The following is a 57671-nucleotide window of genomic DNA, read 5'->3' on the forward strand; positions in this document are numbered from 1 at the left end:
AATAATTACAATCTTATCTATTTTAGTTTTTGAAATGGCATTATCTTCTGCATCAAGTAAAGTTATAGCACTTAACAATTCAGCTTTAGTATATGTTAACTCCTCTGAAGCTATCGCATTAGCAGTTTTTTTCAATAAAACTTTTTTATAAGAAACGAATTTTTTATTTTCTTCTGTGACAGCAGTATAAGCTTTAATTTTTACGTCTTTGGCAAGAGTGGTAAGTTTTAAAGTAGGTTCAATAGCCGATTCCGGGAATATAATTTCTAACTGATTGTAGTTTTTAAATGATAGAGATCTTCTATACCCAAAAGGGTTGCCCTCTCCAGTAATACTCATGAAATCTCCAGCCTCAAGTTTATTATTTTCCAAAACTACAGGAGTATCTCCAATAAGTCTAAAAAATAGTCCATTGATTTTATCTGCCTCATATTGAGTAGGTACATAAAAACGTTTTCCCATGCTCTTATTAAGAAAATCGGTATGCTCTTTTTCTATTTTTTCAGATACACAGAACAATTTAGATGGAGTAATTCCGTATTGTTCCGGAACATACCAGCCAGGTTCTCCAGCGCTTAAAAAGGAGAAAGGATTGGTTGCCAAAACACGAATACTATCATATTGATCAATAGCTTTTTGCCATTGAGCCCATGGTAAATTTTTCACCTTATCTCTATCCTTTTGCTCTACAACAGCTTCAAAAGGGTGGTAATCTTCCCAAGCATTTGCAGTACTATTCCAAGATTTTATTCCAATTGATTTAATAGAATATTGATGTTTAACCTGACGCAATTTTCTTCCTCCTGCTGTGCTAACTGGAGGCATCATATCAATATAATTTTTTGCATCACCAGTATAACCTCCAATTTTTTTGGCTAATTCCGGATTAGGTAATAATCCCTTAGCCATTTTAACATCGATATATGTGTCCAGGGGAATTATTTTTGTAATAGCACTTGCATTACTAGGGTAACTATTAAAATAATTAAGAGAGAATGCCTGATTAGTAAGCATATGTACTCCTTTTACCGAGTCGGCTGTTCTATTGTCCTGTGCATCACCGTATGTTCCCATAGGAAGTGGGCTATAAGGAGTACGATCAACCACTCTGTTAATATCCCATTGAAGTTCTATTAAAAAGCTTTTACTCACTCTAATGAAGCCTATCTTTACACGTACTCTTAATTCTAGTTTAGCATAGATTAAGAAGGGTTTAAACGATTCGATTGAGAATACGGTATCTAATACAATCTCTACATTTATAATCCAAATTTTAATCTGTATACCTCCACCAGCATTAATATAACCACCCATTTGAGGGCGTTTGAATGAAATTTTTCCTCCTAACTCTAGATAAGCCCATAGTTTTACTTTGGCAGGACCGAAGCTTTTTTCAAGTTTAAAGTCCAATCTGGCTCCAGCTTCAATTCCTTGAGCAGAAAGCATAATAAATGCTTTGGCAGTGAATAGAGTTAATATTCTGGCCATAATTGGATCTTTTCTGGATCCTAAATTTACATACCAAGGTTTTTGATTTTTAAAGAAGAATCCAGCTTCTAATAAAGCATGTAATTGAAAAATCTGTCCGCCATCTTTTGGGATACTAAAATCGGCTCCCGCGGCTAATTCCAATGAATCGTCTCCAAAAGCAACCATAGCAAAAAACGGAGGATTACTAGGATCATCTTCAATAAGACCTAATCGTCCGGCGATAACGTTTAATCCCGCTTCTATATAAAATAAGGTAGGCAGAGATAGTAACAACATCGCACGTAGAGACAAGACGTGTCCACCATCGGCTACAGTTCCAAAGGTTGCTCCAGCACCAATAGAAAATGGTGATTTATATTGTAAAGAGTCTGGTGGTCCACTGAATTTTCTAATGTTTATCCCTGGTTTCGGATGTTTATAAAATTCGTACCAAGAGTTATCTGTAGTTAATCCTGCAGCTTGTTTGGTTGCCACATATCTAAAACCTAACAGACCTCTAAAAGCTGAGATAGAAAGAAATCCTAACGGAATAGGAGTAGGGAGTTCGATATGAGCATCTACCAAAAATGCAGGATATTTAGGCATAAAACGCATTCCTACACCACCAGAAATTTTTGCTTTTGGTAATTTTAAAGAAACCTCCCCCATAAATTCAGGAGATTTCCCTGGTTCAGGAAGAGAAATCATACCATGAATGATAGCCATCGCAGAGGCAGCAGTTGCTGTTCCCGGAATCATTAAATCGACTTCGATAGTTTGAATTCTTAAAAACGAATCTTTATGACCTTCTTCAGTACAATAGTAATATTTAACACCTTCTCCACGAGCATCCAAACCTAATGGATTGATACTAATGGCACCATCAAATCCCCAAAAGTTGTATTTACGACCATTAATTTGAGTAGAACCAAAATTAATGTTAGACACAGCCATTTTTACTGGTCCAAGATTTAATGAAATATTTAAAGGAATTGGAATAGACCCCCCTTCAAGTTCAATGTTTCCATCACTATAAATTCGGAGTTTTTCGATAATGATTTTTTGACCATCCATAAGCTGGTTCATGGTCTCATTCAAAAATGAAATTTCACAAGCCGTTCCGATGTAATAATCATCTTCTTCTTTACCTAATTCTAAACTATTAAATTTAAAATTAACAAAGTCGAATAAAGTAGCTTCTGGTTTACTTCCTTCAGCGAATGAAGCTGTAAGATTAAAATCACCATCATCATATAAATGACCTTCAATACCTACGCGAAGAGCTTGACCTCCTTGTTTGAATTTCTTGATCTCTAACGCTCCCTTTATATTAGAACTAACAACTTTATTTTGCTTGAAAGTTATGTCGAATTTTTGAAAACCAACTCTAAAGCCTTTGCTTGGAGAACCTATGGTTTTCCAAAGTGTAGGAACACTGTCTGTACCATTATCATTTGGCAGGCTTTTAAGATACGTTTGATAATCAATAGCCGACTTAAAAGTTTTTGTTCCTCCCGTTAAAGGCGCTTTCTCAGTTAGTGTTAAAGGAAATTTGAATGAATAAGGAGGGATATTTGTAGTTGTTGTAGGGAATAGTTTTGATTTTAAATCATTAATATTCGATACTTTAACTTCTTCTACAACAGATGTTGTTGCGTTTTTTTGGAATAGTGTAACAGGAAATTGTAAATCAAATTCATTATCATAATAATCTATTGTTCCTCCTACAATAGCCGAAGGAACTGTTTCAAGCATAAATGTTCCAGAAACACCACCTGTACCTATTAATAGATCATAACCGCCTAATCGCAATGTGCTTGATGCTGTACCCTGAACAGTATCATCATGAAACCATCTCGCAGGTAAGGTTACAGATAATGCTCGGGCATATACCCCAACAAAATCATTTGGTCTGCCATCGGCATCAGCTTCCGGGATATTTGTTTTTTTACTTAAATCAAGTTTTAAACTTTCTATTTGAATAAGCATACCAGATCTTCCAATTTCGCAAAATTGTGGGTTCAGAGTACCTGCTAATTCTAGATTGTAACCTATTCCTGCTTGCGTATCGGCATATAAAAGTGCTTTGGCAAATTGAAATCTGGCAATATGCGTTTCGTCTTCATCTCTTTCGGTACCATTGTTTTTCCAAGGCAATAATATTTTTCTTGGAAACTCAATTGCAGCAGATAATTCGAGCGTTATCCTGGATTTTGGAGTAATAATTTTTTTAATGTATTCTTCAATATCATCAGGAATAAAAGATGAGAAAAAGATTTTAATTTTTGCTTTTGTCTCTGATAAATCGGTCGATAATAAATACAATGAAAATATTGCAGGAGCAATTTTTTTATCTAGAAGGCTAACTTGAACTATTAATTCTTGTAAACTATTGCTAGAAGTTTCATCGATAGCTATGGCAGTACCGTATAAGGTATTTATATCCTGAACAAGCTGACCGAATTTTGAAAGTGCAGGATTACTTTGAACTACAAATGTGTTTATAGCCAACTGGATTATTTGCTCTTCGGATATGTTTAGAACAGTTAATCCAAGATCATAAAAATCTTCTACAGAAAATGAAAAGCCATTTGCATTAAAATATCTTATGTAACGCATAACTTCCCATTCCCAAAAAACAGTGATAGGAAAAGAGGAAATTTTACTATCTTCATAATCAGGATTTAATACAAAGAAAGCACCAGTTCCTGGTAATTCGAATGCTAATTTTTTTCTGCTTACAATATCTAAACTATAAAAAGCGCTACTACCGGTAGTACTCTTAGATGTTTGATAATCTTTATAATACATTTTATCAAAAACTCCTTGAAGTTCATCTTTAATAAAACTTAAAAAATCGGGTAAGTCCTCTGGTTTTATCAAATCTGATAAAGCCGGATAGTATTTATAATCTGTTGGCGTTGTTGGCATAGTCTTTAATACTATTTGTGTTATTATTTCTATTCTATTTTTTTGGTGACCGTTTTGTAAATTATTTTACGGAGCAGTTGTTGGGTTCTATAATCTTCTATTATTTGTGTTATCTGGTTTATTTTTAAATGATTTAGAATTAATAAAACCTGATATTTAAGGTTAAAAAAAGACAATGGAGTACTAGGGGAACTTGTAGTGTAAGTTCCTTTTTGATAATTAATCTCGTAATATGTAGAATCGATTGGTTTATAACTTTCTACTTCATTAGTAGATGTTATTTAAATTTTATTCATCGAGAGATAGAATACTGTGTCTTATAATTATGGAGTGTTTTCTTTAGCAAACAGCTAGAAAATATATTTCTAGAGAAGTTATAAAGGGAGTTCTTCTTTGCTTAGATTTAGTTGTAATGTATTTATTATTTTATGAAGATGAACTTATTTTTGCTAGTACGTAGATACATCTTATAGCATTATCACATTTTAATCAATAAATTTGTAATGTTTGTTCCAGCTTCTATTTCGTCAGTTTTCTTTAAATTTAATTGTTCGTTCTGAGAAATAGGAATAAAAATACAATAAGTGCCCTTTTCAAAATTAATATCCAACGTATAATTTAATACGTCCCAAAATTTACCTGTAATAAAAATCAACATTTCTGTTTGCTTTTTCTTCTTAGATGTTAATCTTAAAGCTATGGTTTCATAAAATTGTTTTTTTCTGTTTTCTGAGGTGTCCTGAAAAGAAATAAATTTCAGCTTATCATATTTAATTTTTTTAATATCTTTTTCAGTAAATTCTATAGTTTTATTATTCTCTGCTTTGTCATTATCAATTCCATATGCTGTTATATTATACTTTGCCCTATCATAAGTTATATAAAAGTCACCTCCGAAAACTTGAGATTTAATTGAATTATGACAAAATAAGAATAAAAAAAACAGCACTGTTTTATAAACTTTGTATTGCATCTTTTAGGATTTTAGTTGTTTCTACTATAAAATTAGCTGCTAAGCTATAGTTGTTTACATCTAAAATAGGCACATGTAAATGACCAGATTTTAGATTATCATTTAAATTTAAATGATTTCTTAATACGGCAACTCTAAAAAATATTTCATTCGAAAGGTAAGTACCACCAGAACCATTTAGTGCAATTTCTCCAATCGCGGGAGCGGATAAATTATTAATACCAGAATTTGCAGATGAATATTGTAGAGACGATATGTTACTTTGATATTCTTGATTATAGACTACACGATTATTTCCAAGAGTGCCTGGTATCATATGGGCAATTGGCAAAGTTGTTTCTAAAAATTCAGGGATTTTACTTAAACTAGTTTGTTCTATTTTATTTCCGTTTGGAAGGTAAAATATATGATTTGTATTTTTAATATTAAGATTGTCTGTACTAGTTTTTGTTCTAAATTTAGAGGCAAATCTTTCAATATCAAATCTATATCTCCCTTGACTAACAGTTATAATCATTTTCACATTTGCAATATGCGGAAAAATATATTTTTCTACATATCCTTTGTCAAAATCTTTATATCTTACAGGGAATATCATTGTCTGAATATAAGTATTATTAATTAGTTTACCATGTAAAGATAAAATTGCTATTCCACTTGGATTCCATTGCTCTATATCATTTTCTAGTTGAAAAGGATCAAATCCTGTAATTAGAATTTTATTTGTTCCAACAGGAGCATTTATAACGCTTGTATAATTTCTGCTTTTTTCTTCAAATAATAGGATAAGGTTGTCTAAATCTTTTGCATTATTTCCGCCACCAAAATAAGGGTGACTTTTTAGGGCTACTTGCATTTTTAATCTAGCCCAATAAAGAGGTCTGTCGTCTGGATTGGCATTACTGTTAGCTTGAACTGTACTTATGGCTTGATTCCAAATACTCAAAGCACTATTCTCAACCAATGTTTTTACATTATTGTAAAAGTTTGCATTATTATCAATTTGAGAAAGAGCATTAATAAATGTATCTACCTTATTCTTCATATTGATATCCTTTTCGATAAACCAGTCTTCATATCGTTTATTTGAGGTAGACTCAATATTATCAAAACCAATTTTTTCTTCGTAATTTCTTATATAGGTACTATCTGTAACTACATATTCTTGATAGGCAGAATACTCTTTAGAGAAAAAATAAAATCCATCTACTGTATAAACGAAAACTTCATTTGTAACTGTTGGAAATAAAGTTGATATATTTCCTGTTGCATCTTCAAAGCGAAATCCTACTTTAAACTTTTGAACATTTCGATTAGTGAAAGTTAAATCCTCCTCTAGATGAAAAAATACATTATCAGCTTCTAAAGGTAAGTTTTGAGTTACCGTAGTGGCAGTTTGTATAGTTCCACGAGCATTGATTTGGTTATACATCAATGTATTGTACTCTTCATCGGTAATTCCAAGATGGAAAAAACTATTCTTCTTTAGGGAACTATCTTTATGTATTAATGATAAGGAATTTATTGTATCAAGTCCATCTTCAAAAGTACCTTTAAAAACCGAAAAATCAGTATTATTATACACATTTAGCGCGTATTGTTCACGTGTCGTAGTACTCTTAGCAATACCGGCTGTTATAGTATCAATATTTAAACGATCATATTCAACTTCATGTATAGAATTTCTTTTTAAAATAGCCATATACAATCTACGTGTTTTTCTTGGAACAGCTGCTCCTGAATCTTTGGATTCTTTTCCATTATCAAAAACAACTTTGTTTTGTATAGACGCTCCAATATCTACAACAGCGTCAAGATTTATCATTCTGCTCTTATCATAAGTTGCCCATAAATTCATATTTTCTATTTCTGCATTTGGTAATAGAAAATTAGTGTTGAAATTTGCAGGGAATAGATTATTGTAATAATTTTTTAATGGAAACTCTTGTTTTAAATTTCCGTACAATATCAAGAATGTAGCACATGATTTAGTTTCATTAACCTGAAGTATAGTTGTAATAGGTGCTGTTTTGTTAGTTAAAAACGCAGGAACTGTAGCCGGTGTGATCGGATTAACTGGTTTTTCTAATAATGGATAGTGTGATGTATTATTATTAGGAGAAATAACATCTACGGTAACATGTCTTTCTTGTTCAGGAATTCTAGTGTCTATATTGTACTCTAAATTAAAAGAAATTCCCTTTTTGTATTTTGGAGGTGTACTTGCTGTAACAGTTAATTCTTCAATAATAATTGGCCAACCAGAGGCTTCAGTTTCGTTTAGCTGTCCTGTTGAGGAGAAACCAAATACTTTTCGAGTAGAATCATAATAGTTGTAACTTCTGTTATTTTCTCCTTGTACGTAAACGTATATCTTATTTTGAGTTTGGTATTTATTGACAATCTTAGTGAAAATATCGTTATTAGTTTTAAGCCCCTTTTTAATAGTAGCGTCTGTAGAAGAATCAGTGGCAATTGTTTTTATAGTTCCGCACTCCATGTGTGAACCCCAAAAAGCAGCTGCATCCATAAATTGATGAATGTATTCTTTGTATCTTTTTATTTTTACAGGAGTAGAAGAAGGAATTGCTGTAGTATCAAAAATATGCTCCTTCTCGCGAGCAAATTTTAAGTCAAATTTAAATAATTCCTCTTGATTTTGTAATTGATAATCACCGTGGTCAAGTACAATATCGAGTCCTATTTCCCCAGTGAAATTCCCTAAATGCTCACCTGCTGTACATAATGGGATTTGATAAGAAATATTAATATCCTTTTTTGTGAAATAGTTTTCGATAAGTGTATTGTCTGATTGGGTTTCGTCATACCCAATCAGAAAAGAAGGGAATTCAGTTGGAAGGGGGAGTGGAGCTTTTGTATTTGGATCAATTAATGTAGAATTATATGCAATATATTGCTTCCATAATTTTGCTAAAAACGTTGGTTGACCAGTGCCTTCATTTACTAAAGGTTTTAATATATTATTACCAATTAAATCTGCTTTGTTAACACCTCTATAAATGAAGTATTTAATTTTAAGAGGGGAGTAAGTATTAGATGGTTTTAAAATCAAATTTACTTTTGTAGCATCTCCTGTTTGTGGTTGTATTAATACTTGGCCATTACAAATAGCCATAACTTTTACAGGATCTGTAACAGTAGCTCTAATTTTTGAAGTTGTCCTGTACTTTGTAGTCAAACTACCCGTCACGGGACCAAAGGCATCCGTTGTGTAATTTGCAACAACTGTACTTGAAAGTTGAGATTCATCAACAAAAAAGTGAGATGTAGGCTCATATTCTTTTTTAGCTGTCGCTGCAATAGCATTATTCAAAACTTCATTTTGACTGGTTTCGCTATTTAATGTATATGTAAAATCGAATACTGTTGACATAGTTAGGTATTTATGATTTCTAATTTTATTTCTTCTTCCTCTTCATTTATGGTTAACTTATGTGGGAAGGTCATATTTTTATAGTTTGTATGTACAGAATCAGCTTCTGTTGGTGTTTGAAAAGCAATCCAATCAGGACTACCACTTTCTAGTGCCCAAACTGTTCCTGTTCTTTTATATATAACTTCTTCAGTTGTATGATCTAATCTATTTTTTCTAGTTGCCTTAATTTTTAATGTTGCTAATCCTGAGGCTAGAATATTTTCGATGGTCAAATCAAAAAACTTTTCGATAATATCTGTTCCTACTGTAATATTTAATTGATTTCCAGGAATATAAGATGTTCTGTTATTTATTCCATTATGAGTCACTATAATTTCTTTATAGGACAATTGCTTATTATTTCTGATATTATCTCCCATGACTTCTATTTCTAACCCATCAAATGGTGCAATATGAGCTAAAATATAAGCTCTTTTCCTCAAACCCCCAGGCGTTAAAATGCCGTTTGTAGTTGGTAAAGGATTAAAATTATCCCAAAAGGCAGCTATGTTTTTCCATTCTACTTGAATAATGGCTTCTGATCTTGGAGCAATAATTGGAATTTCTTTAACTGCTAAGAGTTTTACATCAGACTGATCAAACCATTTTGAAGGAAAAGGGAAAGCTGGTTTATCTTCATCAGTAAATGCTATTAATACCCTCAAATCACATTCTTTGAAACTTTGTCTATTACCAGTGTTTCTAACCCTAACATAAATTATCTGATCTTCTAATGTTTTTATTGTGTTAATAGGTATAGATCCTGTAGGTAAAGTAGTAGTAGTATCACCAAATGCTTTTATCCAGATATCAGGACTGATTACTGGATCAGATGCAGGAACATTTACTATTATATTAGCATTTAGCTTATCTGCGATTTCCATCTTTGGCTTTTGAAGAGTTGTGGAGGTATGCCAGTTTAAAGCAAGTTGAACGGCTGCACCGGCATCAACTAATCCGGTTCCATAATGTGTATTATGCATATATCCGTCACTATTTAACGAATAACTTGGTATTGTTGTCCCAGAAACTGTCTTACTTGAAGATGCTGTTTTTTGAAGAATGTGTTTAACTTCAGCAGCACTTAAATTATTATTTGCCGAAAGGACTAATGCAGCAACTCCAGAAACAAATGGAGTAGCGGCCGAGGTACCATTAAATTCAGTTGTAATATCGCCTGTAGCAATATTTTTTACATATTTTGTACCGGATGTAATCGTACTTGAATATAATAAAGGATCTTGTAAATTAATTGTTCGAGTGTTTACATCAACCGAAGTAATGGTTGAATACGCATCTGATTGTTCTACATATACAAGACCTCCTGGGAAAAAACCTTCAGTATTTTGAACAACAATTTTTTTACTTCCATTTGTGTTCCCTGAAAAAATTTCTGAATTTTTTTTAGGAAAAATGACAAAGTCACCAACATTAGCTGTTATGCTTGATACTAGAGTTATTTCGTTAGTGGTTGGATTTATACTCCTAATATTTCTAGTACTTCCACTTGAACTATCACCTAAAGTGCCAATATAAATTTTATCTGTTGTGGATGCAAATGCTCCCTTTGTATTTTCAACTTTAATAATTCTATTTGAGGTTATAGCTACAATTTTCGTAAACATTGGAGAGAATTCAACAATAGATTTAGTTCCTGTGCCACTTGAATCAACTAAATTAGAATAGGTTGATTTCTTCATTCCTTTTATTGCAATTTGATTAGAAGGAAACACGCCGTTAACATAGTACATTTCATAATTATTTAAAGTACTAAATTCTCCTAAAATAATTCTTTGTCCTTCAAAGAGTCCATTTGAGTTGTCAAATTCTAAAACAACAAAATCATAATAATCAGGATCTATTGGATTTAATTCTCTTGCACTAACTTTAGTTTTTAATGTTAGTTTTAAGGGACTATTGGAATATAGATCGCCAGCTCCTTTTACGGTAGTAGAAAAAATTAAATTCTTTTCTTGAAGTCCTAAAGCTGGTGGAAATCCTGGGGCATCAATTTCTCCACCTCCTGGAGCACAAATATCTATTCTCGCACCATAATTGCTGTAATTTGATTTTTTTGCATTTGCGGGAGGATTATTAGTTAGCCAATTGTATGTATTGTCAACTGATACTGCCCCAACAATCATAGGTTTATTACTAGATGCAAGTTCATTCAAAAATTCATTAGGTCTTGGTTCTATATCTTGACCATCATTACCCGCGCCAATAACTGATACACAGCCTCTTCCTTTTCTACCAAAAAAAGAAATCTCATTAAAAATTATTTTTGAATAATTCTCAGTAATTAAATTCGGTGAACTTAAAATTTTAAGACTCAAATTAAAAACATCTGCATAAAGACCATTTAAGAAAAAGTTTAGGTTAGAACCTGCATTTGGTGTTCCTCTTTGTTTCATTAATGGGCTAATAAGAATTCTATCTGTGTTGATGTTATAGGCATCGTTCAGTACGTCTTGACTAGGAGATGTAAATTCTAAACCTGCTAATCCAAACATTGAGAGTAGTTTAAATTGAATATCTTTCTCTGTGGTTATAGAATAAAAAGAGCAATTTGGAGCAACTCCAACAACACCTTCTCCATTATAAGAAGATAAATTATTAACATGTGCTTTCGCCATAGCTATGCCACTTACTCCCATTCCGTGAGAACCTATTAAATAATCTTTAAAGTCAAAATATGTATTATTTTCTAAAGCTATATTTTTTAAAAACTTAGGGTTACCACTAGTAGTTTGTCCACGAAAGCTTTTATGAACAGAAATGTTATTATTTGTTTCAACCCCATTATCAACAATGACTACATTAATATTTGGATTGCCGAAAGCTTTTTCAGTTAGACTACCATTTAGTGGTTGAGAATTATTTAATAAACTCCAGGCGTCTTCGATGTTTATTAATTTTAATCCCCATTGTTGATTAAAAAATTTGTTATTTACTGTAATCATCTTTTAATATTTTTTTCGATTTTTTGATGTGCTTTAATCCCTAATAAATTGTAATATTCTATTAAATCCATTGTGCCTAATGGAGATGCTATATTATTGTTTAGCTTATAAATTTGTATTTCGTTATTTGTAGTTTCTTTTAAATCAATAAGAAATTTTTCTTTTTTGTATTCAAGAATATCATTCAAATCATAATTAATTTGGTAATAAAATTTATCGTTTTTATAAGAAAGATTATTAATTTCATTGTATGACAAAATATCGGAAGTGGCTATGTATTGTTTTAGATAATTTGGATCAGTAGGTATGCTTGTTATAGTTTTTAATTTTTGGCAGCTCACTACTATTGTATCACTATTATTAAAATTATCTAATAATTCGCCATTACTAATTCTTATTTGATCAGAATTGGATAAAACATCAATTTCTTTCTTGTTACGTTCATAAACATTATTTTTTATCAGACCATTTTTTAATTTTTCTTTAAAATCACTATATATATTTGAGGAAGAATTATTTCTTTTTCCCTGTTGTGATACTTCAGAAGCTTTGATTGTTTCAATTGCTAAAGACGGATTGCTTTTATAATTATTTGTCAGAGTATCACAGTGAATATATTTAATATATTTTGGGATATATTTTGGAGTTCCGTCTTGATCGAAATATGTTTTTTTTTCATCTTTTGTTAGCATAAGGATGGCATAAACTGCAAGAATATTTTTATCAGTTGCTATTTTTTTAATTTCGAGGTCATTAAATCTTTTAAACTTTTTTTTGTTTTTTTTCTTTACTACTATAGTATTTAAACCCCAAGTACCAAAACTCAATTCATCTTTAACAATAAGATTTTTATGGAATTTCATTATATATTCTTTAGCAAGACACAATGACTTCGAATCAAAATCGGGGCAGGTTTTTAATGTATTTAAAATAGTGTCATTAAATAATATGTAAATACGATAATCGTCTTCCTTGTAAAAATGATTACTATCACTAGGGATTTTCACTCTAAAAGGAGTATGTAATTGTAACTTCAACTCCTCAGGCAATCCCGCAACATTTTGAAACCCTTTTTCATTATATTTTTTATGATAACTCATAACGGTATTATAACCGCTTGGAATTTCATTAAAATAATAATACCTGTTTTTTGTATCATATTTGGCTGTAATCGCTGGAATTTCAAAGCCTTCAAGAGTTACTTTAGCATCATCAATATTTTTTCCTGTTTCAGCATCTTCTACATATATTTTTATTGCATGGGTTGTTTTTTCCTGAGCTGAGATGCAAAATGATAACAATGCAAAATAAAGTATTGATAGGTGTTTCATAGTAGGTAGATTAAATTTTGGTTAAAAAAGCTTTTACACAAAGCAATATCAATTTACGATCAAATTACTGCATTGGATCAATTGAATAAAAGCTTGTTAGCGCTAATTTAGTAACAAAATGTAATTATATCTTTAATTTTATACAATTAGTCACTTGTTAAATTAATCTATGAAATTTGCTGTAAACTTTAAAACAGTAATAAACCAATACCAGGAGAAAGACACGCCCTAACCAGATTTGTACTTTTTGCCAAAAGGTTAAAATATTTGTAAATTCTGTCGTTCGAACTGTTTTTATTTCGACTTCTTTTACTTGTTGAGATTTCCAAAAGGCGTAGAGTTCCTGCTTCTTTAATTCGCAGTCTACGCTAAGTTTATTGTTCTCAAGGCGAACCCTTGGGCTTTTTAATGTACGCCCTGGTTCGGCTTGAGTAACATTTTTCAGGACTACTTTACCGTTTTGACATTCTAATAGTGCCCTGAAGGAACTACTGTCTTTTTCTATTTTAAAAACAGTGTCATGTAGTGTTTCTTTGATGGTGATGGTCTTTGTCTTGTCTTCGCTTAGAACCGGTTTCGGGCTACTACACGAAACCAGTACTAAGACAGAAAAAAACAAAAAAACAATTCGGTTTAAATTTTTGTTCATATGTTATATTTGATTTTATAGTCTTAAAAATCCTTTGATCGTTTTAATATCTCTCTTTCTTCGGCATACTTTATAACCTTCACGACTTCCATCATCATTTGTGTTTCCTTCGATCGTATAAAGTATATTTCCGACTACCTTTTCGATTATTCCGGTATGTCCTAAGCCTTTTCCTAAATCCAGTATAAAAATGTCTCCCGGCTGAGGGATAGTCTTTACTAAAAGTGGTCTCGAATTGTATTGATCCAGTACGCCACCGGTTTTCTTTAAAGGGTTTTTAACTGCTATTTGAAGGGATGCTTTTTGGGTACACCAATAAATAAAAGCCATGCACCATGAATATCCTTTGGTAAGACCTACACTTCTTAAATAAATTTCGACCTCAGGGCCTGAGTTACTGTTTTTTGGAATTTCCTCCACACCAATTTGGGCAATGGCAATTTCAAGAGTTTTTTGGGCAAGTGTCATATTTGTTTTCCGTTTAATTGTTTGAATTTTTGCAGTTCATCAACCAATTGTTGATTTATCAGCATTAATTCTCTATGTTGTATTTCCATCTTTTTAATTGTTTCGGTAGCAGCTGTTAATCGGGCTGAAATGTCATCTAGTAACTCCCGATAGTACCTAACTGCGTTTACAGCGTTATCAAGTTCGGCGGCTCTGTCTTCGGCCAATGATTTTCTCTTCGAGAAAAACCAGGTAATTAATGCGGCAAAAAATGCGGTAAGGGTGGGGTATAAAAATTGTTCCATGCAATGTTTTTAAAAAAGACTTCAATATTTTCTTAAGATGTTCTCTGGAGAGAAACAACTGCATTTATTTTATCGGTAGTCCAGCCCAAACTTTCCGGTTATGATTATGGCAGTTGTTCCCTTTTGAGATGGCAAAGATTAGCCTAAAGAAGGTCTTAAAAAAACCGATGTACGGCGTTCTAACACATGTGTACCACAACTTTACATAGTTGTAAAGCAAGTTTACACGTATTTTTTTTCAAGCTGATAATAATGCAATTTTGCTGAAACAATTAGGAATATATCTGAAAGAAAATGAGATAAAAGTGCGTTTTTCTAAGAATATTTTCGCGAATGGAAATTGGACCCGAAATGAGGTATCGATAAATGAAAAGGAGAAGTAGTTTTAAAAAAAGACATATATAGTAAAAAGAAGGAACAATACTAAATGTGTAAAGTAAAGAGCAAAAAAAAATGGCTTTCAAATACATGAAGCCATTTATATTATTGGTAATGATTAATTATTTACAAAGAAAGTTTGGTCTGATTGTTTATTGCTTCCTCTACTTTTTTAAGTTCGGAAGTTACTGGAGTACAAAGAACTTCGTATAAAGTGGTTCGGGAAATAGGGTAGACTGGGCAAATGTATTTACGCCATACTACAGTAGTAGGAATATCATCTGTTTTGTGTTTTTGGTACAACTCCTTGATAAGTCTGTAACGCAACAGCTTATTCCTTTGTATACCTAAACTTCTATTGATTGATATTGACATATGGACAAAAATAAAATAAAAAAATTAATAAAAAAAGGCGACTTTTCACGAAGCTTTTTAGAATGATAATAGCAATTGTTTAACGATTAATTAATTGGTAATTAGTTAGTTGTATAGTGTTTTGCGCTTGCTTATTTCAGGAATGTTATGTAGGGAATTAAAAACATTCGCAATAGTTTTCGTTAGATTAAAGACCAATTCGAAATAATTTACGATAATAGGATTTCTGTTTAAAAAGTTTCTCAATGCTGTTCTAAAGGATAGATCAGTTTTACAATAAAAAAATGAATTAAATACTTAATATACCAGCAGCAAAACCATTCGATCCATTTTATTTAAATCTATGGATTACAATTTCTATCAATGCCACTATTATTTTTGAGACTTCTCTCGAAGTCATTTCTTTTAAAGGCTTTTTAACCGGCGATTTATCACTTTTTAAAAACTCGCTTAATCGATTTAAGTCTGCAACCTCCGCATGACGCTCGTGCGCTCTTGTCCATTGAGCTTGGCGCATGAGGGATAGAATGGTTTTATGTTGCTGGTTGTTTTTATCAAATAACCCCCAGTTTTCGGGTTTTGTCTCCTCCTTATGGGAGGGAACAAAACCCGAATTAATTTTATTATAATTCTCTATCGCACTTCCATTGCCGGTATAAAGGATTGGTAATTTAATTTTTTGCATTCTTTCTGGGTTTTAATAATTAACTAACCTTTGTAAGTTGCTTTGGTATGCTTTTTAAACCTGGGGTTTTTAATGACTATACTTTCATATTGATCAAAAGCATGAAGCTCCTTATGCGATAAATCGTTTTTACACCTCCAGTTTCCGTTAGTATCTTTAAAAATGGTATGACCATTTACCTCATAACTTTCATGGTCTGTAATTGGTTTTATCTTTACGTTCATTTTTGTATTGTTTAAAAGTTGTATTTATTTTAAATGATAGCCATTCACGAAATAGCATTATAGGCTTTAGGTTGGTGATTATTAATAGAATCCCCAACAAGATTATGGTGCTGAAACTATTACCCGATTGCATTTGCATGTTCAATTGGTTGTTTAAAGAAATCAAAAGAATAGTCTCCTAAAAAATTTGCCGATGACATAGACAATGGTACATTCGTTTTTGAGCCATCGTCTTTAATTAAATTAGCTTCGATATACCAGCTAGAGCGTACAGGTTTAAAAGCTGCAGCAATAATTTCTACACCATCGGTGAACTCTTCGTTATTGAACTCTCTGGTTAATTTTTGTAATTCCAGAACCCTGGAGCCTTTTAAGTTTCCTTTGGCATCTTTTTTTAAGAGATTAAAAACAATTTTAACCAGAGCAGCACTTTCCGGACTTGTAGATAGAGAAGAAATATAGTTTTGAACTTTTTCGATTCCAGCACTTACAGTATCATCCCAGCCATCATTAATGCGATATCCAATAGTAATTTCTTCCTTATTGATAGAGAATGTATGTGACATTTGTTTTTCTTTTAAGCCATATACCTGATTTTTTAAATCCAGGATATTCTCAAAGAATTGAAATGTTTCCGTCTTTGCATTGCTTATCATTTCCGAGGTTGTGTATAACTTAAACATGGCTTTTGGGACAGTCTCGGCTACAAGTTTTTTATAGGCTTCTCGATCTTCATTTTTTTTGCCTTCAACAATTGCTAATGCTTCTTTTAATTCCTGAGCTGAGTATCCTGTTAAAGCAAATGGTTTATTCATTTCAGATGTTGTTACTGTGTTCATAATTATAGAGTATTTACTATTTATTGTTTATTAACTATTTCGTAGGTAAAAGGATCTGGATTAAATGGTTTGAATTTATAGACTTCGATCAGTCGGATAACATCATTTATTTTGGTTTCAATGCTTTCCGAAACGGGACGAGGTTCAGCTTCAGGATCTGATAGAATGTGCATCCATTGAAATCGTTCCTGGTTAATACAAATTCTTTCGCCAGCAGTAAACATTTTCATTTGCTCAGAGCAGAACTGTAGGGATAGATATAGTAATGCAATGCGATTGTTTATTTGATCTTTATTCATAATCTTTTTGTTCTAAATGGGTTTTTAATTTTTTTAAATCAGATTCTATCAAACCACGTTGAGGGTTATGAGGGTTATCAATTAACCAGGATTCTAATTCCTGTATTTTGGCTTCTATTTGAGAAATTGTCATTTTAATTTTGATTAAAGGTTAGAGAAGAGATTTTTACATCGTGAATTTTTAGGGAGCTTACGGTTGGTGTCTTTTTAATTTCCTGTAACAATGCCGATGGTCTTAGATTGAACATCTTGTAAGTGCAGTTGTTATAACATCTTTTAAAATCTTCTGCAGTAACCAACTTTTCATAGCGTTGAGTCAAAGAGTTAAATTCAGCTTCACATTTAGCATACTCTGTTAAGTACCATTTATTAATTTTTGCATTAGCAATAACTTTTTGATATTCACGAGTATTAATTGTTACGCTTTCACACCATCTGGCATAAGATCCTAAGAGCATGTTTTCGTAATCTTCGGTACTCATTTGTAATTTTTTATTAGTTGTTGGCATGATTATTTTATTTTAATGTCAAACTGTGCTGCTCCTTGTTCCCAAATTACATAAGGCTCTTTATCTCCTCCAAGACGCGATAAACACATCGCTTTGTATCCTTCGACCCGAATTTTTACATCGGCATCATACTTCACAAACTTGGCAAGAGAGCCTTCGGGGTTTTTCCCATCGGCATGACTTATAAAGATGAATAGCTTATTATGAAATTCCTCTTTGAGCATTTTGTACTCCTTCTTGGTAAGTCCTGTGTATTGTAGGCTGTCTATGAAAATTATATCAGGTGATTTCTTTCGGCGTAAGCGCTCTTTTAAGTCTTCAATATTTTCCCGATTCCCAATCAGGAAGCGCCTTTTTACTTCTTGCATATTTTGTGATATAACTGCATTTTGCATTGACTTTCGGGCACCTTCCTCGAGGGTATTATAAAATACCCTTCCGGATTTTGTCAAAGCTTTTGCCAATTGAAGTGAAAACCCCGTTTTACCATTAAAACTCTCGCCCCATATAATCCATATTCCGGAGCGTTCGGGAGTTCCCAGTAATTTTTTAAATTCAAGAGGCAGATCTAATTCGATGAACTTCTTTTTCGTTATTTCGTCAACTGAAACGGCTCTTTTTAACGACATCAAATTTTGTTTTTTACAGCGTGAATTTTTCGTTTTACCCTTCTAAGATCACCTTCAGAATCCGTGAATATGTCTTTTATAGATTTAACATCATCAATACCATTGGCCATACATATTTGAGTTACATCGGTAAAACTGACTCCTTTTAACTCTATAAAACGACGACCTATTCGGGAATTGATTTCTTTGTACCCTTTTCGGTTTAGTTTGATGCCTTTATTGATACGTTTAGATAAATGATCGGTTGCACAAAGAACAATCCCGCAATGTTCTTCTAACCGGTTGAATAATGTGATAAAAAAGTATAACACAGTATCGGGTAATTTATCAGCTTCATCGAGTATGATTAGAGGGCTTTCCTGAGATTTTAATTTTTTTACAATTTCATTCATCATTTCGGCAACAGAAAAACCACTATAATCAACACCCATTACTGTAAGCAATTGTGTAAGGAATTCTTTTCGGTTCCAGTACTCGGCACAGCTTAACAGATAAGAGTTTTTATTGATTTTTGTGTAGATTTCAAAAGACATTGATTTTCCGGAACCAGCATCACCTGTTAAAGCAAAAACGTGAGCATGCTGCTGCGCATCTTCTAATACTTTGGATATTATTTTAAAATCGGTAGTTTCTACACAAAACCATTTTTTAGAGCTACATCCTATTTGTGAGGCTACATTACGCCACATTACCTCGGATATATTTTGATGATTATCATTCATAATTTGCGAAAGCAAGGCTGCAGAAACACCATTTAATGAATTGGCAGCTTTGTTTTGACTTCCTTTTTGAGCGATGTAACCTGCTAATTTTTCTTTAACTTGATTTTTGAATTCTGTTGTCATAATGTTGTTTTTTATAGTTTTTTAGGTTGGTAATTCAGTTCGCAATCCATTTTACATTAGGTCATAGATACTCTCAGGGTTTAAGACAGCTTCGCTTATTTTTTTTTGATATTGAGCGATGTCGGTTTTTTGTTTTGCCAGTTCGCTTTTTTTGCTCTGGTCTTTTTTAATTTTCCTATTGCTGTTAATTCCTTTTAAATTTGGACTCGTATAGCCATAACTCTCAGCGTTCATATTATGTTTTTGTAAATTCTCTTCGGTTTTATTTCGTATGTCTATCCTCGTTTGTTTCGTGGCTTCAATTTGGTCTCTGTAATATTGAGCTTCCCAATCTTCTTGTTCCTGTTGCCCACGATGTATTTCAATCTTAGTCTCTGCTGCAGTGACAAACTTTAATCCCAATGGTGTTTTTTTATAAAGATATATCAGGCTCATATCGTCGGGATCAAACTTGATATGGAATTTCTGGTTTACATTTTTTAAATGCCACTCCTGATTTATTGCTCGTGAATTTTCCTGATATACTACATAATCATATTGAATTTTCTTTTCTTTAAAAGTCACTCCCGACGAGGTACAAGTGATTGGTAGATTTCGTTCGATCCAAAAGAAATCTACTATCTGGAATGGTGTAACCACTGGTGCATCGGGATTAATACTCTCAAAATACATGTCGATTCTAGGTTTGCCCGTTTTAGGATGTAGCGCCTGGTTCCATTGGGTACGTTTTTCTAGGTAAACTGCTTTTAACTCATTTAGTGTTGGAAGTTTATCGGGGTTAGCGAGTATAAATTCCATATTGGGATGGCTTGATGTTTTTGTTGCAGTGATATTCTGACCAGTCCAGTTCCATTCTTGCGCCAAAAACTGAGTTTGAAATCTTCCAAATGCACTTTCAATAGTCTTAGATTTACCATTATAAGGCTGTGTTTTTATTGCCAAATGTGAAATCTTATCAAAAAAACCACCATTATGAAGTTTTTTATTACCCGATCCATTATCAAATGACACTTGGTAAGGACGATGACCAGAGGTTTTTATAGCCATTTTAAAAGCTTGATATCCTGATTCGTAATCTTCTTTCTCCGAGATGTGATATCCAAGAAAAACTTCACTATAAGAATCCATTACTTCGTATACATTTATGGTCTTCATTTTTCCGTTAGAATCTTGGTAATACATATTAATTTTTGTTCCGTCAGAATACCAAAGTGAATCTCTCATAGATGGAAGAGCAGTTTTGAAAGGCATTGTGAATTTTTCTTTAAATTTTAATTCTCCAAAACGATTTGCCCACCACAATGGTTCTATTTTAGGATCGGTTAAGAAATTAATTAATGATTGCTCGGATTTTATTAATTTCCAATCTTGCGCTTCGGCTTCTTGATTATATATTTTTAATAGTTGTGTATAGTTTGCTACACGTTTTACCGGGTTTGTCCAGCAAGCCAATACAAATGCTTTGGCTTCATCATTAATTTTTTCAGCATTTTTAGAACCAAAAGATTTATGTATAAATAATATATAACCATCAATTAAATACTGCTTAACCTTGTTCCTAAGGATTCTTTGGTTTTTTGGTAACGTATGCGGATAGGTATGTTTGGGTAATTCGGCAACTATTTCGGTAATTTTTTCCCAAACGTTTACTTTCGAACCTGCCAAAGCTTTACGTTGTGCCAGTTTTGAATTAATAATGGTATTAATTGCATTCATAACAGCGGCATTACAGCAGTATTCCTTAATATTCTTCTCAGGAAGAGCTTCACCATTATCGAGCGTATAGTTTCTGTAAAAATTATATGCCTTTTGATCCTGCTCGATATAATCTGTAAACGTAATAGTAGTCACCTTTGCATATGGGTCTCCGGCAAGTTCTATTACTTTATTTTTTATATCAGATCTCATTGTGTCGAATTGGATTAAGGCTTTGCGGCCATTACCGCCTTTAATAATTTTTTTAAGATGCCCTCTTGAGCATAGTTGTTTGTAATTTGGTGCACTTACTATTCCGCTTTCAACAATCCAGGAAGCTTGTACACACAGGATATTATCGGGGCTGTATTCGAACATAGTTTCGCTTCTTTTTTATCTATTGGCTTATCGCAGATTCATCATCAATTTTCTCTGCTTCTTGAATTAATAGGATTTTAGCTATTAGCCTGATTTTTTTGGCATTACAGGAATTAAAGACATAGCTTAGACTCATATCGACAGTTTGTTTACTTACTCCGAAGTCCTCGGCTATTTTCCTTTTGTGTTTCGGGTGCAGGAGAATATTTTTCATATCTTTGATTTTACAAATGGTTTTTTCTATTTGTTAATGCAAATATCGAAAGATGTTTCGAGTTAAAAAAGAAAATTTCGAATTTTTTTTCGAACAATATGTTATTTGAATGGATATGGGGGATATAACATTAAAAATCAATGAAATAGCGGTAGAGTATTTTTCCGACAATAATTCTAAATTCGCAAAGTCAATGGATACTAGCGAAGCGAATATTAGAAATTATCGTAATGGGACCTTACCGAAAATAGATTTTTTAATTAAATTATCAGAAAAACTCGAAATAAACTTCGAGTGGTTACTTCTGGATAAAGGAAAGAAAAATAGGTCAAACTCCGAGAGTATAGATTTAGATTATACATTTGAACAAATAGATCAAAGTAAAATACCAAAAGTTGTTACTGTTGATAAGTCTGGGAGCGACAATATTGTTTTGGTTCCGGTAAAAGCCGCTGCAGGATATTTAACAGGTTATGGCGACTCAAAGTTTATACAAAAGCTACCTTCCTATAATTTTCCTAATCTTAGTCACGGTACATATAGGATGTTTCAAATTTCTGGGCATAGTATGTATCCCACATTACACGATAAGTCTTTTGTCGTGGGTGAATGGGTAGAGAATTGGGCGCAAGATATAAAAGATGACAGAGTTTATGTAATTGTATCCAAAACCGATGGTATAGTTGTTAAACGTGTCTTAAACCGTATTGAAAAATATGGAAGCCTTTATTGTAAGAGCGATAATAGAAGAGAATACCCGAGTTTTCAAATTAATCCAAAAGATATTATAGAGGTTTGGGAGTATAAAATGCATCTATCTTTCGAATTACCCAATCCCGCCGATTTGTATGAAAGGGTGAATGATTTGGAAGCAAAAATTATGTTTTTAGAGAATAAAATAAAAAAATAGGTGACTTATTAGAAGGATTTCCTTTTAATGTGGTTATTATTAGGGACTTGTTTTGTTTTTTTTAGATATCTAGAAGGAGATTAAGTAGGTGGTTAAATCGGAAAATAGTCGTTTTATAATAACAAAAAGGGTTTATATAGTTACTTATATCTATAACTTTTTCTACTTATGTAACTCCAACTGTAACCCCAACTGTCACTTTATAATTCAAGTTTTAATTTTTAGAACTTATTGACATCTATAAAAAAGGAGACTTTATAAAGTAATTTAAACAGATGAATACTCAGTGTATATGATGGTTATTTGTCAATGTATGAGGTGGTTAGTTTATTTAAATTATGGAGTAAAGAGGATGGCGTTTAAAGTATTTAAAGCTTACTATAGATAATGGTAGTTATGGATACCAAATGATAAGGGAGTGTATTATTTAATTTTGGTAATTTTCCAATGTTTTTATTCTAAAGGCTTGGTTTACCGCACATTTTTAGATTTTCTATTATAGCCGTTTGTGTATCTTTTATTTTATAGTTTTTAGATAGTATCTGGTCGCATTTGTAGAGACTATTCATTTTCAGGAACAGAAAAATACAGTTGAGGTTTAAAAAATGATTCTTCAGTATTTTTTTTATAATCGAAAAAGTTAATTAAATAACTTTACTATTATAACTGTTTAATTGATATATTTATGATCTCACCACTTACTATTATTGCTGCTACAAATTTTTCGGCTATTGCAAATAATGCTGTAGCATATGCAGCAGGACTTGCAAAAGCTACAAGTGCCAAACTTGTTTTGTTTAATTCTTTTTCTTTGAGTTTGCATAGCTCTAATGCTCATATTACAGGCGAAGCGATGCAAAAACAAATTGAGAAAGCTACCGAGAAACTGGAGACTTTTGGAAAAGAAATTTCGGATCGTTATAATATTGAAGTAAGTTGTTTTTGCAAGTATTCTTTTCTAGAAGATCAGCTTTCATCGATAATTGATGATACTAATGCTGAACTGGTTGTTATGGGAATGGCAGAACGGTCTTTTGAGCAGGAATTATTAGGGAATTCGACAACATCGGTAATAAAAAACATAAATATACCAGTTTTGGCAGTTCCTAAAAATGCTCACTTTAAGAATGTAGAAAAAATACTTTACGCTTGTGATACTTTAAGTTTCTCTTCTATAAAAAGATTTAGTTGGTTAAAAGATATTGTAGGGAATCTAGGAGCAGAGTTAGAGTTTTTTAGCGTAGATGAAAAAATAGATAATATCAAGCAGGAGCGGGAGTTACAACTATTAAATTCTTCGCTTGAAGAAGAATTTAAAGAAGTTAAATATATTTATAAGACCGTTAAGTCTAATGCTGTCATTAATGAGATCCAAAAAGAAATCAAGAATTATAATGCAGATATTTTAGTAATGGTACCACAAAGGTATGGTTTTTGGGATTCTTTGGTTCATAAAAGTAAAACCAGAATTATGGCAGCAGGTTTAGATATACCTCTATTATCGTTTCCTAATTTCTGATGATATTTTTAATTTATAAAAAAATAGTAAGGAAATAACAATATAATTAATTAAAAATGAATGCAACAATTACAGCTATAGGTGGCTTTGTACCAACTTCTATACTTAGTAATGAGACAATATCTGAAACGGTTAATACAACTGTAGAATGGATTGAAAAAAGGACTGGAATAAAAGAACGTAGACTGGCTACTAGCGAAAATCAAGCTACCTCAGACCTTGCTTGTGCTGCAATTGAAAATTTATTAGAAAACTATACTGTTGACCCTAAGGAAATAGATGGTTTATTACTGGCAACTACAACTCCAGACCACCTTTTGACTCCTACAGCGAGTAAAGTATGCGAAATAAGCGGATTGACAAATGCGTTTGGACTTGATCTTAATGCTGCTTGTAGCGGCTTTTTGTATGCATTAGAAATGGGTGCAAGCATGATTGAAAGTGGTAGATATGAAAAGATTATTGTGGTTGGTGCTGATAAAATGAGCTCAATTGTAGATTATGAAGATCGTAATACTTGTATTCTTTTTGGAGATGGGGCAGGTGCAGTACTTCTGGAAAAAACAGATTTAGAATATGGGATGATGAAAAGCATCTTGCGTACAGACGGTAGCGGTACATCGGCATTATTAGTCCCTGGAGGTGGCTCTAAGCTTCCTGCCACTGTGGAAACTATTGTAAACCGAGATCACTATATAAAACAAGAAGGGGCCTTTGTATTTAAAAAAGCAGTTGAATCTATGAGTAGTGTTTCTCAAGATGTTCTTGCCAGTAACAATTTAAGTGTAGAAGATGTTGATTGGGTTGTACCGCATCAGGCTAATTTAAGAATTATTAACGCTGTAAGCGAAAGTTTAAATATTGCGACAGAAAAAGTTAAGGTAAATATTGACAGATATGGTAATACAACATCGGCAACAATTCCGTTATGTCTTTGGGATTTTGCAGCTGATTTTACAGTAGGTCAAAATATATTAATTACCACTTTTGGAGCTGGTTTTTCATGGGGAGCAACTTGTATAAAATGGGGAGTAATGCGTGAACATAAATCGGTAAAATCTTTAAAAAAGGATAAAAAATCAGAATTTGCTATAACGCATTAATAGAAGATTTCAATTACTTTACTAATTTTCTTAATACAACAACTGTTCTTATATTAGCTTATGAATTTAAACACAGGAAACAAAACGAAGGGTAAGAATTTTTTCTATAAATACTATAGAATTATTGTAATACCAGTCGTTTTTCTTGTGTATTTATCATCCTATTTTGTTTTAAATCCTTACCGAAATATTGGTCAGGATTCTTTTCTGGATTTAGATTGGACGCTTGATGTATTCTTAATCCTGGTATATTGTGCCATCCTGACAGAATTAAGTCTTTTTGTAGGACGTACTCTTAATCATTGGATTAGTTGGGAACAGAAGCCTATTTTCAGAGCTTTTGTGCAATTTTTGTTTATCATTGTAGGTAATATTCTCTTAAATTATCTGTTTTCTTTTTTATGGCAATTTTTTTATCCTTGGACGCCTCTAAAAGAAAGTGAACTTCTTATGATATGGCAGTCAAATTTGATGGCAGCTATATTGTCACTTTTCATAAGTTTTATCCATACCAGTATATTTTTGCTTAATCGATGGCGTGTTACATCTGAGGAAGCTGCAGAGCTAAAAATTAAGGCTTCTCAACTACAGGAAGCCGTAACCAGATCAGAATTAGAGTCTTTAAAATTACAGCTTGATCCCCATTTTACGTTTAATAATTTTAGTACTCTTACCGAATTAATTCACGAAGATCCATTATCGGCAGCTTCATTTTTAGAGAATATCACAAAGGTTTATCGCTATATGATCTCTAACCTTAATAAAGATACTATTACGGTAAGAGAAGAAATTGAATTTTTGAATGCTTATTTTTATCTTTTAAAAAAGCGTCTTGGCGAAAAGGTTGAGTTAAAATTACAAGTTAATGCAATTTGCATGGAGCTACATTTACCGCCTTTAACACTGCAATTACTGGTTGAAAATGCTGTAAAACATAATGCAGCTACGTTGTCTAATCCGCTTATAATTTCTATTTATTCAGATGTTGGAGATGTAGTTGTAAGGAATAATTTGCAGCCTACATCAGGTAAAAGCTTTGTTTCTACAGGTGTTGGGAATAAAAATATTGAATTTAGATATAAAATATTATCTGATCGAATGCCTGTTTTTTCTGAGTCTAATGGGTTCTATTGTGTTCGTTTACCTTTAATATAATAATATGAAAATTTTAATTGTAGAAGATGAAAGTATCAATGCCAATCGTCTTAAAAGACTGTTGGAAGAATTGGAGCCAGATTGTAAAATTCTGGATATTATAGATACGGTTCAAGGTACAGTAACATGGCTGAATACTAATGCTATGCCTGATTTAATTACAATGGATATTCGTCTGGCAGATGGTATAAGTTTTTCAATTTTTGAAGAGGTAAAAATTACTTGCCCTATTATATTTACGACTGCTTATGATGAATATGCGGTGAGAGCTTTTAAGGTTAATAGTATTGATTACTTAATGAAACCGATAGAAAAGAATGAACTTCAAGATGCCTTAACTAAATTTAAGTCTTTGGCTAAAGCCAAAAATAATAGCGAAGATATTGCTGGAATTCTTAAAGGATTTATGAATAAACCTTCCTTTAGATTACGCTTTTTAGTGACTTATCGTGATGGATACAAAAGTGTAGATGTTACCGATATTGATTTTATATATTCAGAATTTAAAACGTCGCATCTTTTTCTTAAAAATGGTACTATTATAGCAATTCCGCAAACAATGGAAGAGCTCGAAGAGGAGCTAAATCCAGATATTTTTTTTAGAGCCAACAGGCAATTTTTTATACGTGCTGAAAGTATAAAATCTATATCTAATTACTTTAATGCCAAGCTTAAGATACTACTTTACGGAGATTCTGAACGTGAGGTAATCATTAGCCGAGAAAAAGCACCCTTTTTTAAACAATGGATGGATCGCTAATGCATCCATACCGATTATTTATGTAGTAAAAAACTAGTTACCATATATAATTTTACTCCAAAAATCACATAATTACACTTTCTTAAGTAGCGTAGACTTGCTGTTTCTCTCAGTTAATCTAATGTTCGTTTCAGTATCAAAAAAATACGCTTGGGTAAACTTCCGATAATTAAAGAGGAATTAGGGTTGTTATTTTGTCATCAAATTCGATGTATTCATTCAAAACGAAATAAGATGACAAAACAGTTTTTCCAAAATAATAAAACACTTAGTAAAATGGTAGTTTTATTGATTATCATTAGCTTTTCTTCGTGTGGAAAAGGTGGTGCAGAAGCTTTAGAAGCCCCAAAACCAGAAGTAGATTTTTTTCAGGCTAAATCTATAACTGGTGAAGTCGAAAAAAAATACCCAGGAATAATCGAAGGTTCAGTGAATGTTGATATTAAACCTCAGGTATCAGGATATCTTGATGCAATTTATGTAAAAGAAGGAGATTACGTAAACAAAGGACAATCCCTTTTTAAAATAAAAGCAGATGTTTTTGTAGAGCAAGTTAATAATACTCGTGCTGCATACAAGAGCGCATTGGCAAATCTTGCAAATGCCAAATTAGAGATTGAAAAAATTAAACCTCTTGTAGATGCTAAAGTATATTCGGATATGCAATTAAAAACTGCACAAGCCAATTACGAAGCGGCAGTAGCGCAAGCAGCTCAAGCAAAATCGGCTTTGGGATCTTCGCAACTTAATGCTGATTTCTCTTTGATAAAAGCACCTGTAAGCGGTTTTATCAGCCGTATTCCTAATCGTGTAGGTAATTTGGTTACACCTTCAGATGCTGTTCCGTTAACGATACTTTCTGATATTAATACTGTATTTGTGTATTTCTCTTTGAGCGAATCTGATTATTTGTCTTTTTCTAAAGATTTACAATTAAACCAATCAGTAAGTTTGATTTTGGCAGATGATAGTTTGTACGAACATCAGGGAAAACTAGAAGTTGCCAGCGGTAATATTGATCGTACTACGGGAACTATTGCATTAAAAGCAATTTTTCCTAATCCAAAAAAACAATTGCGATCAGGAGGTTCTGCAAGAGTTGTATTAAATACTAGTTTGTCTTCGGTAATTAGCGTACCAATGGCGAGTGTAAAAGATATACAGGATAAGTTTTTTGTTTATGTCTTAAAACAAGGTAACAAAGTCGCGATGGTTCCTATTGAAATTACGGGTACTTCAGGAACAAATTATTTTGTAAAAGCTGGTGTAAAATCGGGTGACAAGATTGCACTAAATACTATCGATGCACTTTATGACAATATGGAAGTAGTTCCAAAAGTAGCTACAAAAGCGCTAAGCAATAAATAATTTTTGGTTTTAATATAAAATAACATTTTCCATGTTAAAAAAAATAATAGACAGGCCTGTATTGGCTACGGTTATCTCCATTGTATTGGTGATATTGGGTATCATAGGTCTTACAAGATTATCGGTAACAAGGTTTCCAGATATTTCGCCACCAACAGTAATGGTAAGTGGTGTTTATCCCGGAGGAAATAGTGAAACCGTTATTCGTTCTGTGGTAACACCACTAGAGGAACAAATTAATGGAGTTGAGAATATGCGGTATATAAAATCTACCGCGAGTAATGATGGATCTTTTTCTATAAGTGTAATTTTTAAACAAGGTATAGATCCTGATCAGGCAGCGGTAAATGTACAAAACAGAGTGCAACAAGCAACACCAAAATTGCCACAGGAAGTTGTAAGAATGGGACTTACGACATCTAAACAGCAAAATAGTATGATTGTTATTTTTAATCTTTATACAGATGATAATGACAAATACGATGAGTTGTTCCTTCAAAACTATGCCAATATTAACCTTGTTCCGCAAATGAAGCGTGTTCCGGGAGTAGGTCAGGTACAGATTTTTGGACAAAAAGATTACTCTATGCGAGTTTGGCTTGATCCACGCAAAATGGCAAATGCGGGCTTAGTACCGTCTGATATAAGTCAGGCAATTGCAGATCAGAGTTTAGAATCGGCTCCAGGAAAATTAGGAGAAGAATCAAAGTCGGCTTTAGAGTATGTTATCAGATATAAAGGGAAGAAAAATAAGCCTGAGCAATATGAAAATATTGTAGTTAAAACAGATGGCCATAATATTTTAAGACTTAGAGATGTAGCGAGAGTAGAATTTGGTTCTATTTCTTATAGTGGAGACAATAAGTCTAGCGGAAAAAATGCCGTTACAATGGCAATATTACAGACCTCTGGTTCGAATGCAAACGATATTGAAATCGGGGTTAATAAGGAAGTAGAACGTTTATCTAAATCTTTTCCTCCGGGTATTAAATACGTAAATGTAATGAGTACCAAAGAAAGACTTGACGAAGCAACAGGACAGGTAAAATCAACCTTGCTAGAAGCTTTTATTCTGGTTTTTATAGTAGTATTTATATTCCTGCAAGACATTCGCTCGACGATTATTCCAGCTATTGCAGTTCCAGTAGCGATTATAGGAACTTTTTTCTTCCTGTTAGTGTTTGGATTTACAATTAATATTCTAACGCTTTTTGCTTTAGTTCTGGCGATTGGTATTGTGGTCGATGATGCCATTGTGGTGGTCGAAGCCGTGCATAGTAAGATGGAAGAGGATTCTGGACTTTCTGCCAAAGAAGCTACACATAGTGCCATGGCAGAGATTACAGGCGCAGTTGTATCGATAACATTAGTAATGTCGGCAGTATTTATTCCTATTGGTTTCATGACAGGATCATCAGGGATATTCTACAAGCAGTTTGCTTATACACTTGCTATTGCAATTATCATTTCGGCAGTAAATGCACTTACGCTTACACCAGCATTATGTGCACTTTTGCTAAAGAACAATCATAGTGGTGATCATAAAAATGATGCTCATAAAACAGGATTTAAAGAACGTTTTTTCGTAGGATTCAATACAGGATTTAACAACCTAACGGGTAAATATATTAAGGGAGTTCGCTTTCTTATTGGCAGAAAATGGCTTGCAGGAGGATTAGTTGTAGGGATAAGTGCTATTGCGATCGTGATGATGATGTCTACTCCTAAAAGTTTTGTACCAATGGAAGATGACGGGTTTATGCTTTACAGTTTAGCGATGCCTCCAGGAACAGCATTAGACCGTACTACGGCAGTAGTAGAAAGGATTGAAAAAGAACTTGCAACAGTAGAGGCAATTGATAATAATACTAGTATTACAGGTTTTAATATCCTGAGTAATAGTGCCAGCCCTGCTTACGGATTAGGGTTTATAAAATTAAAACCTAAAAAAGATAGAGGAGCAGTAAAAGATATTGATGAGATTCTTAATATGGTTAATGGCAAATTATCAGTTATAAAAGAAGGTTCGATTATGGTACTCCGAATGCCTCCTGTAGAAGGATTTGGTGTAACAAGTGGTGCCGAGATTGTGCTTCAGGACAGAACAGCACGTAATCCAGCTACATTAAAAGCTATGGCCGATAAAGTGATTGGGCAAATTATGCAGCAACCGGGAGTTCAATACGCTTATACTACATTTAGAGCAGATTATCCGCAGTTTGAACTAGAAGTAGATGAGGAGAAAGCCAGCCAAATGGGAGTTAATATACGGGAACTTTTAAGTAATATACAAACTTATTTTGCAGGAGATCAATCGGCAGATTTTACGAGATTTGGAAAGTTTTACAGAGTAAATGTTAAGGCTGATGGGATTTTTAGAACAGATCAGGACGCATTTAATGAAATATTTGTGAGAAATGCCAAAATGGAAATGGTACCTGTAAAATCTCTTGTTAAGCTGCACAAAGTTTACGGGCCAGAATCTGTAGATCGTTACAACCTTTATAACTCGGTTAATATTACTGCGGTAGCATTACCAGGATTTAGTAATGGAGAAATTATGGGTAATCTAGAAACTGTTCTGAACAAACTTCCGTCTGATTATAGTTATGAGTGGACAGGATTAAGCCTTGAAGAAAAAGAAGGAGGTAACCAAACCATTGCCATATTTGGTTTATGTCTGCTGTTTGTTTTCTTTTTATTGGCTGCACAGTACGAAAGTTATTTATTACCTCTTGCAGTATTGCTGTCTATTCCAACAGGTATTTTAGGAGCTTTTGTGGGAGTTAAAGCAGTAGGGCTTGATAACAATATTTATGTTCAGGTTGGTTTAATTATGTTGGTCGGGCTTTTGGCCAAAAATGCCATTCTTATTGTAGAATTTGCACTCCAAAGACGTTATGCAGGACTATCTATTGTAGATGCGGCTATCGATGGAGCCAGATCAAGATTAAGACCAATTATCATGACATCGCTAGCTTTTATTGCCGGTATGTTACCATTAATGTTTGCCTCAGGAGGAACAGCAGTAGGAAACAGATCTATAAGTGTAAGTGCTGCTATCGGAATGTTTAGTGGAGTTGTTTTGGGAGTTTTTGTAATTCCGTTACTTTTTATACTATTTCAATATTTGCAAGAAAAAGTATCAGGTAAGAAAACAGTAATTAAAACTATAAAAGAATAATAATGAGAGTACTATATAAAATTGGGATTTCTTTATTTACAGGTGTTTTGCTAACATCCTGTGTAGTAGGGAAAAAATATTCTCGCACAGAATTAAATGTTCCCGAAAAATATAGGGAAGAGATAACATTAACTGGAGATACTATTTTACATCCTTGGAAAAATTACTATAAAGATCCATTGTTGGTTGATTTGATAGAAAAAGCCCTCGTTAAAAATAACGAGGTGCTTATCGCCATAAAAAGCATGGAACAGCTAGATCTTACGTATAAACAAGCAAAGTTGTCACTATTGCCAACATTAGATTTTGATGCAAATGCGAGCCGTAGTTATCAGTCTAAAAACTCACTTAATGGTTCTTTAAGCGCACAGTTTACCAGTAAGGATTATATGGACGATTATAGCGCAAACATTCAGTTGTCTTGGGAAGCAGATATATGGGGAAAAGCAACGATGCAGAAAAGAGATGCCAAAGCCAGTTATTTTGCTCAAAAAGAGAATCTTTCGGCTTTAAAAACCAGAATTATTGTTCAGGTTGCACAGTCCTATTACAATCTTTTAGGATTGGATGAGCAGCTTAAAATTGCACAGAAAAATATTGATTTAAGTGATAACACTTTAAAGATGATGAAGCTGCAATATAATTCGGGAGCAATTAGTTCTTTGGCGCTTTATCAGACAGAAGCTCAGAAAAAAACAGCCGAATTGTTGGTTCCTTTAGCGAAAGCGAATATTGCAGTTCAGGAAAATGCATTGCAAATTTTATGTGGAGCATATCCAGATAGTATATTACGATCTGGAAATCTGGAAGTAGCAGACTTTGATGTTGTTTTACCTTCAGGGATTCCTGCATCGCTTTTAAGCCGAAGACCAGATGTAAAAGCTGCTGAATATGCTGTTATGTCTGCAAATGCTAAAACTGGATTGGCAAAAGCGACCATGTATCCAGCACTAAGTTTGAGACCGTCAATAGGAATTAATTCATTTGAGTTTGATACTTGGTTTAATTTTCCAGGTTCGGTTACTAAAACTATTGCGACTAATTTAGCTCAGCCTATATTTAGAAAACGTGAATTAAGAACGGCTTATGAAATTGCTATCATAGAACAGGAAAAAGCAGTTATTCAGTTTAAACAATCATATATAACTGCCGTTGGAGAAGTAAATGATGCCATGTCTCAATTAAAATATGCGGATGAACGTATGGAACTTGCAACAGAAAAAGCAGTTTCTTTAGACAAAGCCACTTTTGATGCTACATTACTATACAAAAGCGGTATGGTAACTTATCTGGATGTTATTGTAGCCCAAAATGGTGCTTTACAAAACGACTTAGATGTTGTTGCTATAAAATTAGAAAAGCTAAATGCTGCTATAAATTTATATCGTGCCTTAGGAGGCGGAGTGCAATAAATAGGTATTAAGTAAAAAATAAACCATCATTTTTATAATAATTTATAGAGATGATGGTTTTTTTATTTTCCTTGTTTTACAAAGGTCGCGGAGTGTATTTGGTTTTATTTGTTCAAATTTCATAGATATTAAAAACCAAAGGCGTGATAATAGCGTAAATGCTTTTATAACTAAAAAATTAAATCATGAAAACTAGAAACATTTTAGCAGCAGCATTTTTCGCATTAGTATTTGGAGCAACTTCTTTCGCTCAAAAATCAGTTATGGTTGGAGGAGCTGCAATGTACCCAAACAAAAATATTATCGAAAATGCAGTAAATTCAAAAGACCACACCACATTAGTAGCAGCAGTAAAAGCGGCTGGTTTGGTAGAGACATTAGAAGGTAAAGGACCGTTCACTGTTTTTGCTCCAACAAATGAAGCATTTGATAAACTACCAAAAGGAACAGTTGAAACATTATTGAAACCAGAAAACATTAAAACTTTGCAAAATATTTTGACCTACCATGTTGTGGCTGGAAAAATGAATGCATCGGATATTGCCAAAGCAATAAAAATGGGTGGAGGTAAAGCAACATTGAAAACTGTAAGTGGTGGGACACTAACAGCTTGGATGAAAGGAAAAGATTTGTATATAAGTGACGAAAGCGGTAATAAAGCCAAAGTAACTATCGCAGACGTAAACCAATCAAATGGAGTTATTCATGTAATTGATACGGTATTATTACCAAAAAAATAATTACAAAACGATTGTCCCAATAATCAAAAAAAGTCCTGTATGTTGTATGGGACTTTTTTTGTGCTTTTTAGTGAGTATATTTTGTCCCAAACAATGCGTTTTGTAACAAAATTTTCGGGTGGGTTAGGTAAAATATTTACAAGGAAGTATCTCTTGTAGGTTATTTTGGTAGATGCGCAATTAATTCAATTTCTAATTTTGTTTCAGGCATATACAATTTCTGTATTTGAATCCATGTAGCAGCAGGAAAATCTTTATTATAATATTTTTTTCTGACGTAATTGAATTTTTTCATTTCTTCAATATCGGTTGTATATAGATTTTCTTTTACTACATTTTCAAACGTTGCTCCAAAACTAGCTAAAGAAGCCTTTAAATCATTGTAAACTGATGCAATCCCTTTAGGGGTAATCTCATTTGTTACAGCACCTGAAATATAAAGAACATTATCAACCTTTAAAACTTGACAATAACCAATAACTGTATCTTGTTTTACTTTGTTGTCATTCCAATGCCATTTTTCTTTCTTAATCTGTTTTTCTTGTGAAAAAGCGCTACTAAAAATTAATATAAATGGAAGTATGATAATGTATTTCATGTTCGTTTAATTTTAATGAGATATTTGTAAAATATTTCTGCTAACATACAAATAATCAAAATTTTTAAAAAATATAAAACTTACATATTTGTTAGATTTTTAGTGACTTATGATTTTGTGTTTTGCATTTAATCAAAAAAAAGTCCTGTATGTTGTACAGAAATTTTTTTGTTTTTTATAGGAATGTATAGATTTAGTCTAAAGCACGTTTTGTTACAAAGTAGCGGTAACCAATTAACGCCATTTGCCATTTTTTAGCTTTTGTAATATCAAGTCCTTGCTTGGTAAAACTGGGTAAAATCAATTTGTTTATCTGAGCTAGAATTTTATACATAAGAGTAGGATTTTTTTCAAAGATATAAAAAAAGACTTTGTAGTGTTACAAAGCCTTTTTCCATTGAATTTTAAATAAGTTTTAAATACTATTTTGCAAGTAGTTTATCTATTTTAGCCAGCATTTCTTTGGCGTTTGCGTTTTCTGGCGAAAGTGCAAGAGCTTTTTGATAAGCCTGTTTAGAGGTTTCAAACTGACCGTTATTAAAATAACTTTCGGCTAGACTATCAAATGCATTTCCTGATTTAGGATTCTCTTTTGTATTTAATTCAAATACTTTTATAGCATCGTTTATTCTTCCGTAATTCATAAATGTGTACCCAATAACATTTAATCTGTCTTCAAACTTCCATTCAGGATGATTTTTTTTCAACGCAAGATAATTTTGTTCCGCTTTTGCAAAGTCTAATTTTAAAAAATCTTGTGTAGTCTTTTCGTCTGCCAATAAGTAATCATCGATTAGGGTTTTATCTACAATTCCCGCCACATGATTTACTACTTGAGATTGTACATATAAATTATCATATTTATGACCATTGGATAAAAAGATGATAGTTAAATCGTTTCTAACAAACTTCCTGAAAGCAGTTTCATTACCTCCTGTAAAACCATACGAAATGACTTTGTTTACAGGGTAAAAGTCCCAACCATATCCAAAAGTTTCTTTACTCTTCGTATATTGAAAAGGTTCCCACATCGAATATTTTGTTTCCTTTTTTAAGAACCTATCCTTGTCTAAGTTTTCATTCCAACGAATAAATTCTTGCAATGTAATATTTAAACCATTTGCAGAATGACCATCAGAACCACTGTTTAAGGTGTTTTTTACATACTGATTGGTTTTGGTATTATAGTTATATCTAAACGCACTATTCGGAACGGCTTTGCCAAAGTCTGCTGAAAAATAAACGCCCGATTTTACTTCAGGAAATTGATTTTGTAAGATGTATTCTTCAAAAGTTAAACCAGAGATTTTCTCTATAATCTTGGCAAGAAAAAAATAATTAGTTTGATTATAATTGTATTGACTTCCAGTTGCAAACTCCATCGGTTTTTTTGATAGTATTACAATTTTTTCATCATAAGGTAAAGAAATTGTAATATCTTCAAACATTACGATGTTTGGTAAACCAGAGGAATGCGTTAATAGATTCTTTACTTTTATACCTTGCCATTCTTTTGGGAGATTATCAAGATATTTAGATATAGGGTCTTCCAGAGATAATTTTCCTTTTTCGATAAGTTGAAAAATCCCAACATTTGTTATCAATTTTGTAGTAGAGAAAATCTTAAAAGCAGTGTTTTTATCTACTGGTTTATTATCCTCAAAAGAAGCTTTTCCGTAGTATTTCTCATAAATAACTTTTCCGTCTTTGATAACTGCCAGTGCCACTCCGGGAATTTCATTTATCTCGATTACTTCATTAATGTAGTTATCGATTTTTTGCTTTTGGTTAGTATCTGTTTTTTGACTAAAACAGATACTAAAAACGAATAAAAATGCTGAAATTAAGAATGTTTCTCTCATGTATTTCTATGATTTTTTATAACAGATTAGAGACGTTTCTTTTCTTATTTTGATTTGTTTTCTTTTTCAAATGCCTTCATTTCCTTCTCGTGTTTTTTTATATCAGTTTCATGTTTTTTCATGTCTTGATCGAACTTTTCCATATCCTGATTAAACTTTTGCATTACAATTTCATATTTGGCCATTTCTTTTTCGTAAATAGCTTCACGCTTTGCCATTACAGCCTCAACTTCTTTTTCGTAAGCAGACATGTCCGGTTCAAAAGTTTCCATCTTTTTATGAAATTCAGCCATTTCTTTATTGAATTTTTTCATTGCTTTCTCATCACTTACATCTTTAGGATGCACAGGAGGTTTAGGCATTTTAGACATATCTACATTAGCAACAGGCATTGGCCCATCAGGAAATGAAGGAGGCGATGGAGGTGTAGGAGAATTTTCGTTGCTAGTATAACTTTCAGCATCATCTGGACCTTCACCCATAGTTACAGGCTGATGGATTTTTTCGCCAGTTTGTAAATTAACAGTTTCGGTACCATCTTGGTTTTTTATTACAATAACTCCAAATGGTTTTATGGCTTCATTACCGCTAGTTTGCATTATTTGTGCTTTTCCATTTTTGCGTCTTACATCAACACGTATTCCTGTTAATTCATTAGCCGAATTTCTTTTAACATCACTAAATGCAATGATTATCTCATGATTTGTTTTTAATTTTTGTACAATTTCATCTAATTCTTTATCAGTTGTGTTTTTTTTAATTTTGTACATAAACACATCTTTCGGGTCAGATTTTGTATTTACAATAATGTCTTCTTTAACTCCGTTTACTTCTTTTTGTTTCTTTTCTTGTGCAATAACTTTTACTTGAAATAAGAATACAAATGCTCCCAATAGCGGAAGAACTAAGGCGTACTTCCAGTAATTTTTCTTTTTTGATTGATTTTTGTTTAACATGACGATTCGTTTTTTGATTAATGATTGATAAAAATGATTGGTGATTGCAACACAATTTTCATGTGTTGTGATTTTTAAAAGCGTGTATTGATACGCTTTTTTGTCGGCTATTTTTTTCAAAGCTTCAGCATCGGCAATGAACTCTAAGTTTTGCATAATAGCTTTTTTGTACAACCAAACGATTGGATTAAACCAGAATGCAATGCAGAAAATCCTTGCCATTAATACGTCTGTGGTGTGATTTTGTTCGCTATGAATTTTTTCATGTTCCAGAATATTCTCCAATTCGCTGGTGTTGTACAGTGATGAGTTGTACACAATGTAATTGAAGAAAGAAAACGGAGCAATATTCTCAGAAACATCTACAAACTTAAAGTCGGCTTGGTTTTGAACAGTTTTCCCTTTAATAACCCTTTTAAGACTATAAAAGTCGAAAGCAAATTTTAATAATAATAAAGTGATGATTGAAACATATAATATAATAAGACACAGATTTAAATGTGTGTCAAACCAACTCTCCTCAACAGGAATTGTTTTAATTGTGGTATTTATTGGAGAGGTAAAATTGGTACGAGTAGGAGCAACCCAAACTATCTTGGTGTAAACTACAAAAGGCAATAGGATCGATGTGATTAATCCCGATAATAAAAACCATCTATTGCTGTTGAAAAAAGTTTCTTTTCGCAATAAAAAGTAGTACGCCAAATAAAACAAGGTGATTAGTCCGCTAGTTTTAAGAATATAGATAAAGATTGCCTCCATAAATTATTATTTTTTGTTTTCTATCATGTCTAAGATTTCACGTAACTCATCGGCCGAAATTTTTTCTTCTTTGGCAAAAAAGGAAACCATATTCTTATACGAACTATTAAAATAATTGTCAATTGCTGTATTCATGAAGCGCTTGCTATATTCTTTTAATGTTACAACAGGATAATATTGGTGCGTGTTCCCAAAAGGAGTGTGTGCCACAAAACCTTTTTCTTCCAAATTTCTCACAATGGTCGATAACGTGTTATAGTGCGGCTGATCCTCCGTAATTTCTGCTTGGATTTCTTTTACAAAAGCTTTGTTCAACTTCCATAAAATGTGCATTATCTCTTCTTCTTTGTTGGTTAACTTTTGCATGTTTTCTAATTTTAAATCAAACTTACAACTAATTTTATAGTTACACAACTATAAATATAGTTATTTAACTATTTTTTTAGTTGTTGATAAGTTGTAGCGATTTAATTAGAAACGTATTTCTGTTTTAAGATATTGTTTTACAGGGATTTAATTTGTTTTAAGAAGAGATTTTGCTTTTTTTTATAAAATGCTGTTTTCTTTTTGTAATTCTTTCTGAATCCAAAAACAACATGCGGTTGCGGTCAATCCAATAGTTCCCATTATGAACCAATTGATTTGATATCCCAAGCGAGTGATGAATTCAAAACCTACTTTGGAGCTAATAATATGTGCAAGACTAAAGCTCATGGTGTATAAAGCCATATAACGTCCTTCTTGACCGCGTGGAGCTCTGCTTAAAGCAAAAGCATTAGAGAAAGGAAAGGTTAGTATCTCCCCAAGCGAAACTATAATCATTGCAAATACAAGGACTCCGGCCCAAACATTAATCAATAATAAGTAAAAGCTCGAAGCCATTAAAAAAGTACCGTAGATAATTATTTTTATTTTTTGGAAAGCTTTACGTTCCAGATAACTCACAATTGGCATTTCGAGAGAGAATATGATAAGCCCGTTTAAGGTCATTAATAGACCAGTTTGTAATTCGGTCAAGCCAAATTTCTCATTGTGATATAATGGTAAAGTTGTAAATAACTGAAAGAAAATCATAGCAGTTACAAAACTTACAAATAAAAATACCCAGAATATCTTGTCTTTAAATACCGATTTTGGTTCACTTATTACATCATGACTACTGTCATAAACTGGTTTTTTCTTTTCTTTTACTAATAATGCAAAAATTGAAATCGCAATAATACAGGAAGCACCATCGACCCAAAATAATCCTTGATAACCAATTCCCATAATAATAAGTCCTCCCAGTGCAGGACCAGCAGCAAAACCAAGATTTACAGCAAGACGAACTAATGTTAAGGCACGAGTTCTATTTTCGGGTTTGGCATAGGCGCCAAGGGACACAAACATTGCAGGACGAAACATATCGGCTACAGCCATAATAGAAAACATACCAAAGCATAATCCCCAGAAAGAGGTTATATATTGTAAAAAGAAAAGTGCGACACCACTGGTAAATAAGCTAAATACCATTATTTTGTAAAAACCTATTTTGTCCGAGAGTTTACCTCCCATCCAGGAACCCAGCATAGAGCCCAACCCAAAAGCCACCATAATCCAGCCAACTTCATTGTATGAAAATTGAAGATCTTCTTTTAAATATTTTGATAAAAACGGCAGAACCATTGTTCCAGCACGATTTATAAATGTAACAAGTGTAAGTATCCAAATCTCTCTAGAAAATCCTCTAAAATTGTTAATGTAACGTTGAAAGGCGGTGATTAGCATTATAAATGGGTTATATCTGCAAAGTTATAAAACTTTGTAAGTTACAGTCTTTGTTGCTTTGTTACTTTTAAACTATTTTTGCTGAAATTTATAAGATGAAAAAACTAATTTTATTTTTAACGCTTTCAGTATTGAATTTTGGCTTTGCTCAGGAAAAATTTGATAGAGCCGAAGCCGAAAAATTTCAAAAGACAATTAACGGTGAATATGCTGATGCTAAAACAAGTCCGTTAATGGCCGAGGATTTAAAGACATTCAAGACATTAGATTTTTATCCGATAAATGAAAAATATGCTGTTGTGGCCAAATTTGTGAAAGCCAAAAAAGAGAAGGCTTTTGAGATGAAAACATCTACAGATAGAAAACCAATGTATATAAAATACGGTACAGTTTATTTTACGATTGATGGAGTAGATTTGCAATTAAATGTATATCGTAATATTGACCTTTCTAAGAAAGCAGAATATAAAGATTATTTATTCCTTCCTTTCTCCGATTTAACTTCTGGGAAAGATACTTATATAGGAGGAAGATATATAGACTTAAAAATTCCGAAAGGAAATACTATCCTGATCGATTTTAATCAGGCTTACAACCCGTATTGTGCTTATAATCATAAGTATTCTTGCCCAATTGTACCTTTAGAGAATGATCTGAATGTGGCGATAGAAGCAGGCGTTAAAAAGTTTCATGACTAATGCATTTTTTTAATTTCCATACACACAAATCTGCTAATAATCCAGAGGCTTTGGATCTAGTGAATCAATACCCAAATGAGTTTGATGAAACTATTCCGTTTTATTCCATCGGGATTCATCCTTGGTATATTGTAAAAGAAAGGATTGAGGCTGAATTGGAAATTATAGATAAAAAACTGGCTACCGAAAATTGCCTTGCTATTGGCGAATGTGGTCTGGACAAACGCACAGATGTTTCGTTTGAATTGCAGGAATCAGTTTTTGAAAAACAATTACTTTTGGCTGAAAAGCATCAAAAACCAGTCGTGATTCATTGCGTAGCAGCGTTTCAGGAAGTAATTACTATTAAGAAAAAACTAGGAATTACAGTTCCTATGATTATTCATGGTTTTTCTAAGAATCAGCAAGTGGCAAAACAGCTATTGAATAATGGATTTTATATTTCTTTTGGAAAATATTTAATCAAGAACCCTAATTTGGAAGCGGTTTTTAAAAGTATTCCCAATAATCGATTTTTTTTAGAAACAGATACAATTGATGAAACGATAGAAATGGTGTATGCTTTGGCAGCAAAATATAAAAACATAACAATTGAAGAATTACAGCAGATAATCTCTAGTAATTTTGCAACTGTATTTGATAAACAATTAAAAAATGAATTTTGATTTTCAAACTTCAATAATATTAAACTTTAAACAAAAAATATATGGCAGAGTGGACGGAAAGAGCCGAATTATTATTTAAAAAAGAAGGATTAGATAATCTTAAAAATTCACACGTTCTTGTAGTAGGATTAGGAGGAGTGGGATCTTTTGCCGCCGAGTTTTTGGCAAGAGCAGGGGTAGGAACCATGACTATTGTAGATGGAGATGTAGTAGATATTACGAATATAAATAGACAATTACCAGCTTTGCATTCGACTGTAGGGCAGCCTAAAATAACTGTTGTAGGTGATCGTTTAATGGATATTAATCCGGAATTAAAGTTAATTCGTGTACAGGAGTTTCTTTCGCCAGAGCGCGCTTTTGAAATTGTTACCGATGAGTTTGATTACGTTTTAGACTGTATCGATAGTGTTACTCCAAAACTAAATTTGATTATTGCTGCCAAACGCAAACGTGTAAAAATCATTAGCAGCATGGGAGCTGGTGGAAAAATGGAAGCTGCAAAAGTGAAAGTAACGGATATTTCGAATACTGTAAATTGTTATTTTGCTAAAACTATTCGTAGAAGATTGAAAGAGGCGAAAATTGATAAATTGAAAGTAGTATTTTCTTCAGAAATTCAGGATGAATCAAGTTTAAGAATGACTGATGGATCTAATTATAAGAAATCTTTTTATGGTACAAACAGTTATATGCCAGGGTTATTTGGTTTATATGCTGCCGAAACTGTAATTCGTTATTTGCTAAAAAAGAGTAATTAATTAAGTATTAAGTATTAAGTATTAAGTATTAAGTATTAAGTATTAAGTATTAAGTTGTTCATTATATACTTTGAGAATTAAGAATCTATATAGTATATAATCTATATTATAATTTATGTAGTATATAATCTAAATGCAAAGTATTCCCACAATATAAAAAAACCTTTGAACCTTAGTATCTTAGTACCTTTAATAAAACCTTTGCTTCTTAGTACCTTAGAACCTTAGAAAGAACCTCAGAACCTTAAAAGAAAAAAATGATAAAAACAGTAATTTTCGATATGGACGGTGTAATTGTAGATACAGAACCGGTACATTATTACGCATACCATAAACAATTCTCGGAATTAAATATTGAGGTTACCGATGAGGTTTATGCTTCATTTACAGGATTTTCGACTCGAAATACGTTTCAGAAATTGAAAGAGACTTTTGTGATTGAGCAAGAGGTAGAGGATTTGATTCAGAGAAAAAGAACCATTTTTAATGATGCTTTCGATACTAAGGAAGATTTATACTTGCTAGATGGTGTTGAGGATTTAATTAAAGATTTGTATGCTAATGGGATGCAATTAATTCTGGCTTCTTCGGCTTCGAAGGTTACTATTGAGCGTGTTTTTACCCGTTTTAATCTGTACCAATATTTTACTGATATTGTAAGCGGAGAAGATTTTCCTCAATCAAAACCTAATCCAGCAATTTTTTTGCATGCTGCTTCTTTGTCAAAAGCGCCAAAAGAAAATTGTATTATCATTGAAGATAGTACCAATGGAGTGAAAGCTGCAAAAGGAGCGGGAATATATTGTGTAGGTTATAATAGTGCGCATTCTAAAATGCAGGATTTGTCGGAGGCAGATATCGTTATTAATCATTTTGATGAATTAAACTTTGATAAAATAGCAAAAATTGAGTCTACCATTAGGTAATTATTAACAAATTAAATTAATTGAATTCGTAATTTTGGGAAAACAAAAAAACTATATATAAATGAAAAAAGTACTTATTGCCTTAGCAATTGTTATTGCTCCATTTGTTGCAGAAGCACAAATAAAAACACCTCAAGCGAGTCCGAAAGCTGTTGTAAATCAAGTTGTAGGTTTGACAGATGTAGAAGTGGTTTACTCACGACCAGGCGCTAGAGGAAGAGCAGTATTTGGAAACTTAGTTCCGTTTGGTAAATTATGGAGAACGGGTGCTAACGAAAATACAATAATATCGTTTAGTGATGATGTTGTAATTGACGGAAAGACATTGAAAAAAGGAAAATATGCTATTTTTACTATTCCAAGAATCGAAAGCTGGGATGTTATTTTTTATTCAAAAACGGATAACTGGGGATTGCCGGAAAACTTGAACGATGCCGATGTAGCTTTAAAAACTACTGTAAAAGAAGAAGCTTTAAACAAAGCGGTTGAAACTTTTACTATTGGAATCAACAATTTGGATGCTAATTCTGGAACTATCGATATTGCATGGGAGAATTCTTCTGTATCTGTAAAATTTGAAGTTCCTACAGATAAATTGGCTTCAGAAAGTATTAAAAAAGTATTGGCTGGACCAACATCAAATGATTATTTTAATGCAGCACAATACCTTTTACAGTCTAAAGGTGGTGATATTACAAAAGCAAGAGAATATGTAGACAAAGCATTAGAATTAAGCACTGATAAACCTTTCTATTTCTACAGACTTAAATCATTGATTCAAGCTAAACAAGGAGACAAAAAAGGAGCTATCGAAACGGCTAAAATTTCGCTTGCTGCTGCTGAAGCTGCTAAAAATCAGGATTACGTAAAAATGAATAAAGACAGTATTAACGAATGGAGTAAATAATACACTGCTTGTTTAAATCAAAATCCCGTTTCGAAAATATTTCGAAACGGGATTTTTTATGTCTTGTTCTGAATAATTCTCTTAAGCTGTACGAAGTCTCCCGACTTCGTACTCATAACTGTTTATAGTTTCAATTTTTAAACTCTTTGCTTATTGTTGACGCTTCGAAGTCGGGAGACTTCGAAGAGCGGCGTTGTACGAACTTAAGCTGTACGAACTTAAGCTGTACGAAGTCTCCCGACTTCGTACTCATAGCTGTGATACCATAAAAGATATAGTGTACAGCAGGAATAGCTCCATAAAAAAAACGCTGTAAAACCTAAGTCTTACAGCGTTTTTTATGATAATTTGATTTATGCTAAGCTACTATTGCTTTTTGTTTTCTAAAGATAGTGAGCTGCATGAGTAGTGATAAGAATATGGTTAGGATTGCTCCAATGAAATTGAGCCATAAGTAACCTAGTTTTTCTTGTCCGCTTGGGTAAATGTATATGGCGTAATAATAGATTATAAAAATGGTTATCTGACTAATTAGCGCGCTATAAAAAACGGCTTTGGACTGAACGTGTTTAATGTAAAAACCAACCAGGAATATCCCAAGTACAGTTCCGTAAAAGATCGATCCAATGATATTTACCAATTGTATTAAGTTTTCGAATAATGTTCCTACGCAAGCAAAAAGTATGGCGATGATTCCCCAGAATAAAGTAAAAAACTTGGTTGCATATAAGTAATGCTTTTCAGATTTTTCGGTCTTTAGATTTCGCTTATAGATGTCGATAGCTGTTGTGGATGCTAATGCATTTAATCCCGAAGCAGTAGATGACATAGCTGCAGAGAGGATTACGGCCAATAATAACCCGATTAATCCTTTTGGGAGATAGTGCAGGATAAAATGGAAAAAGACGTAATCTTTATCATTGGTTTCGCTATTACTATCAGCTTTTAGAATGATTTCTTTGGCACGCTCTCGTAAATCTCTTTCTTTATTGGATAAAGTGACTAATTCTTTTCGGAGTATTGGATTGTCATAATCCTGATTTAACTGATCGATGTATAGTAAGTTGATTACTTTTTTGTCTTCGGAAAGGACATTGAGCTTTTTCTCCAGTTCGTGATATTCACCTTTGTACGCCGATTTCTCGATTATAACTTTGTTGTTTGGATTAAAATTTAACGGAACAGGATTAAATTGAAAGAATACAAAAACCATTATTCCGGTTAATAGAATAAAGAACTGCATTGGAACTTTTAAAAGCCCGTTCATGATTAATCCCATCTGACTTTCCTTTACCGATTTACCGGATAAATAGCGTCCTACTTGCGATTGATCGGTTCCAAAATAGGCGAGAGCAAGAAAGAATCCACCAGTTATTCCGCTCCAAAAAGTATATTTTTCTTCTGGATTAAAAGAGAAATCTACGATGTTCATTTTGTCATTTGCACCAGCAATATGCATGGCATTGGTAAACGTCATATCATTTGGCAAGTAATGTAATATCAGGAAAAAGGTGATGAACATTCCCGACATGATTACAAACATTTGCTGTTTTTGGGTAACATTCACTGCTTTTGTACCACCCGAAAAGGTATAGATAATTACGAGTAATCCTATCATAATGTTCATTATAGTAAGATTCCATCCCAGGAGCGCCGATAAGATAATTGCAGGAGCATAGATAGTAAGTCCTGTTCCCAGACCTCTTTGTACTAGAAATAAGATTGCTGCAAGGGAACGGGTCTTTAAATCAAATCGTTTCTCTAAGAATTCGTAGGCTGTATATACTTTGAATTTATGGTATAAAGGGATGAAAGTAACGCAAATAACGATCATAGCAATTGGCAATCCAAAATAGAACTGCACAAATCCCATTCCGTCATGATAAGCTTGCCCCGGAGTGGATAAAAAAGTAATAGCACTTGCTTGTGTTGCCATTACCGATAGTCCAACGGTGTACCAAGGTGTTTCGTTACTTCCTAAAATAAAATCTTCGACAGTCTTGCTTCCTTTGGTTTTCCAAGAGCCGTAACCAACAATAAATAAAAGTGTAACAATTAGTACAATCCAATCAAATAGTTGCATATGTTATGAGTATAATTGCATTATTAAGTAAAAAACCAGAATATAAATGGCATTGGCTACAAGCACGTAGGTGTAGCTTTTTTTCCATGTTTTTATTTTTTTAGTTGCCATATAAAATACTATTAATTCTTAATGTTTTTATTCGGAATTTGAACTGGTTGCTTTAAAGAAATGATATTTGATAACAATCGGTATGCTCCCGGAACACCTTCTGGTAATTCTCTAAAAAAGCTTAAACCGGTGTAAATATAATACCCTTTTCCGTATGGAGCCACTAATAAAGCGCCCTTTTTAGGGGATTCTCCTTTGTCATGTGAAGATAAAATAGGGGTGAAGGCTTTGTCGTATTCACTTGGATAATATAAGCCTTGTTCTTGTTTCCAACCTTCAAAATCTTTGGATGTAATTTTATTTGGTGTGCTTAAAACAGGATGATTTGGTGCAAGAAAAGTAACTTCGGCATTTTCTTCGGTTACACGATCATATGATATTTTTAATGGATATGGAGCGATACTATCTGTTACAACATCTCCGGTTGTATTGTATTGTACAATCATTGTTTTTCCTTCTTTTACAAAATCAAAAAGTACCGATTGCTTATTGGCAAGTGCCTGAATCGTATTGTAGGCTCTTATTCCAGTAATTACTACATCAAAATCTTCGAGCCTTGTAGGCGTAATTTCTTCGGGTTTCAGGATAGTTACTTTATACCCCATTTGTGCCAGACTGTTCGGTACTTCATCGCCCGCGCCCATAATGTAGGCGATTGAATCTCCTGTTGTTTTTAAGTCAAAGCGTATACATTTGGCTTCAGATGGAGCTAAAACCTGTTGCTTGGTAATATGACTATAGTCAATAATGGTTTGGTCTTTGTCATAACGTTTACCGTCTACAATGGCAACGCTTTTTAATGTGGCATTCTCTGAATTTACAGGTGGTGTAACTTCAAAATAAACGGTTTGTTCCATTCCTTTTTTAGTTAAGGTAAACGGAATTTGTTTTGGAGAGATTAACCAGCTTTTAGGTAATTCCAATTGTAAATTGCCACTTATGCCGTCTTTTCCTGCTTTAATTTTTACAGCAACAGTTTTTGTTTCGGTATCTTTAAATAGTAATACTTTTTCCAGAATTGTAGTTGTAACTTCTGGAACTATATCCAGGAAATCATACATTTCGCCTTTTACATCGTCATTATATTTATAAACAACGGTACGCTCAAACGGAATCTCAACATTGTTTATTTTAACATTAAAAACAACTTTTACTTCACGTATAATATCTGGAATTCCGATATTTTCCTGATTAGAAACAGTGTACATTCCTACTGTCGCTTTTTCTTTTAACCAATAAGGTTGTGTATAAGGAATGGTAGCTGGTAACTGAATTTTTAAATCAATTTTTTGGTCTTTATTATTTGCTAAATCAATATTTTGTAATGTGTTTTTTTGATCTGGTAGTGTTGTTACACTTACCAATTGCATAGGAATCGAAGCACGATTGATGGCTTCGAGTTTAAGATTTATTGTGCTTCCTTGTGTCGCTTCTTGTTGTTGTGCAACTGCTTCCAGATATAAACCAGAACAGGCGGCGATGATTTTTTTAATTTCTTCGGATTTTAAGGTTTTCCAATGATTTTCATCTAATGACTGTATCATTGTATATGCTTTGACCAAATCGGGAATACTTGCCGATGGATTATTAAAATCATATTGAGTAAGGATTGTATTAATTAGTTCTCCTATTGGTTTGCCCCCTTTTATACGGTTCCATGTTGTGTCAATTCCTTCAAAAATATTTGCGGGATCCTTTGGTGCGTCTCCGTTTATAAGTTCCAGATATTCGGTATCCTCACCGCGACTTCCTGTGCTTCCAAATCCTTGTGATTGATGGCGACTGCGGCTTAAGGCTGCAATTTCCTGATTGGATTTTCCTATTCCGGGATAATAAACGCCGGTTTTTAATGTTGAGAATTTAGATTTATTAGCGGCTTCAAATTTTTCCTGACTTCCATAAAACCACCACGATGTATTAAAGAACTGGCGTTTGGGTTGCCATGTAGTTACATACTTTAATTGTTCTGGATAGCTATTTGGGTTATTGGTAAGGTTAAAACTTTCTACGCTTAGCATTGCCGATGATGTATGATGGCCATGAGTTGTACCTGGAGTACGATGATCAAAACGATTGATAATAACATCGGGCTGAAATTTACGAATGGTCCAGATTACATCGGCAAGGACTTTGTCTTTATCCCAAATAGTTAATGTTTCTTCGGGAGTTTTTGAGTATCCAAAATCATTAGCTCTTGAAAAAAATTGTTCTCCTCCATCAATTTTTCTAGCCTCTATAAGTTCTTGTGTTCTTATTACACCTAATAATTCTCGCAACTGTGGTCCAATTAAATTTTGTCCTCCGTCACCTCTGGTTAAAGACAAATAACCAGTTCGTGCATTAACTTCATTAGATAAATAAGAAATTAATCTTGTATTCTCATCATCAGGATGTGCTGCAATATAAAGTACCGAACCTAAGAAGTTTACTTTTTTTATTTGATTAAAAATCTCAACCGAATTTGGTTTTTGAGGTTTTTGAGCAAAAGTAGCTTGAAGGCTAATGAGAAATAAAAGAATAATTTTTAATAAAAGTTGCTGCATCTGAGAATTATTTAATTTTTTAAGATTGTTTTCAAAAATAGTAATAATAGAAACCGGTAATTGTTAATGACATGTAAAGATGTTAAAGTATTTGTTAAATAAAAAAAGAGTGCCCGAATAAGGCACTCTCTTTAAATTGTAAAATGGCGTTTAATGTCTTCCGTGACCATTACCATGTCCTCTATCATGGTGATCATCATCATGATCATCACGGTCGTGACGATCGCGACGTTCATAACGATCTTTTTTGTAATAATCGTTGCGATCTTTTTTATAGTAACCATATGTTTTTTGAGGTTTACCACGATACCCTTTGCAATATTGAACTCTGTGTTTGTCAAAATGTGAATAAGGAGTTCTACCATGATAATCATTTAATACTACTTTATAACCTCCATATAAATCATAGTTTCTATATTGTCTTGGTAAGCGGCTTGATCTAATCCATTGTCCTCCGCCAAAATAGATAAACTGTGAGGCACGTACATCATAATATGATTCAACGTCTGGTAAATAGTAGTATTCTGTTTCGGCATATCCTACAGGTCCCCATTGTGGTGGTGAACCAATATTTACATTTATAGAAACTTGAGAGTGCATGGTACTTGAAATAAAAAGAAATATTCCGAAAGTAATAATTTTTAGTGTTTTCATTTTTTCTGGGGTTTTGGATTCTTATTTTAAATGTTGAAATGATTATTTATTTCGACATTTGATATGTGAAAACCAAAAGTTGTGCCACAAAAAGTTTTTTTAATACCATATAAAGACAAATTTTAATGAAAGTAAAATAAAAACACTGATATATAGCGTATTATAGTCTATTTGTTTTTTGCTTTTTTTAATGAAAATATATAAGATGAGGGAATATTCTGTTCTTATTTATAGTTGACTATTTTTGGTTTTGCTAATTCAAATGTTTGCAATCCAAAATCGGTAGTTTGAAATGTATTTGTTTTAAAAACATTGTCGCCTTGGTATGGAATCGACGGATAATAAGAGATAGAGAGCTGGAATGAACTAAAAACCAAATAGTCATTACTTATCAATAATCCCAGAGTTACCTTGGAGTATGCTTTGTTTTTCATCATAGCATCTCCCGGACTTCCTAATACAGCAACGGTATAATTAAAAAACGGATTCATACGAAATCCCCAAATTGCATGTGGTGCATAGGTTTGCGTTTGCAGTGACAATACCATCTTGCTGGTACCATATAAAGCAGCATTAAAGCCTTGTAGACCATTATTCTCATTTATATTAAGTTCATCACCTATAGAATCTACCCGATTGGCACCAATAATTAATGCAGGTTTTACAAATTGTCGTAATTTCCATTTTCCCATTTTTACTAAGTTTGTAAAATAATTGGCTTCAAAAGTAAAAGCGCTTTGATATGTTTTGGATTGATGAAAGAAAGTTCCAAATTGAAAATCGGCACTTAAAAATCCCCATTTATAAAAATTGCCAAAAGATGCCTGTGCCCCCAGATAAGGACGCCAAATACTATTTTTATATTGATACCCAGTTGTTATTCCGAAGATTCTACCGGTCGCAACATCTTCGGTAACACCATTTCTAAAGATATAAGTATCTTGTATAAATTCTCGTGTATTGATTCCGATTCCTGTCAGAAATAGTTTTTCATCCGAAAAGAAACTAACAGGATCGTATTCAGGAGATGGTCTTTCGATGTAATCTACATTTAAGACGCGACCTGCTAGAATTAAATTTGTTTTTCTTTCTTTTTCTTTAAAAACAGAAAATGCTTTCCCCAACCATATATCCTGCGAATTGTATTTAAAAGTTTGAAATGCATAGCTCAAATCCGGAGCTTGCAAGCTATCTTTTCTAAATCGCTGACCTATATACACACCACCTGCCCATCTGGTTAAAGGGGAGTAGAAAGGGCGTTCGAAATCAATACTTTTATTATAATTGTTATCCAGATCAATATTGTATTTTACTGTAGTACTAATAAAGGTATTTTTAATATTAGGAACCGTATAAGTTAAGTCGTTGGCATTTTGTCCATCAGAAAAACGATTTGTAAACTTATAATCCAGTTGCTGCCCCGTTCCAAAGAAATTTTTGTCTCTTATCCCTACACCAACCTGATTGCTTGAGATTGAAAACTTGGGGATATAGCTCCAGGAATCCAGAACCCGAATAGTAACATCTACCGAATCGGACTGCACACCGGCTAATTGCTCGGTAATATCTACTGTATTAATGAATTTTTGTGCTCGAATAATACGCTCAGATTCTTCGACTTTATAGGTGTTATAAGGGGTGTTTTTTTTGAATAATAGTAAATTACTAATTGCGAATTTTTTTGTCTTTAAGTGGAGTCGGTTTCCCGTTCTTTCTCCCCAATTTCTGGGTGTAATAGTTGTATCTTTTTCAGAATAACCAAAGGGATCTAATGTTATAATGGTAATCTTTCTTATAATTTTACCATCATAATTTGTACTATCTATTTCTTTAATTACTTCTTTGTTTTTCTTAGTGCGGTTGGATTTAAAAACATAACGATGTAAGAAATTCGTAACCTTATGTCTCTTGGAATAGGATTTAATTTTAGAGTACATTTCTGTACTATCTTGTTTTGTGGTTTTGACCTGCGAAAAACTGCTTTGATAACAAAAGCATAGCAGAACAAACAATAGATATGTTTTATATTGAAACATTTTTATTTTCAAGGTGGGTACTTTTATGAATTCATTTCGCGATATTCTATAAAACGATATTTATTCTATTCTGTTATTCTAGTTTTTAAATATTCCAATTATTTTTTTTAGGGATACCATTACCTAATAATAGATGCAAGCAAGTTTGGGAATCGTAATTTAATGTTTAAAAAGGGAAATACTGGTAGTAATATACCGAAATTACAAAGATTGATAATAATGATTTTATGATATTATCTCTAATATAAAAAAAGCTCCAATAGAAATTATACTTATTAATATAAAGGAGGGGTTGACGTAAAAAGGCAATTTAATTGATTCCATAACTAATTTATTGAGATTAAAAAGCATTCCTGAACGGGTAATAAAAGCTAAGTTAAACAAATGTTATGCTTTATTTGTGCTTTTTAGTTCTACTTTTTGAAAATTAGGTTATAAAATCTCCATTAAAATTAAAACCATAAAGTCACTTAAGTAAATATAAGTTTTAAAAACACTTCACTTAAATGACCTTATATAATTTATATGATTAGCAATTTTTAAATCATTTAATCAAAAAACTCTTTGTCTTCAAATTGAGCTGCAATAATCGAAATCCCTTTTTGCAGAAGCAAATTGTTGGGATAGATTATTTTTTCGCCTTCTTTGGTTTTTAAGCTTACATGGAAAGCATTTATATCCTCAATTTCGGCTTCGATAGGAAAATCTTTATCATGAATTTTTATAGAATCACCAATTTTAAATGGAAATGAAAAGAATAAAATGATTCCAGATGTAATATTGCTTAAAATAGACCATTGTGCAAACATTGCCACACCAATAACTGTTGCAATAGAAGATACAGTAAGGAAAATATCTTGAGTTTGAACTCCCCAAATAACAAATAAGCCTATTATGAATAAGGTATTTGTGAGTAGATTAATGTACTTAATTATCAAATTGGTTCGGTGCTCCAAGAAGTGTTCTTTCTTGGCATATTTTCGAATTATTTGGGTAATAACTACTCTTATCGAAACCATTATTACAATAAGGATTCCTGTTGCAAATATTTCTTTGGCATAATTGGTGAAAAAAGCAGTCATAATTCTATATTTTAATCTAATGTACTTAAATATTCATAAACTCTATGCGTAGGCAACCCCATAACATTGGTATAAGAGCCTTCTACCTTTGAAACTGCCATGAAACCAAACCATTCCTGGATACCGTATGCACCAGCTTTATCGTAGGGTTTATAGTTATCTATATAATATAAAATAGTCTCATCGCTTAATTTGGTAAAGGTAACTTTTGTAGTTTCATTTATTACCATTGATTTCTCATTGGTAGTAAAACAAACTGAAGTTATAACATCGTGTGTTGTATCCGATAATGATTTTAATATATTAAAAGCGTCTTCTTTATCTTTTGGTTTACCCAAAGCTTTATCGTTATGCCAAACAATGGTATCACTGGTAATCAGGATTTCGTTTGGTTTTAATTGTCCTTCAAAAGCACTGGCTTTAAGTTCGGCTAGATAATTTGTTATTTCGATTCCTTTTAGTTCTGGAGGATAAATTTCTTCAACGTCTTTTAATCGGATTTCGAAATCCAAATCCAAGTCTTTAAAAAATTGCTGACGTCTTGGCGAACCCGAAGCTAGTATTAAGGTATATTTTTCTAATTTTTGCTTAAGCATTGTATTTAATATTAAGATTGATAACTAAGATAGATAGGATTCCGAAGAATAAAATCCATTTTAAAATAGAACTCAAGTCGTGAAATTCTTTCTTTGTTTTTGCCGTTATTATTTTTGCAATAAAATAAAGCAGCGGAGCAAGTACAAATACAAAGGCATATAGGGTAACGATGTAAAGATTATTGGCTACAAAATAGTTATTGATATAAATTAACAATGAAACTACGGGAATGATTGCCAAAGCAAAAACAATTTTGGCAGTTCGATCAGCTCCAATTGCAATAGGTAACGTATTCATTCCTTGGTTATAATCGCCATTTACGTCTTCGATATCTTTTACAATTTCACGTATGAAATTAATCATAAAAGCAAATATTGCATAATCCAAAAGTATGGAGAACAAACTCGTCATTTGCGCTCTGTTAGCCATATCGGTAGCAGGAAATATGTCGAAAACTCCAATTATTATAACGCTAAAAGACAATAGTAAAGCAACAACGATATTCCCCAAAATCATAATTTGTTTTAGTGTCGTCGCATAAAAATAAAGACTGGCAGCAACCAGAATAAAAACTGTTGCAAAACCAGGTCTCATAATTATATTCGATAAGTAAAAACCTATTGCAACGCCAGTAATATTAAGAGCAACATATATATTATAAGTAGCAGTTTCGGAGATACTCTTGCCAACGACAACATCGTTTGGTTTATTTATTAAGTCGGTCTCCTGGTCAAAAATATTATTAATAACATATCCCGCAGCAGCAATTAAAACCGTGCTTAAAACCAATAAGCCATATTGCCAATCGGCTAATGCCAATGGTATATTTTGCAATTTTAAGAAACCATACCGAAATAGTATTTGCATGAAAGCAAGCATCAATAGGTTTTGGTAGCGAATGAGTTTGAGGTATTTCATTTTTTTTTAAGGTTCTGAGGAGCTAAGTAACAATCCCGAAGCTTCGGGACAAAGGTTTTTTGTAGAGGCGCACCGCAGTGCGTCTTTCTAAGTTCGAAAGTTCTAAGTGGCAAAGGTTTTTAAAGGTTTAAACGCAAGACTTAAATCTTGTTTCTTTAAGTCTTACATCTATCATCTTTCATCTTTCATCTACCTATTTACAATTAACAATCAATAATTAACAATTAAATTAATCGTGTTTCCCATTAAAATGCTCCATCCATTTCCCTTGTACCTTCATGACTTGTTCGATTACGTCGCGTGCCGAACCTTTTCCTCCTTTTACGTGTGAGATATAACGAGATATTGTTTTTATCTCTGGGCTAGCATCTTGAGGGCAAGTAGGTAATCCTACCAATTTCATTACATGATAATCTGGGATATCATCGCCCATGTATAATACTTGCTCAGGATTGATATTGTATAATTCGGTATATTCTTTAAAAGTTTCTACTTTGTCGGGAGTTCCCAAATGGATATCTGTAATTCCAAGATTACGTAATCGTATGCGTACACCTTCATTGCTTCCTCCAGAAATAATACATACATTATACCCACTTTCTACAGCCGCTTTCATAGCATAACCATCACGTATATTCATTGTGCGAAGAATTTCTCCTTCATTGGTTACAAAAACCGAACTATCTGTAAGTACTCCGTCAACATCAAAAATAAAAGTAGTGATGTCGTTCATTATTTCTTTATAACTTTTTGCCATTATTTTGTATAGATTTTGTTAGTAATGCGTATATTTTTTTTTGATTTTCATCTGATAAATAACTCAAATGCGCCTCGATTGTTGTTGTGTCATTTCGTTTTGCTGGGCCAGTTTGAGCATCAATAGGCGAAAGGGTATTGATTTTATTGGCAGTTTCGGCTATTAAAGGCTTTAGGATTTCAAAAGAAACCTTATGTTCCTCGCAAATTTCCTGCCCGATTTGGTATAAATGATTGGTGAAATTATTCACAAAAACGGCAGCAACATGTAATGCTTTGCGTTGCTCGGAACTGATTGCGTAAACAGCATCCGAAATGCTTTTGGCAACGGTTTCAAGCACTAAATAATCAGTTTTATTTTCGGCTTCCAGACAGAGTGGAATAACCTTAAAATTGACTTCTTTATTTTTGGTAAATGTTTGTAAAGGATAGAAAACACCTCTTCGGTTTTTTGCATTAATAGCATGTAATGAAGCAGTTCCCGAAGTATGAACTACCAATTTATTTTTAAATGGTAATTGTTCTGAAACAGTCAAAATAGCATCATCTGAAACGGCAATAATATACAAATCGGCTTCTTTTAAAAGAGCAATATCAGTTACAATTTTACTGGAATCGAGTAGAGGAGAAATAACCTTTTTTGTTCTGGAATATACCTCAATAAGCTCAATCGCACTGTTTTTTGCGAAAGCATTTATTAAATGTTGTGACACATTTCCGGAGCCAATTAGTGTTATTTTAATCATATTGCAAAATTAGCATTTTTTTGAAGAGAATTAGTCTTGATTTTTTAGGATATTTTTTTTGTCTTTGTATTTCAAATATAGAATAGATCAATACGACACTTGCTTTTATTTTTATATTTGTAGGAAATAAATTTAAAATAATGAAAAAAATAATTACCCTAGTTGCTATCTTGTTTATTACTTCACATGCTTTCTCACAACAAATAGAAAATGGATTTTCTCCTCAAATAACTGATTTCTCTGTCCCAATTGGCTCGGGAGCTTATAGTGGTTCTAATGCTATAGGATCAAATCCTGATAAAAGTTTTCAAGACAGCTGGCAACATTTATTGGTCGTTAGACATCCAAATACAAATAATAATCATCAATTACAGATTTCTTCATCTATGAGCCAAAATGATAAGTTATATTTTAGGAAATTATCTTCTGGGAGTCCTATTGCAGTAAATTCAGATTGGTATGAAGTAGCAACTCGAGGAACTAATACTTTTACTGGAAGTCAGAGTATTGATGGTAATGTTGGAATTGGAACTACTAATCCTTTAAATGGTTTGCATATTTTTAAGCAGAATGATTTTAATGGTGGTTCAATAAGATTTGGCCATAGTAATTCATCGGATGCTCTTTTAAGTTTTGGATGGAATAATTCAACTTCTGACGATGCTTTCAAACTGTCTTATAGTTCTCATAATTCAGTATCAAATATTATAGACTTATTGACAATTGGAATAAATGGTAACGTAGGTATCGGTACAACAAAACCAAATAACAAACTAGATGTAAACGGTACAATTCATTCCAAAGAAGTAAAAGTAGATTTGGAAGGTTGGTCATGGCCAGATTTTGTGTTTAAAAAAGAATATAATTTGCCAACACTTGAAGAAGTAGAAAGACATATTAATGAAAAAGGACACTTAGAAAATATTCCTAGCGAAGATGAGGTTTTAAAAAACGGAATAAATTTAGGAGAAATGAATGCTAAACTCTTGCAGAAAATAGAAGAATTGACATTATATTCAATTCAGCAATCAAAAGAAATTCAGACTTTAAAAGATGAAAATAAGTCTTTTAAATTGCTTTCCGAAAGAGTTTCAAGAATTGAACAGCAACAAAAATAATGGCATTCTATAATTTATAAGTATAAACGTATGTTTTTGCGGATTTGATCTAAAATGGTAGCTGCTTTTTGGATTTTATTAACAAATTCACGAATATCTGAATCAACATTTTTAAGTACTTTTGTGCCACTTTATAAAATGTAATTCCTTACTGATGGATAAAAAAATATTCTCCTTTTTGTTTTCTACACGATTAATGGCTGTCCTTTTTTTAACATTTGCAATTGCAATGGGAGTCGGGACCTTTATTGAAAGTAAATACAATACCGATACTGCACGAATTTTTATATACAACTCTTGGTGGTTTGAGGCTATAATGGTTTTCTTTCTGATCAATTTCTTCGGAAATATCAAAAGATACCAATTACACAAAAAAGAAAAATGGGCTACCTTAATACTCCATTTGGCTTTTATATTTATCCTTTTAGGAGCTTTTATAACCCGTTATATTAGTTATGAAGGAATGATGCCAATTCGCGAAGGCGCTACCGAAAATCAAATATATTCAGATAAAACATTCCTTACTGTTTTTGTAGATGGTGAGCGTAAAGGCGAAATGAAACGTCGTGTTTTTGAGAAGAACTTGTTATTATCTCCAGTTGCCAACAACGATTTTACGATTTCGGGTAAGTTTGATGAAACACCTTTTGAGGTAGAATATGAAAACTTTATCATGGGAGCTAAAGAGGTTGTGAAGCCAGATGCGAACGGTATTGTATATTTAAAATTAGTAGAGGCTGGTTCAGGCGGACGTGAAGAGCATTTCCTTAAAGATGGAGAAGTTCAGAACATTCATAATGTTTTATTTGCATTAAATAAACCTACAGAAGGCGCTATAAATATCAATACAAAAGGAGAAGCTTATACAATACAAACTCCTTTTGAAGGAGATTTTATGCGTATGGCAGATAAATTTAAAGGAAAAGTAACCAAGGATAATGTGCAGCCTTTAATGATGCGTTCCTTATATAGTATTGGTGATATCCGTATCGTTTTCCCGGATCCTGCTATAAAAGGTGTTATTGCCTATGAGTCTAATAATGATTACAAAGCCAAAACTCACGAAGATGCTTTGGTTGTAAAATTAAAAGCCGAAGGACAAGAAAAAGAAGTAACGTTATTAGGATCTAAAGGTAAAATTGGAGATTTTAAAACGGTAAGAATTGCCGATAAAGATTATACTTTTTTCTACGGAAGTAAAGCCTATGTATTGCCATTCAAGATTAAATTGAATGATTTTATTGCTCAAAAATACCCAGGAACCGAGAAAAGTTATTCTTCTTTTGAGAGTAAAGTTACCGTTATTGATTCTACAGAAAAATTTGATGCCAGAATTTATATGAACCACGTATTAGATTATAAAGGATATAGATTCTTCCAGTCTTCATTTGATCCGGAC

At 32.7% G+C, this 57671-nt stretch carries 50 protein-coding genes (2 of these 50 cut by a window edge); 17 read left to right on the forward strand and 33 right to left on the reverse strand.

The features are described 5' to 3' along the window. From OIU83_RS10680 to OIU83_RS10710, 7 genes are all read right to left on the reverse strand, one after another. On the reverse strand, window positions 1-4401 hold the 5' portion of the coding sequence (locus OIU83_RS10680; protein WP_264206245.1) for a hypothetical protein. It extends 2943 nt beyond the left edge of the window; 4401 of the gene's 7344 nt are visible here — the first part of the coding sequence; its start codon is at window positions 4399-4401; its stop codon lies off the left edge, out of view. 478 nt (window positions 4402-4879) lie between these two features. Beyond that, entirely contained in the window at window positions 4880-5374 is a 495-nt protein-coding gene (locus OIU83_RS10685; RefSeq protein WP_264206246.1) for a hypothetical protein, read from the reverse strand. Continuing rightward, window positions 5355-8768: a pyroglutamyl-peptidase I family protein gene (locus OIU83_RS10690; protein WP_264206247.1), complete on the reverse strand. Its 3414-nt coding sequence runs from the start codon at window positions 8766-8768 to the stop codon at window positions 5355-5357. Before OIU83_RS10690 ends, OIU83_RS10685 begins: the two co-directional genes overlap by 20 nt. Before the next feature lie 2 nt (window positions 8769-8770). Continuing rightward, complete coding sequence (locus tag OIU83_RS10695; protein ID WP_264206248.1) at window positions 8771-11773, reverse strand: S8 family serine peptidase; 3003 nt, start codon at window positions 11771-11773, stop codon at window positions 8771-8773. Continuing rightward, the gene (locus OIU83_RS10700; protein ID WP_264206249.1) at window positions 11770-13104 is read right to left on the reverse strand and encodes a hypothetical protein; all 1335 of its coding nucleotides are present in this window, start codon (window positions 13102-13104) and stop codon (window positions 11770-11772) included. The genes OIU83_RS10695 and OIU83_RS10700 overlap by 4 nt, the downstream gene beginning before the upstream one ends. Before the next feature lie 157 nt (window positions 13105-13261). Then, complete coding sequence (locus tag OIU83_RS10705; RefSeq protein WP_264206250.1) at window positions 13262-13753, reverse strand: hypothetical protein; 492 nt, start codon at window positions 13751-13753, stop codon at window positions 13262-13264. 15 nt (window positions 13754-13768) lie between these two features. Further along, complete coding sequence (locus tag OIU83_RS10710) at window positions 13769-14221, reverse strand: CHAP domain-containing protein (protein WP_264206251.1); 453 nt, start codon at window positions 14219-14221, stop codon at window positions 13769-13771. 234 nt (window positions 14222-14455) lie between these two features. Between OIU83_RS10710 and OIU83_RS23625 the strand changes: the two genes are divergently transcribed. Next, window positions 14456-14518: a hypothetical protein gene (locus OIU83_RS23625; RefSeq protein WP_404827685.1), complete on the forward strand. Its 63-nt coding sequence runs from the start codon at window positions 14456-14458 to the stop codon at window positions 14516-14518. Between the two features lie 491 nt (window positions 14519-15009). Here OIU83_RS23625 and OIU83_RS10720 read toward each other — a convergent pair whose 3' ends face one another. The 11 genes from OIU83_RS10720 to OIU83_RS10770 form a co-directional block, all read right to left on the reverse strand. Then, on the reverse strand, window positions 15010-15258 hold the full coding sequence (locus OIU83_RS10720; RefSeq protein ID WP_264206253.1) for a hypothetical protein: 249 nt from the start codon (window positions 15256-15258) through the stop codon (window positions 15010-15012). A 331-nt stretch (window positions 15259-15589) separates the two neighbouring features. Continuing rightward, window positions 15590-15943 (reverse strand): hypothetical protein, encoded by a 354-nt coding sequence (locus OIU83_RS10725; protein ID WP_264206254.1) that lies wholly within the window; start codon window positions 15941-15943, stop codon window positions 15590-15592. A 23-nt stretch (window positions 15944-15966) separates the two neighbouring features. Continuing rightward, window positions 15967-16167 (reverse strand): hypothetical protein, encoded by a 201-nt coding sequence (locus tag OIU83_RS10730; RefSeq protein WP_264206255.1) that lies wholly within the window; start codon window positions 16165-16167, stop codon window positions 15967-15969. A gap of 119 nt (window positions 16168-16286) precedes the next feature. Continuing rightward, window positions 16287-17006: a DUF3164 family protein gene (locus OIU83_RS10735; RefSeq protein WP_264206256.1), complete on the reverse strand. Its 720-nt coding sequence runs from the start codon at window positions 17004-17006 to the stop codon at window positions 16287-16289. Between the two features lie 20 nt (window positions 17007-17026). Beyond that, window positions 17027-17305: a hypothetical protein gene (locus OIU83_RS10740; RefSeq protein ID WP_264206257.1), complete on the reverse strand. Its 279-nt coding sequence runs from the start codon at window positions 17303-17305 to the stop codon at window positions 17027-17029. Then, window positions 17298-17438, reverse strand: a complete 141-nt coding sequence (locus OIU83_RS10745; protein ID WP_264206258.1) for a hypothetical protein — start codon at window positions 17436-17438, stop codon at window positions 17298-17300. The genes OIU83_RS10740 and OIU83_RS10745 overlap by 8 nt, the downstream gene beginning before the upstream one ends. A gap of 1 nt (window position 17439) precedes the next feature. Further along, on the reverse strand, window positions 17440-17814 hold the full coding sequence (locus tag OIU83_RS10750) for a hypothetical protein (protein WP_264206259.1): 375 nt from the start codon (window positions 17812-17814) through the stop codon (window positions 17440-17442). Window positions 17815-17816: 2 nt separating this feature from the next. Then, window positions 17817-18443 (reverse strand): P-loop NTPase family protein, encoded by a 627-nt coding sequence (locus OIU83_RS10755; RefSeq protein WP_264206260.1) that lies wholly within the window; start codon window positions 18441-18443, stop codon window positions 17817-17819. Next, entirely contained in the window at window positions 18443-19288 is an 846-nt protein-coding gene (locus tag OIU83_RS10760) for an ATP-binding protein (RefSeq protein WP_264206261.1), read from the reverse strand. The genes OIU83_RS10755 and OIU83_RS10760 overlap by 1 nt, the downstream gene beginning before the upstream one ends. A 51-nt stretch (window positions 19289-19339) precedes the next feature. Next, window positions 19340-21361, reverse strand: a complete 2022-nt coding sequence (locus tag OIU83_RS10765) for a hypothetical protein (protein ID WP_264206262.1) — start codon at window positions 21359-21361, stop codon at window positions 19340-19342. 19 nt (window positions 21362-21380) lie between these two features. Beyond that, window positions 21381-21575, reverse strand: a complete 195-nt coding sequence (locus OIU83_RS10770) for a hypothetical protein (RefSeq protein WP_264206263.1) — start codon at window positions 21573-21575, stop codon at window positions 21381-21383. A 193-nt stretch (window positions 21576-21768) separates the two neighbouring features. Here OIU83_RS10770 and OIU83_RS10775 point away from each other — a divergent pair, with 193 nt between their 5' ends. The 9 genes from OIU83_RS10775 to OIU83_RS10815 all read left to right on the forward strand — a co-directional run bounded on the left by OIU83_RS10775 (window position 21769) and on the right by OIU83_RS10815 (window position 33726). Beyond that, a complete protein-coding gene (locus OIU83_RS10775; protein ID WP_264206264.1) occupies window positions 21769-22485 on the forward strand; it encodes a S24 family peptidase in 717 nt (238 codons plus the stop codon). A 685-nt stretch (window positions 22486-23170) separates the two neighbouring features. Beyond that, on the forward strand, window positions 23171-24004 hold the full coding sequence (locus OIU83_RS10780) for a universal stress protein (protein WP_264206265.1): 834 nt from the start codon (window positions 23171-23173) through the stop codon (window positions 24002-24004). A gap of 56 nt (window positions 24005-24060) precedes the next feature. Beyond that, on the forward strand, window positions 24061-25107 hold the full coding sequence (locus tag OIU83_RS10785) for a 3-oxoacyl-ACP synthase III family protein (RefSeq protein ID WP_264206266.1): 1047 nt from the start codon (window positions 24061-24063) through the stop codon (window positions 25105-25107). A gap of 60 nt (window positions 25108-25167) precedes the next feature. Then, a complete protein-coding gene (locus tag OIU83_RS10790; protein WP_264206267.1) occupies window positions 25168-26262 on the forward strand; it encodes a sensor histidine kinase in 1095 nt (364 codons plus the stop codon). Window positions 26263-26266: 4 nt separating this feature from the next. Beyond that, window positions 26267-27022 carry a LytR/AlgR family response regulator transcription factor gene (locus OIU83_RS10795; RefSeq protein WP_264206268.1) on the forward strand — a complete coding sequence of 252 codons (756 nt, stop codon included), beginning with the start codon at window positions 26267-26269 and terminating at the stop codon, window positions 27020-27022. Window positions 27023-27256: 234 nt separating this feature from the next. Beyond that, the gene (locus OIU83_RS10800; RefSeq protein WP_264206269.1) at window positions 27257-28390 is read left to right on the forward strand and encodes an efflux RND transporter periplasmic adaptor subunit; all 1134 of its coding nucleotides are present in this window, start codon (window positions 27257-27259) and stop codon (window positions 28388-28390) included. 31 nt (window positions 28391-28421) lie between these two features. Continuing rightward, window positions 28422-31574, forward strand: coding sequence for an efflux RND transporter permease subunit (locus OIU83_RS10805; RefSeq protein ID WP_264206270.1), 3153 nt, complete (start codon window positions 28422-28424; stop codon window positions 31572-31574). A 2-nt stretch (window positions 31575-31576) separates the two neighbouring features. Beyond that, the gene (locus tag OIU83_RS10810; RefSeq protein ID WP_264206271.1) at window positions 31577-32986 is read left to right on the forward strand and encodes an efflux transporter outer membrane subunit; all 1410 of its coding nucleotides are present in this window, start codon (window positions 31577-31579) and stop codon (window positions 32984-32986) included. 185 nt (window positions 32987-33171) lie between these two features. Further along, window positions 33172-33726, forward strand: coding sequence for a fasciclin domain-containing protein (locus tag OIU83_RS10815; RefSeq protein WP_264206272.1), 555 nt, complete (start codon window positions 33172-33174; stop codon window positions 33724-33726). A 160-nt stretch (window positions 33727-33886) separates the two neighbouring features. On the opposite strand, the gene OIU83_RS10820 is transcribed toward OIU83_RS10815, so the two are convergent. The 6 genes from OIU83_RS10820 to OIU83_RS10845 all read right to left on the reverse strand — a co-directional run bounded on the left by OIU83_RS10820 (window position 33887) and on the right by OIU83_RS10845 (window position 39671). Continuing rightward, window positions 33887-34324, reverse strand: a complete 438-nt coding sequence (locus OIU83_RS10820) for a RidA family protein (RefSeq protein ID WP_264206273.1) — start codon at window positions 34322-34324, stop codon at window positions 33887-33889. A gap of 193 nt (window positions 34325-34517) precedes the next feature. After that, window positions 34518-34658: a hypothetical protein gene (locus OIU83_RS10825; protein WP_035621632.1), complete on the reverse strand. Its 141-nt coding sequence runs from the start codon at window positions 34656-34658 to the stop codon at window positions 34518-34520. A gap of 88 nt (window positions 34659-34746) precedes the next feature. Then, the gene (locus tag OIU83_RS10830; RefSeq protein ID WP_264206274.1) at window positions 34747-36186 is read right to left on the reverse strand and encodes a serine hydrolase; all 1440 of its coding nucleotides are present in this window, start codon (window positions 36184-36186) and stop codon (window positions 34747-34749) included. Window positions 36187-36230: 44 nt separating this feature from the next. Continuing rightward, complete coding sequence (locus tag OIU83_RS10835) at window positions 36231-37904, reverse strand: M56 family metallopeptidase (protein WP_264206275.1); 1674 nt, start codon at window positions 37902-37904, stop codon at window positions 36231-36233. A gap of 6 nt (window positions 37905-37910) precedes the next feature. Further along, window positions 37911-38270 carry a BlaI/MecI/CopY family transcriptional regulator gene (locus OIU83_RS10840; RefSeq protein ID WP_129538193.1) on the reverse strand — a complete coding sequence of 120 codons (360 nt, stop codon included), beginning with the start codon at window positions 38268-38270 and terminating at the stop codon, window positions 37911-37913. 180 nt (window positions 38271-38450) lie between these two features. Then, complete coding sequence (locus OIU83_RS10845; protein ID WP_264206276.1) at window positions 38451-39671, reverse strand: MDR family MFS transporter; 1221 nt, start codon at window positions 39669-39671, stop codon at window positions 38451-38453. A 95-nt stretch (window positions 39672-39766) separates the two neighbouring features. On the opposite strand from OIU83_RS10845, the gene OIU83_RS10850 reads away from it, so the two are divergent. The 5 genes from OIU83_RS10850 (at window position 39767) to OIU83_RS10870 (ending at window position 43628) form a co-directional block, all read left to right on the forward strand. Continuing rightward, window positions 39767-40369, forward strand: coding sequence for a DUF1684 domain-containing protein (locus OIU83_RS10850; protein WP_264206277.1), 603 nt, complete (start codon window positions 39767-39769; stop codon window positions 40367-40369). Beyond that, the gene (locus OIU83_RS10855) at window positions 40369-41034 is read left to right on the forward strand and encodes a TatD family hydrolase (RefSeq protein WP_264206278.1); all 666 of its coding nucleotides are present in this window, start codon (window positions 40369-40371) and stop codon (window positions 41032-41034) included. Before OIU83_RS10850 ends, OIU83_RS10855 begins: the two co-directional genes overlap by 1 nt. Window positions 41035-41075: 41 nt before the next feature. Next, window positions 41076-41795 carry a tRNA threonylcarbamoyladenosine dehydratase gene (locus tag OIU83_RS10860; protein WP_264206279.1) on the forward strand — a complete coding sequence of 240 codons (720 nt, stop codon included), beginning with the start codon at window positions 41076-41078 and terminating at the stop codon, window positions 41793-41795. Window positions 41796-42052: 257 nt separating this feature from the next. Continuing rightward, window positions 42053-42721 (forward strand): HAD family hydrolase, encoded by a 669-nt coding sequence (locus OIU83_RS10865; protein WP_264206280.1) that lies wholly within the window; start codon window positions 42053-42055, stop codon window positions 42719-42721. A gap of 61 nt (window positions 42722-42782) precedes the next feature. Further along, entirely contained in the window at window positions 42783-43628 is an 846-nt protein-coding gene (locus OIU83_RS10870) for a DUF2911 domain-containing protein (RefSeq protein WP_264206281.1), read from the forward strand. Window positions 43629-43986: 358 nt separating this feature from the next. Here the strand turns inward: OIU83_RS10870 and OIU83_RS10875 are convergent, their stop codons facing one another. The 9 genes from OIU83_RS10875 to OIU83_RS10915 form a co-directional block, all read right to left on the reverse strand. Then, entirely contained in the window at window positions 43987-45711 is a 1725-nt protein-coding gene (locus OIU83_RS10875) for a sodium:solute symporter (protein WP_264206282.1), read from the reverse strand. Between the two features lie 122 nt (window positions 45712-45833). Beyond that, window positions 45834-48365 (reverse strand): PIG-L family deacetylase, encoded by a 2532-nt coding sequence (locus OIU83_RS10880; RefSeq protein WP_264206283.1) that lies wholly within the window; start codon window positions 48363-48365, stop codon window positions 45834-45836. A 150-nt stretch (window positions 48366-48515) separates the two neighbouring features. After that, a complete protein-coding gene (locus tag OIU83_RS10885; protein WP_264206284.1) occupies window positions 48516-49019 on the reverse strand; it encodes a hypothetical protein in 504 nt (167 codons plus the stop codon). A gap of 224 nt (window positions 49020-49243) precedes the next feature. Next, window positions 49244-50956 (reverse strand): BamA/TamA family outer membrane protein, encoded by a 1713-nt coding sequence (locus OIU83_RS10890; protein ID WP_319005352.1) that lies wholly within the window; start codon window positions 50954-50956, stop codon window positions 49244-49246. Window positions 50957-51603: 647 nt separating this feature from the next. Further along, on the reverse strand, window positions 51604-52137 hold the full coding sequence (locus OIU83_RS10895; protein ID WP_264206286.1) for a mechanosensitive ion channel family protein: 534 nt from the start codon (window positions 52135-52137) through the stop codon (window positions 51604-51606). Between the two features lie 11 nt (window positions 52138-52148). Further along, window positions 52149-52733: a Maf-like protein gene (locus OIU83_RS10900; protein ID WP_264206287.1), complete on the reverse strand. Its 585-nt coding sequence runs from the start codon at window positions 52731-52733 to the stop codon at window positions 52149-52151. Beyond that, window positions 52726-53652 carry a geranylgeranylglycerol-phosphate geranylgeranyltransferase gene (locus tag OIU83_RS10905; RefSeq protein ID WP_264206288.1) on the reverse strand — a complete coding sequence of 309 codons (927 nt, stop codon included), beginning with the start codon at window positions 53650-53652 and terminating at the stop codon, window positions 52726-52728. Before OIU83_RS10905 ends, OIU83_RS10900 begins: the two co-directional genes overlap by 8 nt. A gap of 229 nt (window positions 53653-53881) precedes the next feature. Further along, window positions 53882-54409, reverse strand: coding sequence for a KdsC family phosphatase (locus OIU83_RS10910; protein WP_264206289.1), 528 nt, complete (start codon window positions 54407-54409; stop codon window positions 53882-53884). Continuing rightward, complete coding sequence (locus tag OIU83_RS10915) at window positions 54393-55154, reverse strand: Rossmann-like and DUF2520 domain-containing protein (RefSeq protein ID WP_264206290.1); 762 nt, start codon at window positions 55152-55154, stop codon at window positions 54393-54395. Before OIU83_RS10915 ends, OIU83_RS10910 begins: the two co-directional genes overlap by 17 nt. A 140-nt stretch (window positions 55155-55294) precedes the next feature. Between OIU83_RS10915 and OIU83_RS10920 the strand changes: the two genes are divergently transcribed. Continuing rightward, a complete protein-coding gene (locus tag OIU83_RS10920; protein WP_264206291.1) occupies window positions 55295-56272 on the forward strand; it encodes a hypothetical protein in 978 nt (325 codons plus the stop codon). A gap of 154 nt (window positions 56273-56426) precedes the next feature. Beyond that, window positions 56427-57671 carry the beginning of a cytochrome c biogenesis protein CcsA gene (ccsA, locus tag OIU83_RS10925; protein WP_264206292.1) on the forward strand. Its footprint extends 2004 nt past the window's final position, so 1245 of the gene's 3249 nt are visible here — the first part of the coding sequence; its start codon is at window positions 56427-56429; the stop codon falls past the right edge of the window.

The organism is Flavobacterium shii (assembly GCF_025847235.1).
Lineage (GTDB): Bacteria > Bacteroidota > Bacteroidia > Flavobacteriales > Flavobacteriaceae > Flavobacterium > Flavobacterium shii.

Excerpts from the sequence above, each read along its gene's own strand:
- OIU83_RS10685 (WP_264206246.1), bottom strand. The coding sequence starts at position 5,374 with ATGCAATACAAAGTTTATAAAACAGTGCTGTTTTTTTTATTCTTATTT.
- OIU83_RS10690 (WP_264206247.1), bottom strand. The coding sequence starts at position 8,768 with ATGTCAACAGTATTCGATTTTACATATACATTAAATAGCGAAACCAGT.
- OIU83_RS10695 (WP_264206248.1), bottom strand. The coding sequence starts at position 11,773 with ATGATTACAGTAAATAACAAATTTTTTAATCAACAATGGGGATTAAAA.
- OIU83_RS10700 (WP_264206249.1), bottom strand. The coding sequence starts at position 13,104 with ATGAAACACCTATCAATACTTTATTTTGCATTGTTATCATTTTGCATC.
- OIU83_RS10705 (WP_264206250.1), bottom strand. The coding sequence starts at position 13,753 with ATGAACAAAAATTTAAACCGAATTGTTTTTTTGTTTTTTTCTGTCTTA.
- OIU83_RS10710 (WP_264206251.1), bottom strand. The coding sequence starts at position 14,221 with ATGACACTTGCCCAAAAAACTCTTGAAATTGCCATTGCCCAAATTGGT.
- OIU83_RS10720 (WP_264206253.1), bottom strand. The coding sequence starts at position 15,258 with ATGTCAATATCAATCAATAGAAGTTTAGGTATACAAAGGAATAAGCTG.
- OIU83_RS10725 (WP_264206254.1), bottom strand. The coding sequence starts at position 15,943 with ATGCAAAAAATTAAATTACCAATCCTTTATACCGGCAATGGAAGTGCG.
- OIU83_RS10730 (WP_264206255.1), bottom strand. The coding sequence starts at position 16,167 with ATGAACGTAAAGATAAAACCAATTACAGACCATGAAAGTTATGAGGTA.
- OIU83_RS10735 (WP_264206256.1), bottom strand. The coding sequence starts at position 17,006 with ATGAACACAGTAACAACATCTGAAATGAATAAACCATTTGCTTTAACA.
- OIU83_RS10740 (WP_264206257.1), bottom strand. The coding sequence starts at position 17,305 with ATGAATAAAGATCAAATAAACAATCGCATTGCATTACTATATCTATCC.
- OIU83_RS10745 (WP_264206258.1), bottom strand. The coding sequence starts at position 17,438 with ATGACAATTTCTCAAATAGAAGCCAAAATACAGGAATTAGAATCCTGG.
- OIU83_RS10750 (WP_264206259.1), bottom strand. The coding sequence starts at position 17,814 with ATGCCAACAACTAATAAAAAATTACAAATGAGTACCGAAGATTACGAA.
- OIU83_RS10755 (WP_264206260.1), bottom strand. The coding sequence starts at position 18,443 with ATGTCGTTAAAAAGAGCCGTTTCAGTTGACGAAATAACGAAAAAGAAG.
- OIU83_RS10760 (WP_264206261.1), bottom strand. The coding sequence starts at position 19,288 with ATGACAACAGAATTCAAAAATCAAGTTAAAGAAAAATTAGCAGGTTAC.
- OIU83_RS10765 (WP_264206262.1), bottom strand. The coding sequence starts at position 21,361 with ATGTTCGAATACAGCCCCGATAATATCCTGTGTGTACAAGCTTCCTGG.
- OIU83_RS10770 (WP_264206263.1), bottom strand. The coding sequence starts at position 21,575 with ATGAAAAATATTCTCCTGCACCCGAAACACAAAAGGAAAATAGCCGAG.
- OIU83_RS10775 (WP_264206264.1), top strand. The coding sequence starts at position 21,769 with ATGGATACTAGCGAAGCGAATATTAGAAATTATCGTAATGGGACCTTA.
- OIU83_RS10780 (WP_264206265.1), top strand. The coding sequence starts at position 23,171 with ATGATCTCACCACTTACTATTATTGCTGCTACAAATTTTTCGGCTATT.
- OIU83_RS10785 (WP_264206266.1), top strand. The coding sequence starts at position 24,061 with ATGAATGCAACAATTACAGCTATAGGTGGCTTTGTACCAACTTCTATA.
- OIU83_RS10790 (WP_264206267.1), top strand. The coding sequence starts at position 25,168 with ATGAATTTAAACACAGGAAACAAAACGAAGGGTAAGAATTTTTTCTAT.
- OIU83_RS10795 (WP_264206268.1), top strand. The coding sequence starts at position 26,267 with ATGAAAATTTTAATTGTAGAAGATGAAAGTATCAATGCCAATCGTCTT.
- OIU83_RS10800 (WP_264206269.1), top strand. The coding sequence starts at position 27,257 with ATGACAAAACAGTTTTTCCAAAATAATAAAACACTTAGTAAAATGGTA.
- OIU83_RS10805 (WP_264206270.1), top strand. The coding sequence starts at position 28,422 with ATGTTAAAAAAAATAATAGACAGGCCTGTATTGGCTACGGTTATCTCC.
- OIU83_RS10810 (WP_264206271.1), top strand. The coding sequence starts at position 31,577 with ATGAGAGTACTATATAAAATTGGGATTTCTTTATTTACAGGTGTTTTG.
- OIU83_RS10815 (WP_264206272.1), top strand. The coding sequence starts at position 33,172 with ATGAAAACTAGAAACATTTTAGCAGCAGCATTTTTCGCATTAGTATTT.
- OIU83_RS10820 (WP_264206273.1), bottom strand. The coding sequence starts at position 34,324 with ATGAAATACATTATCATACTTCCATTTATATTAATTTTTAGTAGCGCT.
- OIU83_RS10825 (WP_035621632.1), bottom strand. The coding sequence starts at position 34,658 with ATGTATAAAATTCTAGCTCAGATAAACAAATTGATTTTACCCAGTTTT.
- OIU83_RS10830 (WP_264206274.1), bottom strand. The coding sequence starts at position 36,186 with ATGAGAGAAACATTCTTAATTTCAGCATTTTTATTCGTTTTTAGTATC.
- OIU83_RS10835 (WP_264206275.1), bottom strand. The coding sequence starts at position 37,904 with ATGGAGGCAATCTTTATCTATATTCTTAAAACTAGCGGACTAATCACC.
- OIU83_RS10840 (WP_129538193.1), bottom strand. The coding sequence starts at position 38,270 with ATGCAAAAGTTAACCAACAAAGAAGAAGAGATAATGCACATTTTATGG.
- OIU83_RS10845 (WP_264206276.1), bottom strand. The coding sequence starts at position 39,671 with ATGCTAATCACCGCCTTTCAACGTTACATTAACAATTTTAGAGGATTT.
- OIU83_RS10850 (WP_264206277.1), top strand. The coding sequence starts at position 39,767 with ATGAAAAAACTAATTTTATTTTTAACGCTTTCAGTATTGAATTTTGGC.
- OIU83_RS10855 (WP_264206278.1), top strand. The coding sequence starts at position 40,369 with ATGCATTTTTTTAATTTCCATACACACAAATCTGCTAATAATCCAGAG.
- OIU83_RS10860 (WP_264206279.1), top strand. The coding sequence starts at position 41,076 with ATGGCAGAGTGGACGGAAAGAGCCGAATTATTATTTAAAAAAGAAGGA.
- OIU83_RS10865 (WP_264206280.1), top strand. The coding sequence starts at position 42,053 with ATGATAAAAACAGTAATTTTCGATATGGACGGTGTAATTGTAGATACA.
- OIU83_RS10870 (WP_264206281.1), top strand. The coding sequence starts at position 42,783 with ATGAAAAAAGTACTTATTGCCTTAGCAATTGTTATTGCTCCATTTGTT.
- OIU83_RS10875 (WP_264206282.1), bottom strand. The coding sequence starts at position 45,711 with ATGCAACTATTTGATTGGATTGTACTAATTGTTACACTTTTATTTATT.
- OIU83_RS10880 (WP_264206283.1), bottom strand. The coding sequence starts at position 48,365 with ATGCAGCAACTTTTATTAAAAATTATTCTTTTATTTCTCATTAGCCTT.
- OIU83_RS10885 (WP_264206284.1), bottom strand. The coding sequence starts at position 49,019 with ATGAAAACACTAAAAATTATTACTTTCGGAATATTTCTTTTTATTTCA.
- OIU83_RS10890 (WP_319005352.1), bottom strand. The coding sequence starts at position 50,956 with ATGTACTCTAAAATTAAATCCTATTCCAAGAGACATAAGGTTACGAAT.
- OIU83_RS10895 (WP_264206286.1), bottom strand. The coding sequence starts at position 52,137 with ATGACTGCTTTTTTCACCAATTATGCCAAAGAAATATTTGCAACAGGA.
- OIU83_RS10900 (WP_264206287.1), bottom strand. The coding sequence starts at position 52,733 with ATGCTTAAGCAAAAATTAGAAAAATATACCTTAATACTAGCTTCGGGT.
- OIU83_RS10905 (WP_264206288.1), bottom strand. The coding sequence starts at position 53,652 with ATGAAATACCTCAAACTCATTCGCTACCAAAACCTATTGATGCTTGCT.
- OIU83_RS10910 (WP_264206289.1), bottom strand. The coding sequence starts at position 54,409 with ATGGCAAAAAGTTATAAAGAAATAATGAACGACATCACTACTTTTATT.
- OIU83_RS10915 (WP_264206290.1), bottom strand. The coding sequence starts at position 55,154 with ATGATTAAAATAACACTAATTGGCTCCGGAAATGTGTCACAACATTTA.
- OIU83_RS10920 (WP_264206291.1), top strand. The coding sequence starts at position 55,295 with ATGAAAAAAATAATTACCCTAGTTGCTATCTTGTTTATTACTTCACAT.